We start from the raw sequence: 57671 nt of genomic DNA on the forward strand, positions 1-57671 counted from the left end.
TAAACCTACCGCAAAGGCGCCAGGGGCTGATTTACGATTTAACGCCCATAAATTGGGCTTATGCAACAAGGTGCCAAACATCCGTAAATACTTGTGATCACGGAGTGTTTCGGGTTTTGGCATAAATCTTTGGATTATTTTTTTTGGCATATTTGTCGATTAATGTCTTAACTCATTCACTATGAATCGATTTATCTATGGCTTTTGTGCCTGTTCTTTATCAGCGATGTTATGGCCCTCGCTGGCACCCCTATGGTGTTTGCCTATCTTGTGCTTACTGGTGTTATTTTGCCTTAAAAAAATCCCGCTTTTAGCTGGCGCTACCTTTGCCATCGTGTGGATCAGTCTGTTTTTTCAGAGCCTTTATTTGCACCAAAATGCCGAAAAACCCGAGCAAATTCAATTTAAGGCGCAGATAGTATCACTTGTTAGCCAAAACAGCGACTGGATAAGTTTTGATGTGCAAGTTTTGCCCAACCCACCATACTCAACCTATTTTGAAGCGATAGCCTTATCTAATGTGCAGCGATATTACCGATTAACTTGGCAAAAGCCAGCGAAAATTGAGTCTGGGCAAATTTGGCTGTTTAGTGCCCGAATGAAAGGTATAAGCAGTATTCAAAATCAAGGTGGCTATAATCAACAAAAGTACTTTGTTAGTCAGCATATTATAGGCAAAGGGCGAGTCAAGCAGGCTGAGTTAATTAGTAGTTCAACTAGTTTAAGGCAAGACATTATTGATATAACAGCCCCAATTTTAACCAAGTTGACAGAAGGTGATATTTTACGTGCGTTGATTTTTGGCGACAAAAGTCAATTAAGTGAACAACGTTGGCAGCAATTACGGCAAACCGGAGCAGGCCATCTGGTGGCGATTTCGGGATTACACTTATCGGTCGTATTTGGCCTGTTTTATGGACTGTTAATGTTGGCGTCACGCTTGTTTGTTGCCAGGCAGCATCGGGGCTATGGCATAGTCATAATGCTTATTGCGGCAATGATTACCCTCGGCTACGGTTATTTATCTGGCTTTGCCGTCGCAACTCAGCGTGCGCTGTTAATGATGTTGCTATTAGTCATTTTTACTGCGGTAAAACAATATAGCAATAGCTGGGACCGCTTAGTGTATGCATTATGTATCGTGTTATTGCTTGATCCATTTGCCATGTTAAGTGCGGGATTCTGGTTATCGTTTTTGGCATTAACGATTATATTATTGGCCGTTAAACCTGAACGTATTGACGCCGAGCCCAACTTGACTCAATTACAAGATAAAACGCAGCCCGTTTCAGTACGGGTAAGGACAACTCTCAACCGTTTTTATCAACAAGCTGTACTTGGCCTTAAAGTCTTGTGGTCTATTCAGTGGCGCTTAGCCATTGGCCTAGGGTTATTGCAGGCCGTGTTATTTGGCACCGTGACACCACACAGTATATGGCTCAATTTATTGTTTGTGCCTTGGTTTAGTGTCGTGGTGATCCCTGTGGCCATGTTGAGTTTTTGCCTGTGGTTAGGGACTTCAGTTGTTTTGCATTTATTGTCCCTTGATCCTGCTGTAATAAATGAGGGCGGGGACGTTATATTTTATATTGCTAATATTAGTCTAGCCCCATTTGTGTGGTTGTTATCCTTAAGCGATCATTTGCCATTGAGTTTGGTTAAGATTACTGAGCAGTGGCTTATGGCTATGTTGTTTTTATGTTTCGCACTTGGATTATTGTATTACCGCCGCTATAGCAATCGTTATACACCTTGGACATGGTTTGGCGTGACATTGTTACTGTGCCTGCCCATGGTGTTACAAACTTACGCCATGAGCCGGCAAAAATGGCATGTCAGTCATCAGGTTAACGCAGCACCACAATGGCAAATGCATGTGCTTGATGTTGCACAAGGAATGGCGGTAGTTCTGCAACAAGGCCAGCATGGATTAATTTATGATACAGGTGCAGCATATGGCGACTTTAGCTATGCCGCTCGCGCTATCGTGCCGTTTATTGCGGCCAAAGGGATAACCCATATCGATTTTATTGTGGTGAGCCATGCTGATAATGATCATGTTGGCGGCTTATCGTTGTTATCTCAAACTTATCCAAACAGCAAGATTATTGCTGATTTTAACGTTGAGCCATACACCAAACGTCCAGCCTATCAGACTTGCAGTGGTAAGCTTTGGTGGCAGGGGATCGAGTTACAATTTTTCGACAATACCTTGCACAGCGATAATGACAATGATCAATCTTGTGTGATGCGCTTAGATGACGGCAAGAGTGCCGTGCTGTTAACCGGCGATATCGAAACACCGCGTGAACAGGCATTACTCAATGACGACATAACGTTGGCTGCAGAAGTATTATTGGTGCCTCATCATGGAAGTCGCACCTCGTCAACTCCCGCTTTTATTGCGGCGGTTCAGCCTCAAGTCGCAATCACCACCGCAGGTTTTGCTAATCAATATGGCTTTCCCAAAGAGGATGTTATGGCACGATATCAAGACCGTGGGATCCTAACCCTACAAACCGGGCATCAAGGGCAAATTAGTCTCAGTTTCACAGAAAAAGGCTACAAAATAGCCACTTACCGCCAGCATTTAGCGCCATTTTGGTACAATCAATTGTTTAAGTTTGGTGAGAGACTTAAAGCAGAGTAGAATACGCCTTATGTTTGCTAGTTAAGTATTGGATTCAATGTCAGCATCAACTTCTAATGATAATAATGAAATCTGGGTCGTTTTTAAACGTCTGATGACCTATGTAGTCCCTATGAAAACCAAGTTTATAATGGCTGTTCTTGCCTTGTTGACTTATGGTGCCGTAGACGCTGCTTTTATTGCCTTTATTAAGCCGTTTATTGATGAGGGCTTTAGCCAAACGCCTTCGGTTGTCGCTGGTGTCGACGTGCCGACTCACGGTGGTTTTAATGCCGACAACAATATTATGTTTATGGCCCCAATCGTGGTCATTTTAATGTTCAGCCTTCGTGGTGTCGCTAACTTTGTGTCTACTTATTGTGTGTCTTTTATTAGTGCGCAATTAATTATGGACATGCGTCAGCAAGTGTTTGAGCATTATTTACGCTTACCAGTCAGTTATATTGACCGTGAAAACAGCGGTAACTTGATCTCACGGGTGACCTTTGACACAGAGCAAATCGCCCGAGCATCTGGCAGTGCGTTAATTTCAATTGTACGCGACAGTATGACCGCGATAGGCATGTTAGCCATCATGTTCTATTACTCGTGGCAGTTGTCATTGTGTATTTTGGTGATTGGTCCACTCATTGGGATTGTGATCAGTGTCGTCAGTCGTCGTTTTCGTAAAGTTTCTAAGCAAATTCAGTCAGCTATGGGTGGGGTAACCGCGACTACTGAGCAAATGATTAAAGGTCATAAAAACGTATTAGTGTTTGGTGGGCAAGAAACCGAGCTTGAGCGTTTTTATAAAGTTAACGATCGTAATCGTTATCAAAATATGAAGTTAGCTGTAGCTCAGTCTGTAAGCCAGCCTCTGATTATGGTTATTGGTTCATTTGCGCTGGCATTTGTGTTGTATGCAGCCACATGGGACAGCATGAAAACCGATTTAACGGCAGGTACCTTTGCCGCTATTTTGGGTGCGATGCTTGCCATGTTACAACCGATTAAAAACTTAACCCGTGTTAATGCTGAGTTTCAGCGAGGTATTGCGGCGTGTACAACGGTATTTGAATTACTTGATACTGCGCCAGAGTCAGATAACGGTACATATACTGTCGAGCGCGTACAAGGCAAACTCAGTTTTGATAACGTGACATTTTCATATCCTGAGCAAGATAAAGCTGCGCTGAATGGTATTGATTTTGAGGTTAAACCGGGTAAAACAGTGGCATTAGTGGGACGTTCTGGTTCGGGTAAATCGACCATTGCCAGTTTGGTTACCCGTTTTTATGGTGGTTTAAGTCAAGGTGATATTACCCTTGATGACACCAGTATTTATGACTATCAGCTTAAATCATTGCGTAATCAGGTGGCATTAGTGTCACAGCAAGTGACGTTATTTAACGACACCATTGCTAATAACATCGCCTATGCATATCCAGGCGAAGTGACCCGCGAACAAATTGTTAAGGCCGCAGAGCTTGCTTATGCAATGGAGTTTATTAATACCTTACCCGAAGGTTTAGAAACTCAAGTTGGCGAAAATGGCGTGTTACTTTCGGGCGGCCAGCGCCAACGTATTGCCATTGCGAGAGCTATGCTACGTGATGCGCCTGTGCTCATTTTAGATGAGGCGACGTCAGCGTTAGATACCGAGTCTGAAAAGGCCATCCAAAAAGGTTTAGATAATTTACGTCATAACCGCACCTCAATTGTGATTGCTCACCGTTTATCAACCATTGAAAGCGCCGATGAAATTCTGGTTATTGACCAAGGGCAAATTGTTGAGCGCGGTAATCACAGTGACTTGATTGCACACGAGGGCATTTACGCTAATTTATATAAGATGCAGTTTAGCCAATAGGGCGAGGGTTATGCAGCAACTCATCCATCGCATTTGGTATCAAAATCATTGGGCTAAATGGCTATTATTGCCACTGTCGTGGTTATTTGCATTGATATCAGCTATACGGCGAATGTTGTTTCGTTTCAATATTAAACAGGCCAACCATTTGCCTGTGCCTGTTATTGTGGTGGGTAATATCACCGCCGGTGGCAGTGGTAAAACCCCAACGGTTATTTACCTCATTGAACTGCTGCGCCAGCAGGGGTATCGACCAGGAGTGATAAGTCGCGGCTATGGCGTCGATATTCAAGGGTGTTTAGTGGTTAATACCGGCGCTAAAGCCTGTGCTGTTGGTGATGAACCGGCAATGATTGTGGCGCGCACTCAAGTGCCTATGGTTGTTGGTGCTAAACGAATTGATGCAGCGACTTTACTGCTGGCCAATTTTGATGTCGATGTGATTATTTGCGATGACGGCTTACAACATTATGCATTAGCGCGAGATATTGAAATTGCATTAGTTGATGGCGACCGACGTTATGGTAATCAATGGTTAATCCCTGCAGGACCACTACGAGAAGGTCTCTGGCGGCTTAATAGTGTCGATTTTGTGATTAATAACGGCGGTCCCGCGCACTCCAATGAGGTGCTGATGAGTTTAACGCCCGCACCGTTAATCCAGGTTGATAATACATTGACTGAAAAATTCGACTCACAAAACGCTATTGTTGCGATGGCTGCCATTGGTAATCCGCAACGTTTTTTTAATACTCTTAGCCAATTAGGTTATAAAATAGCGAACGCAGTTGAGTTTACCGACCACCAGGCATTTGAACCAGCGCAACTGCATGTATTGTCTAAAGCACACCCATTAGTGATGACTGAAAAAGATGCGGTTAAATGTCGCGATTTTGCTCAAAGTCACTGGTGGTTTTTACCGGTAAATGCGAAGCTTACCCCAGAATTTGATCAAGCATTGTTGAGCCAACTACAGTCTGTGGCTCAAACTAAAAAAGGATTGTCTCATGGCATTTGATAAAAAATTACTCGAAATTGTGGCTTGCCCTGTATGTAAAGGTAAGTTGGAATATGACAAAGAAGCGCAACAGTTAATTTGTAAGTTTGATAAATTAGCTTACCCCATCACAGAAGGTATTCCGGTGTTATTAGAAAACCGTGCCACCCCCTGGGTTGCTGAGTAACCCGTAACCTTAGTGATAAGCGGATAAACATAAACGCCCTTTTGGGCGTTTTTTTATGCTTAATTGTAAAATCAAACCTCGAGTGTTATGGGGGTTTTCAGATTGTTAACAAGCTATCTCTTTGTTGCAAATAAAACGCTAAAAAATATATGTAATAACAACTAAAATCATGAGTTTATTTGAAATTATTGACAGCGAGGAAGATAATTTCATTATCAGTAATACAGGTCTTTTGACTAGGTTGTCTTATGGCTGACAATGATGATTTTCAAAAATTAGTTGCCCAAGTGATAGATGAGCACCGTGGAGAGCGAGTGGTCGCATTTGAATATTTAGGTAAACGCTACTGGCTTAAACAAGTTGAGAAACTTAGCGGCGCTATGCGTTTGTTAAAGCAGAATTCTACAGATGCTTTGCATAAAGAAATTAAGGTGCTAACCCAGTTGGCAAAGCAAGGTGCACCAGTGCCTGCGGTGGTTGGCGCGGGTAAGGACTACATGGTGGTAGAAGATGCCGGCGCAACGATAAAGGACTTACTATTACATTGTCCTGAAGTTCATTGGCCACAAATTCTTACAGATGCAGCCATAGCATTAGCTACTTTACATACCATGCAATTAGCACATGGCCGACCCGCATTACGCGATATTAGTTGGTGTCAGGGGGAGGTTAAGTTTATAGATTTGGAAGCCCATCAGCAGGGTAAATCTATTGTGTCGCAGCAGGTTCGAGACTTATTGGTGTTTATTCATAGTTTGTATCGCTATATAGGCCCACGAAATACCTTAATTACCCAAGCTATCAATGCTTACCGTGCGGCTGGAGGCGAGTTTGTATGGCAACAAGCAAAACAGTTTTTAGTTTCCTGGCAGTGGCTATTCTATTTTGCACGACCATTTAAAGATATAGGGGGCAGAGACATAAAGCCGGTATACTGGGTGTTGTGGCATTTCAGGTATGCCGACAATAATGCCGTAATAGCCTGATAAACGGTAAAAAGCTTGCAAGTCTGCAAGCTTTTTTATAACAGGCCCTAGAGTTACGGTTAGGGTAAGTTTTTAGGTTGTAAATCTTGATAAAGAGTGTCTATCCATTTTTCTGCTGAAATAAATTGCCATCCCCAACCTTTATATTCTTGTGGAACACCTTGCTGTTTGATTTTAGCTAAATCATGACCCATTTCGATTTCACCGCGCATCCAATTAATACTGTCATCGAGCATATGTTTAAACTTTAATAACTCGTTGCGAGTGGCGAGCTCTCCATGGCCTGGGATCACCTGCACCTTATTATCGAGTTTGTCTAAAATAGCACTGACATTGTCACGATACCCGACGACTGAACCGCCACCATTTAAGTCGATGTATGGGAAACGGTCTTTAAAATACAAATCACCCATGTGGACAATGTTAGCTTTTTGCCATATCACCACACTGTCGCCGTCGGTATGACCAGGGCCTAAGTGGATAATTTCTAGTGTATCTTGGTTAAAATGGATGGAAATATTTTCAGCATAAGTAATAACCGGCAGAGCTGATTGTGGCGTTTTACTGTCTTCACTTAAGCGTTTTAATACATTGTGATGAGCGAGGATGGTGCCGGTTGTGCCAAAATGGGCATTACCACCAGTGTGGTCGCCATGATAGTGAGTATTGACGATATATTTAGGGATGCCGGCTTGGATATCATTTAATGAGGCTGAAATTTTACCGGCTAATGGGGCAAATTGATCGTCAATAATTAACATGCCATCACTGCCAGCTGACACGCCAATATTGCCGCCAGCTCCCATGAACATATAAGTATTGTCATTCAGCTTTTTTGAGGTGATTTTGACATCGCTCATGCTGTCATCAGCCATGAGATTGCCACTGAATGTCAATATGGCCAATGTGCTGAGCCTAATCAATTGAGTTTGAAATCTCTGTTTCATGTCTGTCCCTTTATTTGCGCTGTTATACCAGCGATAAACTACCCATTAATACTGATATTTAGGCTTGTTTGATCACTTGTAGGTTACAAACTTGTTATTAATATCGTTGCTAAGTCCAAGGTAACAGCTTTTGGGCAAAATTGTTGGCTAAACCCAATCTAATCGCAGCCTTATGGCGAAGTAAGTATAGTGCTTGATAACACAAAGGCACTAAATACAAGCTGGTCACGGTTGAGAATACCAGTCCACCGATAATGGCAATGGCCATGGGTGAGTAAGGTGGGCCGCCGCCACCGATTTGAGTGTCGCCCATGGCCAGTGGCACTAAGCCCAGTACGGTTGTGGCCACCGTCATTAATACTGGACGTAAACGGGTAATACACACGCTAATAATGGTATCGCTCAGTTTATCTAAATCCGGTGTCATTTGATTAATTTGATCCACTAAAACAATGCCGTTATTCACCACAATGCCCATTAAAATTAATATGCCAATCATGGCCATCACTGACATAGGAGTGCCCGTTAACCACAAAGCCCAAAATACCCCAGTAATGGAAAACATTATCGAGGTGATAATGGCGGTGGGTAGCAATAATGATTCAAATAATGCTGCCATGACGATATAAATCATTGCGATAGCCAATATCATGTTAACTGCCATGATAGATTGGTCTTCATTTTGACGTTCAAAGCCACCACGAAGCGAATAACCATAACCGTAAGGAAAGTTGATTGAGTCCATGACTTGGGTGATTTTCTCTTGTGCTTCTTCTGTAGTGAAGTCATCAAGGTTTGCGCCAATTGATAAAGCAGTTTGGCGATTATAGTGCCTGATGGTGTCAAAGCGTGGCACTACCGTGGCTGTGGCTAAACTGTCGAGAGTATAAACACGGTCACCTTGGCGAATAATCGGTAATTGTTTGAGTTTTTCAAGCGAGTTTTGCCAGCTTTTATCATAAGCCAGCTCAATACGAAGCTCACCGCTTGGGTCATGCCTAAATGAACGTAAAGGTGAACCTCTAAGGGCGATTGCAATGTTTGACGCTATATCGCTTAAGGTCAGATCAAGCCTTGCAGCCATTTCACGGTTTATCACCACAATCACTTCTTGTTGTGCTCCGTTGACTTCTGATCTCACATCAACAAGGCCATCAATGTTACTTAATAACGGCAAGACTTGTTCGCTGAGGCGAATGAGTTCGGTGGTAGAACGGCCTGTTAATGTGACCCTTATTCCGCTATTTTCATTGCCCCAACCAAACTGGGGAGTGGCGATTGAAAACTTAGGAAACCCCTCGCGGATCATCTTTTTCAACTCGCTCATTTCTATTGGAATATCTTTTTGTAGCAAAATGGTTGATTGCGCATCTTGTGGCGCGTAATAACTGTATACCGCGTCGATATAAAAAGTGTCTTTGTTGCTGTATAGGTAATCCTCCATGCGATTAATCATCGCTTCGGTCACGGCCAAATTATGCCGCCCCTCTAATTGATAGTTAATGTACAAACGGTCATTGCCTTCGCCATCACCTTGGTCTTGTTGCACTAGGCTTAACGGCAGGGCAGTTGAGACGAGTAGCGCTATGGCAATCACACCAGAACGTTTCGGCCGGGTTAATATCCAAGTTAAACTACGTTGATAAAACAGTCCTAAACGGTTGTGGTCATTAACGGGCTCAACCTCAAAGTGAAACCGATTAAGCATGAGTGGAATAAGCGTTTTAGCCACTAACAATGAGGCGGCTAACGAGATACAAATAGCCACGGCAACGTGTTCTAAAAAGATGGTAAGCTGGACTTTAACGCCAAAAATATTCGGTAAAAATACGATTGCAGTGGTCAGTGTCCCCGCCAATACTGCCAGTGAGACTTTTTCAACGCCTGTTAACACGGCCTGTTGATTGGCTTTGATTTGACATGTGTCGTCTATATTGGCCGCTTGTTTTTGTTGCAGCACACTTTCGGTGACTACTACGGCATTATCAATTAGCATACCGACGGCTAATAACAGACCCATCATGGATAAAATATTCAAGCTATAGCCTAAAAAATACATTCCGGCCAAGGTCATGCATAACGAAATCGGCACCGATGACACCACGACTAAGGTCATTTTGAGATTACGTAAAAACAAATACAACACGCCAAACGACAAGACTGCGCCCATTAAACCCGCGAGAAGTAAGTCTTTTAATGACGATTTAACCCCAAAGGCTTGGTCTTCCATGATAAACAACTTAATGCCATTAAATTGCTGGTCTTGCTTAACCTGTTCGATAACTCTAAGTACGCGATCGGACACCTCAACTAAGTTAGCGCCAGATTCTTTAAATACATCAATCCCTACCGCGTATTTTTGGTCTAAATGTCTGCCTTCTACTTTCTCTGGTAGGGCGTAACTGACCGTTGCGATGTCTTGTAAATGAATGCCTGGCAGAATCACCAGCGCATTGATGTCGTCTAGACTGGTAAATTCACCTTTTGGTGTCACCTGATACACCTGTGAATGAGTGCGAATGGTGCCTGCGCTAATGACAAAGTTTTCGGATAATAAGCGGGTGCGTAAATCGAGGCTGTTAATTCCAGACGATGCGAGCTTATCGGCATTTAATCTAATTTCAATTTGTTTTTGTTCTACACCATATAGGGTGACTTTAGATACCCCATCGACGCGTTCGAGTGGTTTACGTAACTGTTTGTCGAGTAAATCAAAAGCATTTGACAGCTCACGCTCACTTGAGATTCGGATAGTCAGCACTGGCATGTCGGCTGTCGAAAACTGTTGGATCAACACGCGCTCGACATCGTTGGGCAAAAGGTGCCTCACTGAATCGATTTTTTCACGCGCTTCTAAGCTTTTGGTGGCAACGTCTTCACCCCATTTCATATTAAGCTGAATAAACGCGCCATCTTGAGTTGAGTCAGAGCGAACTTCATCAATACCGCTCATTGTCGCGAGTGACTCTTCTAGCACTTTGGTGATGTCACGTTCAACTTCGGCAGGGCTAGAACCTTTGTAAGGCACATTAACCACAATTTGTGGAATATCGATGCCAGGAAACATCTCCAACGGCAACATGCGGCTCGCGGCCATGCCAAATAGCACAATGGCTAAGAAAAACATGCTGGTGGTGACCGGGCGTTTTATCGCTAAATGAGTGATATTCATGCTGGTGTCTCCGCATTATTTATCGCTGCGTCATGAGTCGCGTATTGCTTGCGGTCAAATAGGGCATAAAGCGCTGGGATCACCAATAAGGTCAGTAAAGTAGACATGCTTAAGCCAAATATGACGGTAATGGCCATGGGGGCGCGCACTTCGCTGCCATCGCCCATACCAATCGCCATGGGTAATAAGCCTAGCGTAGTCGTTAAGGTTGTCATCATAATTGGGCGAAGACGTGATTGGGCAGCATCATTAATGGCGCTCAATTTTTCTTGCCCTTCAAGGCGCAGTTGATTAATGCGGTCAACCAATACAATGGCATTATTCACCACAATACCTGCCAGCATAATAAGCCCAATAAACACCACTACACTTAAATGGGTCCCAGTGATAAATAATCCTATAATACTGCCAGCCACGGCCATTGGCACCGCAATCAGAATCAACAACGGATGCAATAGTGATTCAAACTGGCTTGCCATTACTAAGTAAACCAGAAAGATTGCCAACACTAAGGCGATTTTAAGCGAGTCAAATGAATGTTCCATCTCTTCATTTTGCCCGCCAAAACGTGCCTGAATAGAGCTGGGCAGTTGCTGTTTAGACAAGATTTGTTGCGCTTCAAACACTGCTTCACTTAAATCCCCATAAGCTAAGTTTGATGACACAATCGCTACCCGTTGTTGGCTTATACGGTTAATGGCAGAGGGGCCAATTTGTAAATGCACCGCGGCAATCGCATTGAGCGGGATAGGCTGCTTGCTATTAGGGTTAATAATTAACGATTCGATATCGCTTATTTGGTCGCGTTCGGCTAATTCACTGCGCACTAAAATATCTACTTTACGATCTCTAACCGTAAATTGACTGGCTATGGTGCCACCAACACGCTGCGCGATACGATTGGCGACCGTTGGCGCATCCATACCGAGAGCTGCTAAGCGTGCATGGTCAAAGCGAATGCTGATCTCGGGTTGGCCATCTCGCAATGTAGTGTTGATGTCGCTAAAGCGGTCATTTTCACCTAAGGCTTTAACCAGCTGATCTGCACTTTGTTTAAGTAAACTTAAATCATAGCCCGAAAGCTCAATTTCTAACGGGGTTTTAAAGCTAAACAGTTCAGGGTGCTCTATTTGCGCTTCAAGCTCAGGAATATTACGAGCGGTTTGTCGTAGCACCTGGCTGACGGCATTAAAGGCTAAATGGTCGGCCAATACCACTTGTAAACGGCCCCAGTTTTCACCGCCTCGAGCCGTATCGGATGTCATTAAGCCGCCGCTACCCGCTTGGCTGTAAGCGTGTTTTACATCATCGCGGTCTTTAATTGATAAGGCTAATTGTTGTAACACCGCATCTGTCTCGCTGACTTCGGTGCCAGGAGGTAATAATATTTCGGCATAGAACTCGCCCTGGTTCATGGGCGGGATAAGCTCCATGCCAAGCCTTGGCAATAAACTGCTTGATGCTAAGGTCATGATTAGTGCAATAACCACCGTGAGCACTTGATGACGTAGAGCATGGCGTAAGAGGCGGTAATAAAATGATTCAATAAGGCGATAAACAGCATTAAAAGCGGCGCAAATGGGGGTTAATAGCAATCCCATTATACTGCTGATAAATCGGCTGATTACGATAACCGTGGTGAGTAATCCGGCAGGTAAATAGCTGAATAATAATGAAAATGGAAATTTTACTATCGCCAAGAGGTAATATCCAATTTTACCTTTAACGCTAGTGGGTTTGGCCACTTTTGGCGTTTCGACTGGCTCTGGCAGGCTGGTAAATCCTTGGCGAGACGCCAACATCGGGATAGCGGTTAGCGCAACAAATAATGAAGCCAGTAACGCAAAGGTGACGGTTAATGCCTGGTCTGCAAACAAGGCCCCAGCAATACCGTCAACAAACACTAAGGGTAAAAACACCGCTAACGTGGTTAACGTTGAGGCAAAAATAGCCCCAGCGACTTCTTTACAGCCAGTCACCGCAGCATCAATCTTACTCATTCCAGCTGATTTATAGCGGTCTATATTTTCCAGTACCACAATGGCGTTATCGACCAATAAACCGATAGCCAGCGCAATACCGCCCAGTGACATAATGTTTAAGCTGATGTCAGCAAAATACATCATATTAAAGGTGGCAATAACCGAGAAGGGGATTGAGATAGAAATAATCAAGGTGGCAATAATATCGCGTAAAAACAGATAAATAACCAACATGGCTAATAGGCTACCAAATAATGCCGCCGAGGTAACTTCATTAACTGCACTTTTAATAAATTCAGATTGATCGTAAATGACTTTTAATTGATTTTTATTGTCAGCCACATTGATTTTGACCAGTTCATCTTGCAGCTTTTTAGCGACAGCAACCGTATTGGCATCGCCTTCTTTATAAATGGCTAACTCAATAGACTCCATTTCACCTATTCGAGTGATGTCGCTGCGCTCTTTATAGGCGTCTGATATGACCGCAATGTCAGACAGTCTCACTAAGGTTTGCTCGTTACGATAAACAATGACTTGGCCAAGTTCCTCTAATGAGTTGAATTGATTTAAGGTTCTAACCAAATACTCTTTGTCACCTTGTATCACTTTACCGGCAGATAAATTGATATTTTCTTCATTAATTCGGCGTTTAATTTGGTCAGCATTGAGGTTCAATTGACTGAGCTTTTGCTGATTTAGCTCAATGTGCACTTCTTGCTCGAGTCCGCCCGATAACCTAACAGCTGCCACGCCCGATAACGCTTCAAGGCGACGCTTTAGTTCTTCATCGGCAAAGGTGCGCATGTGTTTGAGTTGCTCGGCATCAGCGTTGGGCACTGAAAATGCTAAGCGCATAATGGGATCTAGATTTGGGTTAAAGCGTAATAACAGTGGTTTATTAATGTCTAATGGCAGCTCAATGGTGTCGATTTTTTCGCGCACCTCTAGGCTTGCCATGTCCATATTGGTGCCCCATTCAAACTCGAGTACTACATCAGACATACCAGAGCGAGAAATTGAGCTGATTTTACGTAAACCTTTTACCACTCCGACCGCTTCTTCTATAGGTTTTGACACCAGTTGTTCAATCTCAACCGGCGCAGCGCCATCATATGCAGTACGAATGGTTACACTAGGGTAGCTTAAGTCGGGCAGTAACTTTACTGCAAGGCGTGAAAATCCCACCATGCCAAATAGCATAACGGCAAGCATGAACATCCACACAGTCACCGGACGCTTAACTGAGGTATTTATCATTGACATGATTTGGCTCCGTTATCGAATGGCTGCAAAGCTAAGTGGGGTGATAATTTCTACCAGGGATTGGTCTTTGAGGTTTTGCTGGCCGCGGATCACAATTTGCTCACCTGCGCTAACGCCCGACAAAATCTCTACTGTGTTGTTTTCGCGGTAACCTAGGCTGACTTCACGTCGCTCGGCTATGATGTCTTTAATGACATACAGGGCTTGAGTATTGTCTTGGTTTATCAGGGCATTATAAGGCACGGTGAGTACATCTTGGTGGGTATCGTATTTAAGCTCGACGCGAGTAAACATACCCGCTTTTAGGACCGCATCTTGATTGGGCACGGCTAATGTTACTTTAAATGTGCCACTTTGAGCATCCACAATAGGGCTGATGCGCAAAACCTTGGCGTCAATTGCCTTTGTGTGGTTGGATTGTTGTTGAATAATACTGGCGTGTTGGCCAATGCGTAAGCTGGCAAGTTGCTGCTCGGGTAAATGTAAAATCCCATGGAGTTGATCTTGATTGACCACATAAAACAGTTCCTGAAACTCTTTAGCCATATTGCCTAGTTTGATATGACGTGCAGCAATCACTCCGTCAATGGGTGAGGTGATTTGGCTTTCTTTAACTTGCAGCTCGGCGAGATCGCGTTGTGCTTTTGCAGCTTGTAAGTTGAACTCAAGTTTAGCCATAGCATCTTGGCTAATAAACTCTTTATTGCTCATTTTATTTAAACGATTTAATTCTTGCTCAATGATTTGCACTTCGGCTTCTGAGCGATTGAAATCGTAACGTTGGCGTTTAGCATCAATCACCGCAAGCACTTGCCCTTTAGTGACTCTATCGCCTTCTTCAACATTGATTTGCTCAACGATTCCGGCAATTCGGCTCATCACATGTGACTCTTCTGGCGCTTCGAGTGTGGCGGTTGTGCTGTAAAACGATGACACGTTACCCGTCTCAACCAACGCTGTTTCAACCGGGATTGCAAATTTTTCTTCTTCTTTTGCTTGCTCTGCTTCTCCGTTGCAGCCACTTAATGCTGCAATGCAAAGTAGTGGGATTGCCAATTTTTTCATGCTGTTGAACCTATCCATGGGGTACCTGCCAATGTTATATTTTTAATTGAGTGACGGTTAAGCATGATGCTATGCCTTTATTAGTAAACGTCACGTTATTATGTGTAATCAATGTTAATGACTAACTAGTAAGCACTTTACATGCCAAGCTTATAACTTGTTATTTAACAGCGGCTTGCCTATTTTATTTGATGGGATTAGCTAAACTGACAATGTTAAAATAGTTAAAACAATTAACTATTAGTGAAATTAGTTAATGTATAGATTGCGGCTAAAGTGACGTCATAAATGAATATTTAATAAGGAAATAATAATGAGAACAACATGGTTAGTTGTCGCGGCATCCGCATTGATGCTGACATCATGCAGTTCACTCGTGAGTCAGCATACGGGCAAACAGTCAGTTTCAAGCAGTTTAATGGATTTTCTCTATCCGGAAAAAACAGATAAAGCCGTCCACAGTCCCGAAATACCGGTGTTAAGTTTACCTGTTAACGTTGGGATTGCTTTTGTCCCATCAGCCGGTTGGAAAGGTGATGCCATTCATAATAAGGATCAGTATGAGTTGCTCGACAAAGTCAAAGCATCGTTTGTGCAATACGATTATATTGACCGAATTGAAGTTATTCCCAGCACGTATCTGACTGGTGGTGAAGGCTTTACCACATTAGAACAAGTAGGGCGTTTATACGATGTCGATGTGATGGCATTGGTGTCTTACGATCAAGTGACTCAATCGGTAGAAAATAACGCTGCATTGTTGTACTGGACGATTGTTGGGATGTACGTTATTCCTGGAAATGAAAACACAGTGCAAACTTTTGTTGATACTGCAGTGTTTGATATTAAAAGCCGCAAAATGCTCTTTAGAGCTCCAGGAATTAGTAAGCTAGAAAAGCGCACTACTGCTGTCGGTATAGACGAAACATTGTCTGAAAAGTCGATGGAAGGATTTAATATCGCCGTGACGGATATGAGTCAGAACTTAGATGATGAATTAGCGCGTTTTAAAATAAGGGTAAAAGAAGAAAAAATTGCTAAGGTCGAGCACAAAACTAATTACAGCGGTGGGGCGATTGAACCTTTACTGCTGTTTTTAATGTGCCTAATGACATTGATAGCGACATGTAACAGACAACGTAAACTCAATTAAAGCGGTCAATAATAACAAAAAAGCGCCTTTCGGCGCTTTTTTAGTTTGGTTAATCAGGAGATTAACGCTTATCAACACTCACAAATTCACGCGCAGACTCGCCAGTGTATAACTGACGTGGACGGCTGATTTTGTGGCCTGGTTGATCTAACATTTCTTTCCAATGTGAAATCCAACCAACAGTACGTGACAGTGCAAATAACACTGTGAACATATCGTTAGGGATACCAATGGCTTTCATGATGATACCAGAGTAGAAATCAACGTTCGGGTATAGCTTCTTAGAGATGAAGTACTCATCTTCAAGGGCAATACGCTCAAGTTCCATTGCTACGTCTAATAATGGGTCAACCACTTTCAGTTCTTTAAGCACTTCATGACAGGTTTCACGCATCACTTTAGCGCGTGGGTCGAAGTTCTTATAAACGCGATGGCCAAAGCCCATTAGACGGAATGGATCGTTTTTGTCTTTTGCTTTCGCAATAAACTCAGGAATGCGATCAACACTACCGATTTCTTCTAACATTTCTAAGCAAGCTTCGTTAGCACCACCATGAGCGGGCCCCCATAACGAAGCAATACCAGCAGCGATACATGCAAATGGATTCGCACCAGAAGATCCTGCTAAACGGACAGTAGATGTCGATGCATTTTGCTCATGATCAGCATGCAATACAAAAATACGGTCCATTGCTTTTTCTACAACTGGATTGACTTTGTACTCTTCACAAGGAGTAGCAAACATCATTGACAAGAAGTTACCCGCATAACTTAAATCGTTGCGTGGATAAATAAACGGTTGTCCCATTGAGTACTTGTAGCACATCGCTGCAATTGTCGGCATTTTCGACACTAAGCGGTAAGCTGCAACTTCACGATGCTTAGGATTGTTAACATCAAGAGAATCTTGATAGAAAGCAGATAATGCACCTGTTACACCACATAGCATTGCCATTGGGTGTGCGTCACGGCGGAAGCCTCTGAAGAAGAAGGCAATTTGCTCATTAACCATAGTGTGTTGTTTCACTGTGGTCACAAATTGTTCGTAATCAGTTTTAGACGGTAACTCACCGTATAGAAGCAAGTAGCATAAATCGAGATAAGTCGATTCAGTTGCAAGTTCATCAATGGCATAGCCACGGTGTAACAAGATCCCTTGCTCACCATCGATATACGTAATTGCTGACTCACAAGATGCAGTAGCTAGAAAGCCTGGGTCAAAGGTGAAATAACCTTTTTTACCCAGTGTACTGATGTCGATAACGTCAAAACCTTCAGTACCTTTCTTGATAGGTAGGTCGATTGAATCGTTTCCTGGTAACTCTAATTTGGCTATATTATCAGCCATACCCCGTTCTCCTTACTTCATTCTTTTCTATGAGTGCGGCATGTTAAGCGGACATTACTGTACAGCGAATGTGGATCACAGATCAATTTAAATAAGCGTTTAAATTTGTTAGACCATGGTATATATCCGCGCAAAACCGCTCTGTGCTTGCATTAGAATAAAAAATTAATAAAAAAAGTTATTTTGCATAATGTGAGGTTTGTATTTGACAATTCGCGCGAGTATACTTGCCTGCGTCCCTAAGGGAGACCAACATCACAGTTTAGTCATCATGAATTTACGAACTAAATAGTGATTTCTCAACTGATTAACGATGTGTGAGAGTAGTCTGTTTTTTGTTTAATCGTGTTATGCCGAATGTCGACATTGTCCATTAAGCAAAAAATAGACACATAACAAAAATAATGCTCAATGGAGCTGAGTGAGCAGAACGTGAAGAAGCAAAGACCTGTCCATCTAGACCTGCAGACGATCCGCTTTCCTGCAACAGCGATCGCGTCAATCCTACACCGTATTTCCGGTGTCATCATGCTATTTGCTATTGGTATCCTTCTTTGGTTGTTAAATTCAACTTTAACATCAGCAGAAGGTTTCGCTAGCGTACAATCCTTGTTCGATGGTTTCGTGATGAAGTTCATCCTCTGGGGAATTCTAACCGCGTTGGGTTATCACTTATTAGGTGGCATTCGTCATTTAGTAATGGATACCGGCCGCTGGGAAGAGTTACCTTCAGGTACAGCATCAGCTAAGGCTACATTTGCACTAGCAGCAGCCTTTTCAATCATAGCGGGGATTTGGGTATGGTAACAAACGCAGCAAGTTTTGGACGCAGTGGTGTTCATGACTATATTTTATTACGCGCAAGCGCAGTGATCCTCGCTTGTTATACTATTTTTTTAGTTGGCTTTATCGCGTGTAGTGCCCCGTTAACCTTCGACATTTGGAATGGATTATTCAGTTCACTTCCAATGAAAGTATTTACCCTAATAACGCTCGTTGCTTTACTTATCCATGCGTGGATTGGTGTATGGCAAGTGTTGACTGACTATGTCAAGCACACTGCGTTACGTGGTGTATTACAATTTACCTTTGTTGTGATCGCGTTTAATTATTTAGCGTCAGGCATTGTAATAGTGTGGGGTGTTTAAGTGAGTATTCCAGTACGCGAATTTGATGCAATCGTAATCGGCGCTGGTGGCGCTGGTATGCGTGCAGCATTACAGATTTCTAAAGAAGGTAAGAGCTGTGCGCTTTTATCAAAAGTGTTTCCGACTCGTTCACATACCGTGTCTGCTCAAGGTGGTATCACCGTAGCATTAGGTAATGCGCACGAAGACCATTGGGAACAACACATGTATGACACGGTTAAAGGTTCTGATTTTATCGGTGACCAAGAAGCCATTGAATTTATGTGTCAAACCGGTCCAGAAGCGATTATTGAACTTGAGCAAATGGGGCTACCTTTTTCTCGTTTCGAAAATGGCACTATTTATCAGCGTCCTTTCGGTGGTCAATCTCGTAACTTCGGTGGCGAGCAAGCGGCACGTACCGCTGCTGCGGCTGACCGTACAGGCCATGCGCTACTTCATTGTCTTTACCAACAAAACGTTAAGCATAAAACAGATGTATATTCTGAGTGGTATGCTTTAGATCTCGTTAAAAACGAAGACGGCGTGATTGTGGGTTGTACTGCAATTGAAATCGAGACCGGTGAAATTGTTTACTTTAAAGCTAAAGCAACCATTTTAGCGACAGGTGGTGCAGGTCGTATTTATGCATCGACGACCAATGCTCACATCAATACTGGTGACGGTGTTGGTATGGCAGCTCGCGCGGGTGTTCAGTTACAAGACATGGAAATGTGGCAGTTCCACCCAACGGGTATTGCTGGTGCTGGGGTACTAGTAACCGAAGGGTGTCGTGGTGAAGGTGGATATCTTTTAAATAAAGACGGCGAACGTTTCATGGAACGTTATGCGCCTAACGCAAAAGATTTGGCATCTCGTGACGTGGTTGCACGTTCAATGATGACTGAAATCCGCGAAGGTCGTGGTTTAGATGGTCCTTTAGGCCCACACTGTCTGCTTAAACTTGATCACCTAGGTAAAGAGACTTTAGAAGCCCGTTTACCAGGCGTATGTGAATTATCTCGTACATTTGCGCATATCGATCCGGCTGATGGTCCAATTCCTGTGTTACCAACGTGTCATTATATGATGGGTGGTTTACCGACTAAGGTCAGTGGTCAGGTTGTTCGTAAGAACGAAGATGGCACTGAACAAGATGTATTAGGTTTATTTGCAGTGGGTGAAATTGCTTGTGTATCTGTACACGGCGCCAACCGCTTAGGTGGTAACTCATTGCTTGACTTAGTAGTATTTGGTCGCGCTGCGGGTCAACATTTAGGTAAAGCATTAGATGCAACACCTGATCCAAAAGCCGCGTCTGACGTAGAAATTAATGCATCACTTGCTCGTCTTAATCGTTGGGAAAGCAACAAAGACGGTGAAGATCCTGCGGTTATCCGTAAAGACCTTCAATTGTGCATGCAATTAAATTTCTCTGTTTTCCGCAGTGGCGATGCCATGGCAGAAGGGTTAGAACAGCTTCAAGCTATTCAAAAGCGTCTTGAAAATGCTAAGTTATCTGATAACTCAAAAGAATTTAATACTCAACGTATTGAATGCTTAGAGTTAGACAACTTAATGGCAACTGCGCTGGCGACTGCTTATGCAGCTAACTTCCGTACTGAAAGCCGCGGCGCGCATTCTCGTGAAGATTATTTAGAACGTGATGATGACAATTGGTTATGCCATAGCTTGTTTAATCCAGACTCTCAAGCAATGACCAAACGTGATGTCAACATGTCACCTAAATTACGTGATGCGTTTCCACCGATAAAACGGACCTACTAAGGCAGGAGTTGCAAAAATGAAATTAACATTTTCATTGTATCGTTATAATCCTGATGTAGATACCAAGCCTTACATGAAGGATTTCACCTTAGAAGTGCCTGATGGCTCTGATATGATGGTGTTAGATGCATTAATTAAGCTGAAAGAACAAGACCCAACGCTTGCGTTCCGTCGTTCATGCCGTGAAGGTGTGTGTGGTTCTGACGGTGTAAACATGAATGGTAAAAACGGATTAGCGTGTATCACGCCATTATCGACCTTTAAAGGTAAGAAAATTGAAATTCGTCCTTTACCAGGCATGCCGGTTGTTCGTGATTTGGTTGTAGATTTGACTCAATTCTACAAACAATACGAAAAAATTAAACCTTATCTGATTAATGATGAAAAGGCGCCAGTTCGTGAACATTTACAATCACCTGAAGAGCGTGCTCATTTAGATGGTTTATATGAATGTATCATGTGTGCATGTTGTTCAACTGCTTGTCCATCATTCTGGTGGAACCCTGATAAGTTTATCGGACCAAGTGGTTTACTCCATGCATACCGTTTCTTGATTGACAGCCGTGACACGGCTACTGAAGAGCGTTTATCTGAATTAGATGATGCTTACAGTGTGTTCCGTTGTCATGGCATCATGAACTGTGTTGATGTTTGTCCAAAAGGATTAAACCCAACTAAAGCGATTGGTCATATCAAGTCAATGCTCCTTAAGCGAGCAGTTTAATGCACCAAACTGAGCAAAATAGTTTACGTTATTGAGCTCGATTGAGAGTCATCTTCCTAGGGGGATGGCTCTTTTGTGCGTTTAAGTAAGACCTTCTGCTATTGTCATTGAGATAATATCAGTCTACGTGTGATGTAATTTAAGTTACTCACTGTTATGTTTATGGCTAGCACGTGTATCAAGTTTGAAAGGAATAACAATGCACCAAGGCATCATGAAAGCCTGGCTCGATTCATCACATCTAAGTGGTGCTAACTCGACCTACGTAGAAGAGATGTATGAAGCCTATCAAGAAGATCCGCAATCAGTGACTGCTGATTGGCAGCTTGTTTTTGATAACCTCCCGCCAGTGAACGGTGCCTCTATTGAAGTACCTGAAGCCGCCCACTCTAAAGTTCGTGACTATTTCCGTAGCTTAGCCCTTGAAAGTCGCTCTAAAGGCGCTGCCCGCGTTAGTGACCCTGAGCTAGATGCGAAGCAAGTTAAAGTGCTACAGCTTATTAATGCTCACCGTTTTCGTGGTCACCAAAATGCGAATCTCGACCCATTAGGGTTATGGAAGCGTGAAGCTGTTCAAGAATTAGATCCGGCTTACCATGGCTTAACCGCTGAAGATATGCAGCGTGAGTTTAATACGGGTTCATTCGCCTTAGGCGGTGAAACCATGAAGCTTGCAGACATTATTCACGCGTTGAAAACCACCTATTGTGGTTCAATTGGCGCCGAATATATGCACATTACCGACACTGACGAAAAGCGTTGGATTCAACAACGTCTTGAGCCAACGTTAGGTAAAGCAAACTACGATAACGCTATCAAGAAACGTATTCTTGAAGGCCTGAACGCCGCCGAAGGTATGGAGAAATACCTTGGTGCTAAGTTCCCAGGTGCAAAACGTTTCTCGTTAGAAGGTGGTGACGCGCTTGTCCCTATGATGCGCGAAATCATTTACCGTGCGGGTGAAGCCGGTACCAAAGAAATCGTTGTGGGCATGGCTCACCGTGGTCGCTTAAACTTACTCATTAATATTTTAGGTAAGCGCCCAGCAGAACTGTTTGACGAATTTGCAGGTAAACATGCAGATACTCATGGTTCAGGTGACGTTAAGTATCACCAAGGTTTTTCATCAGATTTTGAAACGCCAGGTGGCAATGTCCACTTAGCGTTAGCCTTTAACCCATCTCACTTAGAGATCGTCAATCCAGTGGTTATTGGTTCAGTGCGTGCTCGTCAAGACCGCCGTGGTTGTAAAGACGGTCTACAAGTGATGCCAATTACCATTCATGGTGACTCGGCAATTACCGGTCAGGGCATTGTACAAGAGACATTTAACATGTCTCAAACTCGTGGTTTTACTGTGGGCGGAAGTATCCGTATCGTAGTTAACAACCAGGTGGGCTTTACTACCTCTAACCATGCTGATGTGCGTTCTACAGAATACTGTACTGATATCGCTAAAATGGTTCAGGCGCCAATTTTCCACGTCAATTCTGACGATCCAGAAGCTGTTGCATTTATTTCTCAGCTTGCTGTTGATTATCGTAACGAATTTAAGCGTGATGTTGTTATTGATTTAGTGTGTTATCGCCGTCATGGCCATAACGAAGCGGATGAGCCTAGTGCAACACAGCCGCTTATGTATGCCAAAATCAAAAAACACCAAACGCCTCGTAAAATCTACGCTGACAAACTGATTGCTGATAACAGCATTGCTGCTGATGAAGTGACCGGCTTAATTAACCATTACCGTGATGCATTAGATGCCGGTGATTGTGTAGTAAAAGAATGGCGTCCAATGACGTTACACACAGTTGACTGGACTCCTTATTTAAATCGCGAGTGGGATGAAGATTATGCCAGCGCCATGACAATGGAACGCTTACAGAATCTTGCCGATAAAATGGTGGATATTCCTGAAGGTCATACATTGCAGTCTCGCGTTGCGAAAATTTATAATGACCGTGCAGCCATGGCAAAAGGCGAGAAGCTACTAGACTGGGGTTTTGCTGAAACCCTAGCTTATGCATCTATCCTTGAAGACAACAAGCGTGTGCGTATTACCGGTCAAGACTCTGGTCGCGGCACTTTCTTCCATCGTCATGCTATTTTGCATAACCAAAATGATGGCACCACTTATTTACCATTGCGTAATGTGGCTGACGAGCAAGCACCTATCGACATTACTGACTCAGTACTATCAGAAGCATCAGTGTTGGCCTTTGAATATGGCTACGCTACAGCAGAACCAGGCGGCTTAACCATTTGGGAAGCGCAGTTTGGTGACTTTGTTAACTGTGCTCAAGTGGTAATCGATCAGTTCTTATCATCAGGTGAGCAAAAGTGGGGCCGCTTATGTGGTCTAACAATGTTGCTTCCGCATGGTTATGAAGGTCAAGGCCCTGAGCATTCTAGTGCCCGTTTAGAGCGTTTCTTACAACTTTGTGCTAACCACAATATGCAGGTGTGTGTTCCGTCAACACCCGCTCAGGTTTATCACATGTTGCGTCGCCAAGTTGTACGACCAATGCGTCGTCCACTCGTGGTGATGTCGCCTAAATCGTTACTACGTCATCCATTAGCCGTGTCTAGCTTAGAAGAACTTGCAGAAGGAACTTTCCAAAATATTATTGGTGAAGTTGATACCTTAGATGCAAGTCAAGTCGATCGCGTAGTGTTTTGTAGCGGTAAAGTTTACTTCGAGTTACTTGAAAAACGCCGCAAAGAAAACATTAACAACGTTGCCCTTATTCGTGTTGAGCAGTTGTACCCGTTCCCTGATGTGGAAATGCGTGCAGCACTAGAAACATATCAACATGTTAAAGACTTTGTATGGTGTCAGGAAGAGCCGCAAAACCAGGGTGCATGGTACTGTAGTCAACATCACTTCTGGGCTAACATTCCTGCAGGCGCTCAACTAACTTATGCCGGTCGTGAAGCGTCAGCTGCACCCGCATGTGGTTATCCTGCGTTGCATGTACACCAGCAAGAATCATTAGTGAATAGCGCATTAAAACTGTCGTAATAGATAATTTATATAAAGGGAAGCTTTCAATGAGTATCGAAATTAAGGTACCCGTATTACCAGAATCAGTTGCTGATGCAACGATTGCTACTTGGCATGTTAAACCTGGTGAAGCGGTCACTCGCGATCAAAACTTAGTTGATATCGAGACTGATAAAGTTGTTTTAGAAGTGGTTGCGCCAGAAGACGGTTCTATCTCTGAATTGTTATTCCAAGAAGGCGACACGGTTTTAGGCGAACAAGTTATTGCTAACTTTGTTGCGGGTGTTGTGTCTGGTCAAGAAGTGACTAAAGCAGAAGCGCAAGCTCCTGCTGCAGCCAGCGAAGCGGCAAGTGATGAGTCAAGCGATGCATTAAGCCCATCGGTACGTCGTTTAATTGCGGAGCATAATCTTGATGCTGCCAATATTAAAGGAACTGGTGTTGGTGGACGCATTACTAAAGAAGACGTTGAAGCATTTGTTAAGTCTGCACCTGCTGCGAAAGCCACACCTGCTGCAGCACCGGTTGCGCCATTAGAAGGTCGCAGCGAAAAACGCGTTCCAATGACTCGCTTACGCAAAACCATTGCCACTCGCTTATTAGAAGCGAAAAACTCTACGGCGATGTTAACCACGTTTAACGAAGTAAACATGAAGCCAATTATGGATATCCGTAAGCAATATCAAGATATCTTTGAAAAGCGTCACGGTATCCGTTTAGGCTTTATGTCTTTCTACATTAAAGCGGTAACTGAAGCACTTAAGCGTTTCCCTGAAGTTAACGCATCAATCGATGGTGATGACATTGTTTATCACAACTATTTCGATATCAGCATCGCAGTATCAACACCGCGTGGCCTCGTGACACCAGTATTACGCGATACCGATACCATGACATTAGCTGAAATCGAAAAAGCGGTACGTGAGTTAGCCATTAAAGGCCGTGACGGTAAATTATCTGTTGCAGATATGACTGGCGGTAACTTCACTGTCACTAACGGTGGTGTTTTTGGCTCGCTAATGTCTACCCCAATTTTGAACCTGCCACAAAGCGCAATCTTAGGCATGCATGCCATTAAAGATCGCCCAATGGCAGTCAATGGTCAGGTTGAAATCCTGCCTATGATGTACCTAGCACTCTCTTATGACCATCGTATTGTTGATGGCCGTGAGTCAGTTGGCTTCTTAGTCGCAATTAAAGACTTCTTAGAAGATCCAACTCGTCTGCTACTTGATCTATAAGTTAGTAGATAAACCCTCGTCGCTGGCTCAGGTTGAGCCAGTTGGATTTGATTAGAAGTATATGGATAGATCATCATGAATTTGCATGAGTATCAGGCAAAATCTTTATTTGCCGAATATGGTTTACCAGTCTCTGAAGGTTTTGCATGTGATACTGCTCAAGAAGCAGTAGAAGCAGCTGGCCACATTGGCGGAGATTTGTGGGTTGTTAAGTGTCAAGTACACGCAGGCGGCCGCGGTAAAGCGGGTGGCGTTAAAGTGACTGGCAGTAAAGACGAAATCAGAGCATTCGCTGAAAACTGGTTAGGTAAAAACTTAGTCACTTACCAGACTGACGCTAATGGTCAGCCAGTAGCTAAAATCCTAGTTGAAAGCTGTACTGACATCGCTAATGAATTGTACCTAGGTGCAGTCGTTGACCGTAGCACACGTCGCGTTGTGTTCATGGCATCAACTGAAGGTGGTGTTGAAATTGAAAAAGTGGCTGAAGAAACGCCAGAACTTATTCACACTGCAATCATCGATCCGTTAACAGGTCCACAAGCTTACCAAGCTCGCGATCTTGGCTTCAAGTTAGGTTTAAACCCAACTCAAATGAAGCAGTTCACTAAGATCTTCATGGGTCTTGCGAACATGTTTAACGATCACGATTTCGCATTATTAGAAATCAACCCTCTTGTTATCACCACTGAAGGTAATCTTCACTGTTTAGATGGCAAGATTGGTATTGATGGTAACGCATTGTTCCGTCAACCAAAAATCAAAGCGATGCACGATCCATCTCAAGATGACGCTCGTGAAGCTCACGCGGCTAAATTTGAATTAAACTATGTTGCTTTAGATGGCAACGTAGGTTGTATGGTTAACGGTGCTGGCCTAGCAATGGGCACAATGGACATCGTAAACCTACACGGCGGCAAGCCAGCTAACTTCTTAGATGTTGGCGGTGGAGCAACGAAAGAACGTGTTGCTGAAGCATTTAAGATCATTCTTTCTGACAGCAATGTTAAAGCAGTATTGGTTAACATCTTCGGTGGTATCGTACGTTGCGATATGATTGCTGAAGGTATTATCGGTGCAGTGAAAGAAGTTGGCGTTAAAGTGCCGGTCGTTGTACGTCTTGAAGGTACTAACGCTGATTTAGGTCGTGAAGTATTGGCGAAATCTGGTCTTGATATCATCGCGGCAACCAGTCTAACTGACGCGGCTGAGCAAGTAGTTAAAGCTGCGGAGGGCAAATAATGTCTGTTTTAATTAACAAAGATACCAAGGTAATCTGTCAAGGTTTCACTGGTGGTCAGGGTACTTTCCACTCTGAGCAGGCGATTGCTTATGGCACGCAAATGGTAGGTGGTGTTTCTCCTGGGAAAGGTGGTCAAACTCACCTAGGTCTTCCAGTGTTTAACACGGTTAAAGATGCGGTAGCGGCAACAGGCGCAACAGCCACTGTTATCTACGTACCTGCACCATTTTGTAAAGATGCAATCCTTGAAGCAATCGATGCAGGCCTTGAGCTCATCGTTTGTATTACTGAAGGCATCCCGACACTTGATATGCTACAAGTGAAAGTGAAGCTAGAAGAAACTGGCACTCGCATGATCGGTCCTAACTGCCCAGGTGTTATCACTCCTGGTGAATGTAAGATTGGTATTATGCCTGGTCACATTCACAAGCCTGGTAAAGTGGGTATTGTTTCACGCTCTGGTACTTTAACGTACGAAGCGGTTAAGCAAACAACTGATGAAGGTTTCGGCCAATCTACTTGTGTAGGTATCGGTGGCGACCCAATTCCTGGTACTAACTTCATCGACGTATTGGAAATGTTCCAAAACGATCCACAGACTGAAGCGATTGTTATGATCGGTGAAATCGGTGGTAACGCTGAAGAAGAAGCGGCTGCTTATATCAAAGCAAACGTAACTAAGCCTGTTGTATCTTACATTGCTGGTGTAACTGCACCAGAAGGTAAGCGTATGGGCCATGCTGGCGCAATTATCGCTGGTGGTAAAGGTACTGCTGAAGATAAGTTTGCGGCTTTAGAAGCTGCAGGCGTAACCACTGTTCGCTCTTTAGCTGACATTGGTAAAGCATTGCGTACTAAAACTGGCTGGTAATTTTATTACCTAGCTTAATAAAAGGCGCTTCGGCGCCTTTTTTATTGCCTGTTTAGATGGATTTAATTGATGGCCATTGTGAATATTATTCTTCCGATTATGTTTATAGTTGCACTTGGCTATGGGCTTACTCGTGCTGGATTTTTTAATAAAGAGCATATTGCTGGGCTGAGCAAATTTACCTTTTATGTCAGTATCCCTGCATTTTTATTTACCAATATGTTGGCGGCGCCATTTTCCCAAAGTATCGACCCATCATCGTTACTCGCTTTTTATTTACCCGTGTTATTTGTGTTTGCTGTTGGATATCAAATTAATCGATATTTTGGCGCGAAAACGCAACAGCGAAGCGACGCCTGTGCCGTTTTTGCGTTGGGGTGCAGTTATTCCAACACTGTGATTGTAGGCTTACCTGTGATTACGGCTGCATTAGGTAAAGCAATGATTGGTTCGATATTCATGATCATTACTTTTCACAGTGCGTTTTTATTTGCGTTAACCTTTATATTGGCCGCACGTTCGCAGCAACATGGTTTTTCATGGCGTAATTTTACCAGCTCAATGGTGTTAAATCCGGTGGTATTAAGTATCAGTCTTGGGATTATCGCTAATGGTTTAAATATTGAATTAGGCGAGCAACTTGATGAAGGCCTAGCATTATTAGCCAAGCCTGCGCTAGCCTGTGCTTTATTTGTGTTGGGGGCTAACCTTAGTTTTTATCGGGTAGGCGATAATTGGCGCTTTGCTTTGCTAGCAAGTTGCTTAAAAATACTGTTATTGCCAGCTTTGGTTTATGTGATGGCAAATTGGGTGTTTGAGTTTTCTAAACAAAATACCATCATGTTAGTTTTGTTAAGTGCATCACCGTTAGGCGTAAATGCTTACCTTATCGCCACCGAAATTAAGCAATATCAATCAACCTTAGGGAGCACTGTGGTGTTATCGACTTTATTATCTGTATTGAGTTATAGCTTATGGTTGATGTGGTTGGTATAGCAGAAATGATAGACAATAAAAAACCAGCAACATTGCTGGTTTTTTGCATAACACACTGACTATTCGTCAGCGTGATCGCAAGTGTCGTTGGTGCAGTGACCATAAAGATACAAACTGTGGTGAGTCAATTTTATATTATGACGCATAGCGATTTCGTCTTGACGACGTTCAATCACTTCATCAGAAAACTCAATCACTTTATCACAGGTTAAACACACCAAATGGTCATGGTGTTGTTGTGTCGACATTTCAAATACGGCTTTGCCACTTTCAAAATGATGACGATTGAGGATCCCTGCATCGTCAAATTGGTTTAATACGCGATATACCGTTGCTAAGCCAATTTCTTCGCCGACTTCGAGTAACTTTTTATACAAGTCTTCGGCACTGATATGCTGATTCTCAGGCTCTTGCATCAGTTCTAGGATTTTAACTCGCGGCAGGGTTATTTTTAATCCGGCTTTTTTTAGCGCTTGATTTCCATCTGTCATTGCTAATCTCTTGATTGCAGAACCCATCGGTTCATCGGTGGATAATCTAATCATTATATGTCTTGAATATAAAAACATAAACCTCTTAACGCGCTTAATCAACCTATATGAAGAATATTTAGTAAAACACGTACTTAAGTTGATAGTATTTGCGTGATATCGCTTTAATATCATCAGTAAGCTTACTAATACTAAGGGATTATTGCACCTATTAAATGTAAGGTTATGATGAGACTATGTGATTTGTAGAAGAAAAAACTTTGCTAATTCGTAGTAGAGTTTAATGATAATGCCCCAGAAAGTGTTAATGTTAAATTAAAGTAATATGTAAATGATAACAACAATAAAGGACGTAACATGTACCGGCAAATTGTGGTACTGACCGGCGCGGGGATTTCAGCTGAGTCAGGTATTAAAACATTTCGTGATCAACATGGCTTATGGGAGGAACATCATATAGAAGATGTTGCTACTCCAGAGGGGTATGCTCGTGATGTCGAGTTGGTTGAGCGTTTTTATAATTCACGTTGGCAGCAACTCCATAGCGGTGAAGTGTTACCTAATAAGGCCCATGAAGCATTAGCCAAGCTGGAGGATGAGTTTGATGGCGAATTACTCGTCATTACCCAAAATGTTGACGACTTACATGAGCGGGCCGGGTCTCGTCGGTTATTGCATATGCATGGCGAATTATCTAAAGGCCGTTGCCCACAGTCATTACAAACGTTTGCATTACGTGAACCTTTTGGCGTAGATAATTGCTGCACTTGTTGCATCCCGGGTAAACGTTTACGACCACACATTGTATGGTTTGGCGAAATGCCTTTTGGTATGGATAGAATTCATGATGCATTAGATCATTGTGATTTATTTATTGCCATTGGCACATCGGGAACCGTGTATCCCGCAGCCGGCTTTGTCGATTCAGCAAATCATCACGGTGCACAAACAGTTGAAGTTAATTTATTGGCAGCAGACAGGCACAGCCAATTTCAATATCACTTAACCGGTAAAGCGGGGGAGATTGTGCCAAAGTTAGTGGACAAAATTCTTGCAGGTGAGGTGATTGGCAGTGACTCAGGAGAGTGAAATCTTAAGCTCAAAAGGGACTCATGCTAAGGTTGCAATTATTATGCGTGGTTTACCAGGGAGCGGTAAGTCATATTGGGTTGAACATTATATTGGTTCATTAGGCATTGAACAGTCTATGCATATTCGCCAGTACGGTTACTTTTCAACTGATAATTATTTTTATGTCGATGGTGAGTATCACTTTAATCCACAAAAGTTAGCCCAGTATCATCAAGCTAATTTAACCGCCTTTATTGAAGCATTAACACGCCAAGAACCTGTGGTGATTTGTGATAATACCAATGTGGCTTTATGGGAGTTTATGGCTTATGAAGCCGCGGCAAAAGCGCTAGGGTATCAGGTGCGTGTCGTGTTAGTGGGCCAACCTAAAGATGCTGAGCATCAACAATTATGCGCTGAGCGTAATCGTCATCATGTTCCGTTAGGTCATATTCAAAAAATGGGTCATCTGTTTGAAATAAATGAGTGAACAAAACAATGAAAAAAGGCGCTAAAAGCGCCTTTTTTATGCCATTTTCAATGTATTATTGCGGCGTAACCGGGGTAGTAAGGTCAATGCTATAAATAGCAAAACCTGATACTACGTCATCAGTTGTGGGTAACTTCACCATTTTACGTTGTTGATTTTCTTCAACAAACTTATCAGCTAGTTCGCTATCTTGCGTTTCAAAACGAATGTCTAATGCAACGGTTGCATTGTCGATAGTTTTAAAGTCCCAGTTGTAATCAGCAGATGGGTCAACCATTGCATCATATCCGCCAGTCGCATTAGGTTGTGATTGATCAGTGATATAAGCAGATAACGCATCACGGTTGGTATCTGGTAGTTCAAGCACTACGTGATCAGAACCGGTACCAGCAAATGAGCCACCAAACGCGCGGTAGTTATTTGAAGCCACAACAAATGACATTGCAGCTAATTCGTCACCAGTGATCACATTACCTTCATCATCAGTGTAAGCTAAATCAACAATACGATTAGCATCAGCATTAACCACTTCACAGCTTCGGTCAAACTTGCTTGGTTGAGTCACGTCAATTTTATACGTTAAGCCATCGATAACATCAAAGTTATACGTTGGGTGACCAGCACGGTTAATTAAGTTTTGTGGAGTACTGACAGTTGGGTCAATTTGGTTAAATTGGTTGGCTGAACATTCTAGCCAATCTTTTAACTCTGCACCGGTCGCTTTTACTGCAACCATAGTATTTGGGTAAAGGTATAAATCAGCAGCGTTTTTGTACGATAAGTCACCAGCAGGCACTTGCACATATTGACTTGCATCACCTTCAGCATAACGACCACCGGCTTTAAATGGCGCAGAAGCAGACAGAATCGGTAAGTCTTTTAAATCATCGGTGATTAAGGCTTCAACGCGGGCGATTTGTGCATTTGATACAATTTGAACCGTAGGATCATCTTGTACTAATGTTAAAAAGCTATACATGTCAGCAGCTGCAACACCAATGGGTTGGCTTACATATTCAATTGTACCGTTATGTTCTACTTCAATTGCATCACGTAAACTGTCTTCACCATCAACTAAAGCCACTTTATTGGTGTTGTCGTAAATTGGACGTGCAATTGCAGTTGATTCTTCATGAATGACGGTCCATTTGTCTTCAACTTGGCGTAATACTAAATCAACGACACCAAGGTTATCACCCCAACGACCAGGCATAACAGCTGGCACGCCGTTTAATAGGCCTTTGTCTACGTCAGTGTTTGGTAAGTCACTGTAAGTTGCAGATGGGAATACCGAGTGGCTGTGACCGAAGAAGATTGCATCAATGCCATCAACATTGGTTAACGCGTAAGTCGCGTTTTCTGCCCATGGATCTCCAGGATTTTCACTTGAACCAATACCAGAATGCGGAATGGCTAAGATAATATCAGCGCCTTCTGCTTTCATTTGCGGTACAAATTTATTCGCTGCTTGAACAATGCCTAATACTTCGACCTTTCCTTCTAAATTAGCTTTATCCCATTGAAGGATTTGAGGTGGTACGAAACCGATATAACCGATTTTAATAGTGTGTTCGTTACCATCAACGTCAGTGACGACTTTATCTTTAATGATATATGGGGTGAACATGTTTTCATTAAATAACACATCATCCCAACAGCCGTCTTTGTCAGCACAAATTACGTTAGCATTAATATAAGGGAAGTTAGCACCGTCTAATGATTGCTCTAAAAATGATAAACCGTAATTAAATTCGTGGTTACCAATATTACCCACTTCATAGTCAAGCGTGTTCATTGCTTTGTAAACTGGATGAGTATCGGTAAGTAAATCGTTTTCAGTTTTGAATTTATTTGCAATATAGTCACCCATCGGACTACCTTGTAATAAATCACCGTTATCGACTAATACTGAGTTTGTGACTTCAGCACGAGCAGCATTGATTAGGCTGGCTGTGCGCACAAGGCCAATGGTTTTATCTTCACTACCTGAATAATAGTTATAATCCATCATATTAGTATGAAGATCAGTAGTTTCCATGACGCGTAAATTAATATCTGCGCTAACAACACTTTTGTTATCGTTGTCAGAGTCACAAGCTGTCATGCCCATGGCGCCAGCAATAACAACGGCTAGTAGTTTTTTATTTAACATATTTGTCTCTCTGTTTTTTTGACCCCGAGGCGTACTTTTTTGTTTTTGCCTCATACGTAGTGTTAACATTTGTTATCAATATTGATGACAAAGTGAAAACACTGAGCAAGTATAAACATGATAAGTGAATAAATTGTAATGGAGCGCCAATTTAATTTAAAAAAAAGGTGCGTTTGCTCAATTATTCTTCGTTATTGGAGGGTTTGATGTGTTGTAACGTATCAGGATGTGAGTGTGAGATAAATACGTTAAAGATCATGTTAAATATTCATATTTAACCATGAATGAGATTAATAATTGAGAAGGGAAGTGGTTAATAAATGTATTTGAATATATATTCATATCGTGTGTTGTTATATTCGCAATGACCTTTCGGTCATTGCGAATATAATAAAGCTTAAGCTAATTAACGTTTATTTTAAAAAGCCTCTGCTGCGTAATAAAGGTTCAATACCAGCTTCTTTACCTCGGAACTCTTTGTAAAGCTCCATAGGATCTGCACTGCCACCTTTTGATAAAATATTATCTCTAAACTTTTGTGCTGTTTCAGGATCGAATATGCCATTTTCTTTAAAGGCCTCGAACGCATCTGCCCCTAAAATATCTGACCAGAGATAGCTGTAGTATCCCGCAGAATATCCGCCGGCAAATATGTGTGAGAAATAAGTGCTGCGATATCGTGGGGCGATTTCATTAATCAATGCCATCTTGTTTAATGAGGCTTGCTCAAATTTTGCGGCATCCCGAAGCGTATTATCTTCTAATGAGTGCCAGTCTAAATCGAGGTAAGTTGCTGCCATGTATTCAACCGTCGAAAATCCTTGGTTAAATTGGCTAGCAGCCTGGATCTTTTCAATCAATGATTGCGGGATAACTTCACCTGTTTGATAGTGCGTGGCAAATTGAGCCAGCACTTCAGGTTGGGTCATCCAGTTTTCCATCACTTGTGATGGGAACTCAACATAATCACGTGGTACTGCTGTTCCTGATTGAGAGCGATATTTCACATCAGACAACATACCGTGTAATGCGTGGCCAAACTCATGGAATAGGGTGCTTGCTTCATCAAAGGTTAATAGCGCTGGCTCATCGCCTGCTGGGCGAGGGAAGTTAAGTACATTAACCACAATCGGCTTAGAATCAACACCGTTCATATTGTATTGTTGACGATACGAGTTCATCCATGCGCCGCCGCGTTTACTTGGACGCACAAAGTAATCGCCCATAAACACTGCCATCAGGCTGCCGTCTTTATCGTAAACTTCCCAAGTGCGAACGTCTGGGTGGTATGTCGGCAAATCATTGCGCTCTTTTACTGTAATGCCATATAAACGATTAGCAGTATAGAAGACACCTTTTAGGGTGTTATTAAGCGAAAAGTAGGGCTTGGTTTGCTGTTCATTAAAGCTGTATTTTGCTACGCGGATTTTGTCAGAATAATACCACCAATCCCAAGGTTGGATGGTAATGTCAGCACCTTGTGCATCAACTAATGCCTGCATGTCGCTGACTTCATTGTTGGCTTTTTTGATAGCCGCAGGCCACACTTTATCAAGTAACTTGTATACGTTTTCTGGAGTTTGCGCAGTGCGCTCTTCGAGTACAAAGTGGGCATGACTTTGGTAGCCCATAAGTTGTGCTACTTCAGCGCGTAATGCCGCAACCTTAGCTAAAATGACTTTGTTATCTTGCTCGTTATCGTTATTACCTCTCGATATATATGCTTTGTATATCTTTTCGCGTAATTCACGGTTATCTGCGTAAGTTAAAAACGGCGTAATTGATGGACGATGTGTCGTAAATACCCATTTTCCTGGATGACCTAGGCGTGTGGCTCTGCGCGCAGCGGTATCAATGACATCTTGAGGTAAGCCAGATAATTCTTCTGGGTTATCTATTACCAGTTGAAATGCATTGGTTTCAGCAAGTAGGTTATCTGCGAAAGCGAGGTTTAATTTACCAATTTGCTCATTTAAATCGCGTAATTTATTTTTATCATCAACTGATAAATTAGCCCCGCCGCGAGTAAAAGCACGGTAGGTATCGTTTAGGAGTTTCGCTTCTTCAATATTGAGTGATAAATTTTCGCGCTGGTTATAAACTGTTTTGACACGTTGAAATAACTTATCGTTTAGGTAGATATCATCTCTAGAGGCTGACAACTTAGGTGAAATTTGCTTTGAGATGTCTTGTAGAGCTTCGTTGGTGTTGGCACCGGTTAGATTAAAAAATACCGAAGTGACTCTGGTTAGCAAATCGCCTGAGAATTCCATTGCCTCGATGGTGTTGGCAAATGTGGGTGCTTGAGGATTATTAGCAATCACCGCAATTTCTTGCTGTAATTCTGAAATACCGGCCTCAAAGGCTGGCATATAGTCGTCCGTAGTAATTTTGGCAAAGTCTGGCATTTCGAAAAATGTGCCATAAGGCTTAAAAAACGGATTATCAGCATGTTGTTGTTTTATTTGCTCAGCTGTTAATGGCGCTTCTACAGACGCTTGTTGTGTTGATGAAACAGAGCATGCATTTAGTGCAAAAATTAACGCAATGCTAGCGACAATAGGCTTAAGGGTTGCTCCCTTCATAAGGTGTCCTCTTGATTAGGTTTTCTATCCTCAATAATGAGCAATAAAATGTGAGTCGTGTTCATTTGGGTTTACCGACAACATTCTACTTATTTAGACGTGAAGATGATGAATATAGATGTAAAGATGTTGATTAGTTTGTAACAAAAAAACCGAGCAACTTTGGTTGCTCGGTTTTATTTGGACGTTTTGTAGATTTTTATAACATTAATTGCATCATTAATGCCCTATTGCTGCAGAGCCTGCACGTCTTGGATCTGACGCCCCAAAAATACCTTGCTCAGTCACCATAATGGATTGAGTGCTACCAATCGATTGCTGGGTTTTAATTTGATGGCCTTTTGCTTCAAGCAGTGAAATGGTATCGCGGTTTAACGTATGCTCAGCCCAAATAAAGTCTGGCTGCCACTGATGATGAATACGTGCCGCTGTTGTAGCTTCAGCAATATTCAACTTATGGTCAATCACATTCATGATGATTTGCAAGGTGATGTTGATAATGCGCGAGCCGCCTGGGCTGCCTGTGACGATAAAGGGTTTACCATCTTTCATCACAATGGTTGGGCTCATTGAACTTAAAGGGCGTTTATTGCCTTGCACTGCATTAGCGTCACCACCAATTAAGCCATAACCATTTGGGGTTCCCGGTTTTACCGAAAAGTCATCCATTTCATTGTTTAGCAAAATACCGGTCCCTTTTGCTACTAATCCAGAACCATAGCTAAAGTTTAAAGTATAAGTATTAGCAACAGCGTTACCCCATTGGTCAACAACAGAGTAGTGAGTGGTTTGATCGCTCTCATGGCCGGAAAGTTTACCCGGTTTAATTTCACTGCTAGGGGTTGTTTTATTGATTGCGATTTTATTGGCAATGGTGTCGGCGTATTCACGACTAGTTAATTGCGCTACCGGAATGCTGACAAAATCAGGATCACCCAAAAACTCGCTGCGATCGGCATAGGCGTACTTCATGGTTTCAGCCATTAGGTGCAGTGTATTGGCGGTATTGTGGCCTAATTGATTGATAGGAAATTTCTCGAGTACATTGAGCATTTCAACAATGTGGATCCCACCTGACGACGGTGGTGGCATAGAAACGATTTCGTAACCACGATAATTACCGCGAACAGGCTCACGTTCTACTACTTTGTAATTGGCTAAATCTTGTAAACTCATTACCCCGCCAGCTTCCTTTACTGCCGCGACGATTTTCTTTGCCGTTTCACCTTGGTAAAAACCGTCAGTGCCTTTTTGGGCAATCAGTGATAACGAATGCGCAAGCTCTGGCTGCTTTAAAATTTCATCGACTTGATAGTCACTGCCATCAGCATGGTAAAAAATTTCAGCTGAACTTGGCCATTGTGAAATACGCGATTTTAAGCCACTTAATGAATTTGATAAATCTGAAGTGACGACAATGCCATCTTTAGCTAACTTTATCGCTGGCGCGATGACTTGTTTTAAGCTCATAGTGCCGTATTTTTGTCTTGCAAGTTCCATCCCCATCACGGTACCAGGTACACCCACGGCTAAACCATGTTCACGGCTCAGTTTATCAACGGCGTTACCTTGTTCATCTAAAAAGATGTCTTTATGTGCTTTGCTAGGGGCTGTTTCACGGTAATCTATGGCGATGGTTTTATTTTGTTCGGCTAAATGCACTAACATAAAACCGCCGCCACCAATGTTACCTGCTCGTGGTAAGGTGACTGCGAGGGCATAACCAACTGCAACAGCGGCATCAACAGCGTTACCGCCTTGCTTTAAAATATCAACACCAATTTGGCTGGCGATAGCCTCTTGGCTTGAGACCATGCCATGTTTGGCATAAATTGGCTGGGCTGTTGCCATTTCGCTGAAAATAGAGGTTTCATTAGCATAAGAAGGCGTACTATTTAAAACGGGGTAGCACAAGGTGACAGATAATGCTGCGCTAAGTAATAAGGGTTTCAATTTAGGGAGTCGATTCACGATCATTCCTTGGTGTTGATTTATTTGATTAAGTTGTAGAACATGCCACATGATTGTGACAATTGGTATGAGAATTTAAACCAATCTATTTAAGCATTAACGGGTAGGTATCGGTGGAAAATAACGAGGCACTAGTTTATCAATTCAGATTTACTAATACTATTAGTGAAATAACAAAAAGACAATGGAATGAATATTTTGATGCTAGTCAACCCTTTACGCGTCATGAATATTTATCCGCTTTAGAGTTAAGCCAATGTGTGAGCCATAAAACCGGCTGGCAGCCGCATCATCTTGTGGTCACTCAAGGTGATACGATTGTGGCGTTAATGCCTTTGTACATTAAAACCCACTCCTGGGGAGAGTATGTGTTTGATTGGGCGTGGGCCGAGGCTTATGAACGTAATCAATTAGATTACTATCCCAAACTGGTGAGCAGTATTCCTTTTACGCCAACAACGGGTGCACGTATTGGTTTTTTGCCTTCATTAAGCGACATCGACAAGCAGCACGTCACTTCAGAAATCATCAACGTAATAAAGCAGCAATTAAGCGAGCGGCAATGGTCTTCTTGGCATGGGTTATTTAGTCATAAAGCCGAACATACTCTGTGGGCAAATACTGGCATCATTGTGCGTCATGGTTGCCAGTTTCATTGGCGCAATAATCACTATCTGGACTTTAACGATTTTTTGACAAGCATGAGCTCTAGAAAACGTAAAAATATAAGCAAAGAGCGCGCACAAATACAAAAGGCACAACTGCGTTTTACCTTTGTGAATGGCGATGACGCCACCGACGAGCAATGGCAAGGTTTTGTCCGCTGTTATCAACAGACTTACCTTAAGCGCTCTGGACACCAAGGGTATTTGTCTGCGGTATTTTTTAAGTTAATTGCGCAAACGATGGGAGAGTCAATCAGGTTATTAATGATTCAAAATGCACAAGATGAGTTGGTGGCGTCAGCGCTTTACTTTGTTTCCAACACGCACTTGTACGGTCGTTACTGGGGGGCGTTGAGCGATTACGATGGTTTGCATTTTGAAGCCTGTTATTATCAAGGCATCGAATATGCGATCGCCAATCAGCTACATGTGTTTGACGCGGGCGCGCAAGGTGAACATAAAGTGGCAAGAGGTTTTTATCCGGTAGCGACTTATTCAAGCCATGTGATTGACCACCCTGCATTTAATGATGCCATTGCAAATTTTTGTCAGCAAGAACAGCAGCACATTAAACTTTATATGCAGCAGATGACAGAGCAATTACCATACAAGGCGATTAATCAGTAAGAGCTGCAACATGTCTGGTCTTACAGAAACAATAGCGTCAGTAAGGTCATCCAACAAGAAGCGCGTAGGTTTTTGGTATTAATCCAGTGCGAGCCACACACCTACAAGCATCATTAAGCTGCCGGCGATACGGTTCATCCAACGAATATTATCGCCGCGGCTTAAAAACAAACGTAAGCTTTTGCCGCCGCTGGCATAGGCCAACATCGACACACTTTCGGTTATCATAATAATACCCAGCAACACACCAAGCTGTGGGCCAACAGGACTGTCGACATTGATAAACGGCGGAAGTAACGAAATCATAAACGCCCACCCTTTAGGGTTGGCAATGGCGGTAATAAATCCTTGGCTGATTAAGCTTGCTCGGCGGGCGTTGACTTGGGCACTGTCGATAACCGCCATTTTCCCTTTGGCGCGCCACATATTAATGCCGATATACACTAAATAACCGCCACCCAGCCATTTAAGTAAATCAAATACCTGTGGGTAATTCAGCATAATACTGGCTACGCCCAGTACGGCTGCAATGGCTACTAATGCCACTCCGACGAGCTCACCTAGCATCATCCATAAGGTTTTACGTACGCCAACGCTCATGCCCAGAGTCATGGCTAACGTCATGCACATACCTGGGGTGATGGAGACAAAAAAGAAGGTTGGAATAAACACAGCAAGTACGGTGTAATCAGGCATTGGCGTCAATTATCAATAACAGAATGTGGCCAAGTGTAATGGCCTAAAATGATAAAAACCAGCTATTTGCTGGTTTTTATGTATCAAATTATACCGATTGGTTACAGCACGCCTCGTTTCATTTGGTCGCGTTCAATTGATTCAAATAACGCTTTAAAATTACCTTCACCAAAGCCTAAGTTATTTTTACGTTGAATGATTTCAATAAAAATAGGGCCAAATAGGTTTTTTGTGAAAATTTGCAGTAGATAACCATCATCATCGCCATCAACCAAAATTTGGTGATGCTTAATACGATCTTGATCTTCAGTGACTTGCGGTAACTTTTCAAAAATGGTGTCGTAATATTCAGGAATAATATCTAACGTTTGGATTGACGTGCCTTCCATTGCATCTAAAGACGCCACAATATCGCGGCTTCTAAAGGCTAAATGTTGTACCCCAGGGCCGTTATATTCACCTAAGTATTCATCAATTTGGTTGTTGTTATTGCCTTTCCCTTCATTGATTGGGATACAAAAACTGCCATCGGGTGAACGTAGGGCATAAGAGACTAATGCCGTTTGTGCACCACTAATGTCAAAATAACGCACTTCGGTAAAGCCAAAAATATCTTTATAAAAGTTGGCCCATTTTTCCATGGTGCCTTTGTAGACATTATTGGTTAAATGGTCGACTTCCATAAAGCCTTTTTCTGGAGTCACAATGGGTTGGTCTAAATCGACAAAATCGGTTTGATAAATATTGTTATCTTCACCAAAGGTATCAATAAAGTAAATTAAGCTGTCGCCAATACCGTAAATGGCCGGATAAGGCATGTCTTTACTGGCCTCGGTCGCGGGTTTTGCGCCGCGAGTAACGGCTTCATTATAAGCAAACTCTGCGTCTTCAACGCGCCAGCCCATTGAACAAATAGCTGGGCCGTGTGATTTTGCAAACTCAGCCGAAAAACCGCTACGGCTTTTATTGAGTAAAAAGTTAATGTCGTTTTGTTGGTAATAAACGATGTCGTTGTTTTTGGCTTTTTTTAACATCGAAAAACCAAAATCAATAAAGACCTGGTGCATATATTCGGTATCTGGGCTGGCAAATTCAGTAAATTCGATGCCTAAAAGCCCCAGTGGATTTATTTCGCTAGCCATTTTGTTTTCCTTTATTTTTTGTCAACACGCCATCACTCTTTGGTGACTTGGGTTAGTTAAATTACATCTTAGTTTTCTAACCAAGAACGGTTGTAGTCAGCACTCATGCAATGTTGCACATGAGAGGTTAAATTGAGTGGGGCGAATGTATCGACCATCACTGCGTATTCGTATGTTTCTGTTTTGCCTATCGATGCTTCTGTGCGTCCAGGTTGAGGACCGTGTGGCACCCCTTTTTGATGCAGCGTCATGTAGCCGCCTTCAATACCGGTGCGGCTCATAAAGTCGCCGTCGACGTAATAAAGCACTTCGTCGCTGTCGATATTATTGTGGTAATAAGGTGCCGGTATAGACTTAGGATGAAAGTCGTAAGGGCGCGGCACAAAATTGCAAATAACAAAGTTGTGCGCACTAAAGACTAAATGCTCAGATGGCGGTAAATGGATCTGGCCAACTTTAGGGGCGTATTCAGTAATATTAAACGCCCAGGGATACACACAACCGTCCCAACCGACTAAATCGAATGGATGCCATTGCAACATCATTTGTTGGTAACGTTCACCAAATTTGCACACTAAGGCAAATTCGCCTTTTTCAACCACGGCATCGGCTAATGTGGGTGTACGAATATCGCGTTCACAATAAGGCGCCGACTCGAGCATTTGGCCATATTCATTTCTAAAGTGTTTTGGTACTTCAACCATTGACGACGATTCAATCACAAACAAGCGTACATTTTGATAATCGTTAAAGGTTAATTGGTAAGTGGTACCGCGCGGGATGATCAGGTAATCCCATTTTTTGGTGTTAATGACGCCGTATTCGCTTAATAGCTGACCTTCGCCTTCATGAATAAAGACCACCTCATCTGCATACGCGTTGCGGTAAAACTCATTTGTTGGCTCAGTGACCTTAGCGGTATACATGGCGACATCGTTATTAAAAAAGATTTTATTACGTGCGCTAAAAAAATTGCCCTGGCAATCGGCCTGGCGTGAGTCGAGTTTATAGTTTTGAATTAATGGGTCTTGCCATTGTTCGCCATGACTTAACGCGTACGGTTTAACATCAAGCGCTTTGGTGGGCATATTATGATGATATTTATTGGAATAAATATTTGAAAACCCGTGAGTGGAGAATAACTCTTCACGGTAAAGTTCACCATTTTCTTTTTCGAAAGCGATGTGACGCTTTGGCGGCACTTGACCTTGTTTAACATAGAATGGCATTTGATTGTCCTCTGGCTAATCAACAGCATATGACGTGGCTGATTGTTCATTATTGTTATGGCCTAATCGCACTGGGCAAACCAATATGTGATCTTATTAACAATTTAGTGGTAAAGATCCACAAAAAAAAGAATAATAAATCACTTGTCTTAATCAATTTATTAGATTGTCTTGTTTGCTTTACATAAGTGTATTGATAACAAGACACTGGAGCGGGTATGCGGATTGATATTGATGCGTTTAATGTTCTGCAAGTCCTTGTTGAAGAAGGTAGTTTTTCTAAAGCGTCGGAGCGATTACATAAGGCTCAGTCTGCGGTGAGCTACCAGGTTAAGAAGTTAGAGCAACATTTAGGGGTGACTTTATTTAATCGCGATAACTACCGAGCGGAGTTAACGCCTGAGGGTAAAGTCATTTTGGCTGAAGGTCAGCGACTATTGCAGCATTTGGCTAATATAGAACATTTAGCCAACCGCTACAGTCAAGGCTGGGAGCCTAAGCTCGAATTAGTGATTGATGGTGCGTTACCCATGGAGCCCATCATGAGCGCATTAAAGTTGATGTCAGAGCATAATATTCCCACCAAAATTCAATTAAACATGGAGTTTTTAGGTGGTGTGCAACATCGATTTGAGCGCGACCAAGCAGATTTGATGCTAGTAAAAGATTATCGTACAGGGCCTTCTTATCATCCTAAGCCCTTGCCGACGATAACCAGTGTGCTTGTAGCTGCAGGGGTACATCCACTGAGTCAGCGACAAGGCATTAGTTTATCCGAGCTACAACAGCATGTTGAGCTGACCATCGAAGATTCATCTCCGGGTAAACGTGCGCGTGATGAAATGCAATTTGGTGGCGATAAAGTGTTTTATTTGTCAGGCTTTATTATGAAAAAAAATGCATTATTAAAAGGCTTGGGCTTTGGATGGATGCCGGATTTTTTAATCACTGAAGAGTTAGCCAATGGTGAGTTAACGGCAATTGATTTTGTTGGCGGCAATCGTTTTAGTTTTACCCCGCAATTGGTGTCAACGTTAGAACGTCCATTAGGCCGAGCAGGGCAATTATTCACTGAACTTATCTTGCAAGAATTTGCCTTATATCAACAGCAACAAACAGGATTAAGTGGTGTAGGTTTAGGTTAAATAAGTGCTTGTAATATTTTGAGACATATTATGTCACAAAGTTTCCATAGGAATGAAAGTAACAACTTGTTAACCTAATGCAATAATATCGTCCTTGTTAACGCTTAATCTGCCACACTCATTTTTAAGGAGCAAAAAATGACTAGAACATGTCACGAAGTTGATTACGAAATTATTGGTTCAAGTATGCAATTAGTTGAAATTGAACTCGATCCACATGAAGCTGTGGTCGCCGAAGCTGGAGCCATGACATACCTAGAAGAAGACATCGCTTTTGAAGCTAAAATGGGTGATGGTTCTGAACCTGAATCAGGCTTTTTTGGTAAATTGTGGGGCGCAGGTAAGCGAGCAATTTCCGGTGAGGGGATTTTTATGACTCACTTTACCAACGAGGGTGGCCGTAAACGTAAAGTCGCATTTTCAGCCCCTTTCCCTGGCACTGTTTTAGCTATTGATCTTGCTGAGCATAATGGTGAACTGATTTGCCAGAAAGACAGTTTTTTAGCTGCAGCGCTGGGGACTCAAGTCACGATGAAGTTTAATAAACGCCTTGGTGTGGGATTCTTTGGCGGTGAAGGCTTTATTTTACAAAGTCTTAAAGGCGACGGCATGGCATTTGTGCATGCAGGCGGCACCTTAATTAAAAAAGAATTACGCGGTGAAACCTTACGGGTTGATACCGGTTGTTTAGTGGGTTTTACCCCAGGCATTGATTATGATATTCAGCGTGCTGGCTCACTTAAATCGATGGTGTTTGGTGGTGAGGGCTTATTCCTCGCGACACTGCAAGGTCATGGCACTGTGTGGCTGCAAAGCCTACCGTTTTCACGTATGGCTGACCGTATTATTGCCCATGCACCTTCAACAGGTGGTAAAGATCAAGGTGAGGGTTCTGTGCTAGGTGGCATTGGACGAATGATTAATTAACGTTTCATTTTATCTGTTCATTTAAAAAGGGTGACTGAATTCAGTTACCCTTTTTTGTACTTAAATCAATGGCCTAACGCAACAATATGAGTAAACTCATCGGCTGTGACAGGTTGAACGCTTAACCGTGCACCTTTGGTAACCAATATCATGTCTTGTAAAGCAGGGTCACTTTTGAGTTGCTTTAAAGTGACTAGTTGATTCAGTTTTACAGTAAATTGGATATCCACTTGCCACCATCGCGGTTTGCCTGGATCTGTCTTAGGGTCAAAGTAACGAGATTGCGGCTCAAATGCACTTTCATCAAGTTTAGGCTGGCTAACAACAGTGGCAATACCTACAACACCTGGCACTTTGCAGCTTGAATGATAAAACAACACTTGATCACCAAGGCTGATTTGATCGCGAATAAAATTATGTGCTTGATAATTTCGTATGCCTTGCCAAGCCATTGTATTATTTGGACTGTTATGTAAATCATCAATACTGATGTCATCAGGTTCTGACTTCATTAACCAATATTTCATGCATTACTCTTTATATTTATTATTGGGTATATATTAACATCCACGAAGCAAAAAGCCGACAACATGCTGCTATCGGCTTTAAGGTAAGAGGTTGTTTACACTGGTTTGGTTACGACTGTTTGACCAATTGGCGTTAAACTTAACAGTGCTAACTTAATGTGCTGTATCGCAAAAGGGATACCAATAATCGTTACAAAGCAGGCCAGTGCATGGGCTAAATGACCAATCGCCAACCAAATGCCAAAGAATAAAAACCAAATAACATTACCGATTAAGCCTAAGCTACCAGTGCCAAGATCTTCATGGCCGGTTAAATGTTTGCGGTTAACGCTTTCTTGTCCAAATGGCCAAAATGCCATTTCACCAATGACAAAACACGCGCGACCAAATGGGATACCGACAATACTGATAAAGCATAAGAGTCCGGCAAGCCACCAGGCTAAGCCCATCACAAAACCGCCTAAAACAAACCAAGCAATATTAAACAGTAAACGTAAAAGTGACATTGTTATTCCTTATTGAAACCTAAAAATACAAAACGGGTACTGAACTTATTTAAGTTTAACTAAGCGAGATTCATGCCAAACTTGCAACTAGTTGATTATATGGCTTTTAAAGTGCTTTCAAGCATGAGGTAATAACGCGCGTTAGTGAAATAACTAAATCAATCGGTGAGTTTTATCATTTATTAGCTAAAATACTCATATCAAGTATTTAGAGATCGCCAATGTTTGCTATAAGCCCTGTACAGCCAATGCTATTTGAGCAAAAAACTATCTTTGTCAAACGAGATGACTTATTACATCCTGACTTTAGCGGTAATAAAGCGCGTAAGTTTTATCATTTTTTGTCGCACGATTATGATCATATTACTCAACTTGTCGCTTCGGGTTCTGCTCAGGCGAATTCGTTATATTCGATGTCAGTGCTGGCAAAGCAACAAGGTTGGCAATTTGATTACTATGTTAGCCATATCAGCGATTTTATTCTCAAGCATCCAAATGGAAATTATGCAGCGGCCATTGCCAATGGCGCTAATATTATTGATGTCAGCCAACTTAACCAAGGCCATCAATATCAACAGATGCATTTAGATGACGTAGTACAACATATTATTGCATCAGATTACGATAACGAAAAGTCATTGTTACACATCCCTGAGGGAGGACGCTGCGAGTATGCTGAATCTGGTGTCGGCATATTAGCGACAGAGATTATTGACTGGGTAAGATTACACAAGATCAACGCATTAAAAATATTTTTACCCTCAGGAACCGGTACAACAGCAGCGTATTTAAATAAACAGATAATGCAGCAATTGGGCAGTAATAATATTAAAGGTCTCAATATTGAGGTACTAACCTGCAGTACGGTTGGTGGAGATGATTATTTACGGCAACAATTTTCGCAATTAATTACTCCAGCGTATTTTCCAACCATAGTGACTGACGGACGAAAATACCATTTTGGCAAATTAACTCAGCGTTGTTTTGATATGTGGCAAACGGTTTGTCGCTCAGGGATTGAGTTTGAATTGTTGTACGATCCGGTTGGGTTTTTAGTATTAAAACATTATTTACAGCAACATCCGCAGTGGGACGGCGACATCTTGTATGTACATCAAGGTGGGGTTTTAGGTAATCAAACAATGCTACCTAGGTATCAGCGAAAATTTGGTCATACTGAGTAAATCAGCAAAACAGTTGACTGCTAACCTGGGAATAAAAGTTAACGTTAGAGTTAGTGAAGTGTAATAAGGGGAGGTTCATTTTGCTCTGTTTTAATAAACATCGGTAAGTGAGAGGAGAATACCGAGAAATGAGTTTATTAAATAACAGAGCAAATGATTAACGCTAGGCGTTAGGAGTATTACTTATTTGCAGTAATTAACCATTTCATGAAGTTTAATGCTTCAGTACGCTTTGAAAAGGTTTTCTTGTTTTTACCTTGGCTGTCAGTAAAAGCAATTGAATTTTTGTTTGACGAAATTGAGTTAACTGGAAAACTAACTGAAATTTCATGTCCATTAATGTTGTATGACATATGCCACACTCCTTATTTTTGCTATTCACCCTTGGGTGAGTAAATTGTTCAATAAAATATCCTTGGCATTTTTTAGTGGTGCAAAAGATTAACTTGTCGAGATTTAACTTAACCTATTCTGAACTCACTAATCAAGTGTTGTTATATAAATAGTTGATTAGCATCAGTTTAACTTGTGATCACAATGAATGATCTGGTTTAACTTGCCAACTAAAATATTACGTTTTCACTTAACTTAGTCAGTTGAACATAATTATATGACAATAACATGACCATAAAAGTTTGTTTTTTAAGTGCTACAAACATTGGCCGTTAGGGTCATTAAAAATGTACAGAAGCTTGTCTTGGGGTTACGAAGGAAGTTGAGCAGACTTTCAGGTAGGTACCAAAATTAACAAGATTTTTAAATCTGTATGGATTCTATACTCACTTTTCTTTTTTAGCAACACCGTTTTTGCTAAAAAAGACAAAAGATAATCAAATTGTTTGTAAAAACGGCTGTTGACACCTTTAATTCTTGGTAAGATTTTGAAAATATTGGTTTTTAAATAACCATAAGTTTTCTAATATTCCTACGTTTAGTTTATAGAATTACGATAACCGTGGTTATCGTAATTCTTAAAATAGTGAATGAACTTAATTAATACAGTAAATCACCTATAGGGTTAAGCAGCTTACTGAACCCTTTAGTAAAGTACAGTGGCGCATCAACGATGGTATAACATAAGCAACCTTCGGTAGTTTTAGGTGAATGTTGATGTGCTTGATCAAGCAGCATAAAATCACCAGGCTTGTATGTGTTATAGCAATCGCTAAATTCGCCCGCTAATAATAAGGTTAACTCAGCCCCTTTATGGGTGTGCTCTGGTATTTCGCCATTGGCTGCAATGTGCAGTAAACTTGCTCTTGCCTGTGGTTCACCAGTGTCTAAACGTAAACGACTCACTTTACCTATGCCTTGCCATGAAGCATTTATTTGCTTTCTAAAAACTCGTGGCAATGCGTATTGCTCACCTTTAATGGTGACTGTGTTGTCAACTACCTGTGGTTGTGGGGTCGGCTCAGTGTCTAAATTGTCTAATGTTGATGACATAAATTGGTCTAAAAGGCCACTTAAACCAGCGTCATCAAATTGTTCTGCTACCGTTTGTTGTTGCTCAAACTCTTGCTCAGATAGGGCAATGGTCATTTGATTAAGTTGCTGCCGACAATGTGAGCATAATTCTGCATGAGCAGAAATGGCAATCGACATCGATAACGGTAATTCGCCTTTAGCATGGAGAGACAGCAAATGCTGATCAGGGTGGTAATTAATCATAATGTTTCTCCATAAAGCTTTTTAACTTTTCTAGCCCGAGTCTAAGTCGAGATTTAACGGTACCAATAGGTATATTGAGTTTGTCTGCAAGTTCTTGTTGTGTCAGCTCCTGCATGTAAATCCCCTGTACGACCTGACGTTGCAATGGCGGAAGATCTTCAACATGTTGCAGTAAATTGGCTGATAATAAAAAATCTTCTTCGTTGTTTTCAGCGTCATCAGACTCAAATAAAGGCCAGATATCGTCGCCGAATGCATCTTCACGGTTGTGTTGTACTTTGCGCAGCATGTCAAAGCATTGGTTACGCATGATGGTGAACACCCAAGTACTCACAGCTGCTTTGTCAGCATTGTATAAGTGCGCTTTAGTCCATACTCGCGCCATGGTTTCTTGAACTAGGTCCATGGCTAAGCCTTGCTGACTCAGACGTTGTACTCCAAATGAGTTTATTTTGGGGGCAAAATGAGAAAACAGGCTTGCAAAAGACCGTTTACACCGATTATTAGCCACTTGCATCATTAAGTGAGCAAGTTCATCTGCCATTGGATTGGGTTCGTCTGATTTCATAGCACCACTTCGTTGATTGGACGATCTTGCGATAAGATTTCCTTTATCATAACGAGTTTGTGCGCTTTGTGATTGAACATTTTCCATTTTTTTCACTCGCATCCAGTAAAAACACAATTGAATAGGTCACTTTTGCCTTTTTGCAGGGCCAAATTAGAGTTTGCAAAAGGGTGTTGTTTATTCACTAATAACTCATACGCAAGGTGAAGATAAACGGATCATATTCGGGTGTTATTTTATAATGTCGAATAAAAACGATTTAGCTAACAAATGGTCGTGACTATTAATACATTGATACTTTTCTTTGGCACTTAAAGGGATAACTTCTAACCAACGCTGACACACCCAAGCAATATCATTAAAGTTATCTTCAGAATAATGAGCTAAGTGTTGCGGGTACTGCTGCAGTAGTTGTTTAAGTGTTTTGCTTAAAAACTGATCCTTCTTGCGCTCTAATGGCTTAATGTGTGGTTGAACTACTTGAGCTTCAATGAGATCGCTCGGCCAACTGTCTATTAATGTCACGTCGGCACGTTTTAAGCCATCATGTTCAACATCGATTTTGTTAATCGAAAAGGTTTGCTTGCCTTGAACACTAATCCCTAACAGACCATCATCGAGCGTTTCAAAATCGATTATCTCGGTTAGCGTACCAATAGGTAAAATGGTTTTTTTGTCATCAGCAAGCATACATAACCCAAAGCCTTGTCCACTTTTGAGTGATTCAGACACTAAGCGTTTGTATCTAGATTCAAAAATACGTAATTGCGTGTACCCTTGCGGGAGCAAGCAAATAGGTAATGGGAAAATTGGAATTATCATTACAGCCTCTGGATCAAATAACAGTGCATCTGACCTATTGTACGAGTTGCATGCTATTGTTGATCACCTTGTTGCACCCAAATGAGCTTATCTTCACTTATTGATAAGGCTGCAAGCTTGTTGATAAACCGTTGTTTGATTGCTGGGGCTAATCTTGGGCTGCGCGACAAAATCCAGGCATATTGATTATTAGGTCCAATCACTAATGAGTTTGTGTACTGACCTTGACTATTTTGTTCAATATCATGAATTTGATAAGCGCCGTAAAAAGGCCCAAAGAAAGACACTTTGAGTAAACCTTTATTGTCTCCATCAATAAAGTAGGCTTTGCCTTCTGCTTGGTCCCATTGCTGTTCGTCTTGTTTAAATCCTTTGTTAATCACCACCACTTTGTCACCGTCAATGCTGTATTGCGCGGTCACATTGGTCATTCCCCGCTCAAATGAATGATCTAGGCGGGCGATTTCATACCAGGTGCCCAGATATTGCTGTAGTTCAAACGGTTTGACGACATCTACAGGTTCATCGATGATCGTGCAGGCTGATAGCCCAAGTAACGAAAATCCGAGCAATGGTAAGGCGACGAGATGATGTAATGACTTTTTCATGGTTAACTCCGTTTGATACAACAATACCTTTTAGCGTCGACTATACGACTTAATGGGTTGGTTTGATCTGCAATTGACAGCTTTAATCTCATTTTGTCGGTTGTATCATGCTTACAAAGCCCTTTTAAAGTCGTTTTTTAGTATAATTAATTTGATTGTTATTTTAGTTAGGTGGATTGCTTCATGAATAAAGTGCTCGATACGGTAGACCAACGCACCCAATTAGTCGGTGAAAACCGTTTAGAACTGTTGTTATTTCGCATTAGTTCAACACAATTATTCGCGATCAATGTGTTTAAAGTTAAAGAAGTGGTGAAGCTACCAGCAATAAATATGTTGCCCGGCAGTAATCCAAAGATTTACGGTGTGGCTAATATCCGTGGTACATCCATTCCGGTTATCAATTTACGCGAAGCGATTGGCTTTTCAAAAATGCCGATTACTGACGACAGTAACTTAATTATTACTGAGTACAATCGAAGTGTGCAGGCCTTTTTAGTCGGAAAAGTTGAGCATATTATCAATATGACCTGGAGTGATATTATGCCGCCGCCGAAAACCTCTGGGGCACATAATTACTTAACCGCCATCACCAAGGTTGAGCAAGAGGGGATAACGCATCTGGTGTCTATTATTGATGTCGAAAAAGTACTGGCAGAAATCATTGATTATGATGTGAGTTTGTCTGAAGGGGTGCTCGATGAGAGTCTTGTGCCGAATATGCCAGGACGTAAAGTGTTAATCGTGGATGACTCATCAACCGCCCGCAAACAGGTACGCGACACATTAACACCTTTGGGTATTGATATCATTGAAGCTTCTGACGGATTACAAGCATTAAGGTTACTGCAATCTTGGGCTGATGACGGAAAACAAGTGGCCGATGAGTTGTTAATGATGATAACCGATGCGGAAATGCCAGAAATGGATGGTTATAAGCTGACCGCTGAAGTACGCGCTGATCCGCGCATGACCTCGTTATTTATTACCTTAAATACGTCTTTAAGTGGCAGTTTTAATAAAGCCATGGTTGAAAAAGTAGGCTGTAACGAGTTCATTTCTAAGTTTCAACCTGACTTACTGGTGGGTGTAGTACAAGACCGTTTACGCAGCCTGCTAGTACTATAAAATAATAGTGAGTGCGGCAAATACCGCACTCAGTCAATACCTCTAGAGTTAACGCGTCTCAATCACTCACCAACCTGTGATAGCGAGCAATGTGACTTGCTTGTCACTGATCTGCATCTTCAATTAATTCGTCGATAATTTTTCGCTGGTGTCCATGGGTAATGCCAATGTTAAGTCTGGCAATTTTTATCGCATGGCCAAATTTTGCTTTACCTAGTAAGGTCACTAACTGTTGTAAAAATCGCGCATCTAAAGACAAGGTGTTGCTGTAGTGCTCTATGGCTTTGGGTAATGATGTAAATCTCACACCATCAAACTCAAACCCTGCCTGATAATGACCATCCTCACCATCTAGCATGATGCCATCAAGGCTAAGGGGCCAGCCTTTAGCGTTAATGCGTTCTTGGGCTATTTGATACATCATCCAGGCACTTTTTTTGAAGCCACCAAAAATTTTGCACTCAAATTCAGACTCTTCTAATTCTTGCTCTGTCCAATTAATGCCGATAGCTAAATCTTTGCGGTAAATATGCATTAATTGATCTTTAACTGCATCGCGGCAGTCCCAAATCGAGGTTAATGGGTTCTTTTTCGCTAATCCTAAACATTCTTTACAAGCTGGCACCGCAAGCGATGGATGTGGCGTGTGAGTCATGCGGTAATAATCAAATACTTGATTACTCGGTTCTGCGCAAAACCAGCAGGTATGGCGCTGCTCGAATGGAATGTCAATTAATGTAGGCATAAGGAGGCACGCTTTCAATAACAAATGGTGTACTTAAAATAAAAAAGCCGCTCATAAAGAGCAGCTTAAATAGTGTCGATTCAAGAAGTATTACTCTTTTTCGTAATCGACTAATTCTTTCGCTAATACGATAGGGTCTATTTCTTCGCATTCTTGATCGGCTTCCCAATCAACACCAATCAGTACGCCATCGTCATTTAAATCGCCAACCCAATATTCTAAAAACTCAGTCAGGGTAATGGTTACCGCTTTGTAGTCGGCCCATTCTTCAGTGCAGTGACTGGTCGCAGCAGCTTCGCTAGACCATAAAGGCATGACATCAGTTTCTTCAAATTCAGAAGAATCACATACTACCCAGCCTTCACCGGTTTCATCTTGTAAGCCCCATAGCACTTGATGCTGTTTTACGTTTTCGATAAAGCTGATTAGCGCAGGTGTTTGTTCGGTCATGATAAGTCGCTTCAATGAGTGAGAATTGATTTCATTATACGGACTCAACGCATAAGGAAAAGGCCTAATTAATGACAATTATGTTTATGTTGAAACTTTGTACCAATTGAAATGTAAAAATGCAATTTATGATAAATAAACAGGGTTTAATGCTAACACCTCTTGTTTCCTGAATGGCGATGCGTCACGATATTCGTCATTCATTTGTGATAAGTAAGTGTTTTCATGACCCATAAAAGCCGTTTTTCAGTGTTTATTGCTTCAATGTTTGTTTCAAGCTCTTTGCTCAGCGCTTGCGCTGCGTCGGCATCACCTGAGCCTGCTGTTAACCTCACACCAGAACCTGTGCAAACTGATTTTGCGACATGTGTGATTAACTTGCAGCAAAAAGCCAAGGTTGCTGGGATCTCACAGCATATTATTGATACAACCGTGGCTAGTTTGAAGTATGTACCTAGAGTCATTGAACTTGATAATCAACAACCTGAATTTACTACTACGTTTGGCGATTATTTTGAAAAACGCGTCACAACATGGCGGGTTGAGCAAGGTCGCAAAATGTTGGCCAAACATCACGACTTATTGACTCAATTAACCCATGAATATGGCGTGCCAGGGCAATATATCGTTGCTTTTTGGGGCTTGGAAACTAATTTTGGTAGTTATAAAGGCAACATGCCTGTACTGGATTCATTAGCGACGCTCGCTTGCGATCCTCGTCGCAGTGATTATTTTACCGGTGAACTATTGCAAGCACTTAAGCTTAAACAGCAATATCAATTTGACGACAGTAAAATGGTCGGCTCATGGGCCGGTGCAATGGGGCATACCCAGTTTATGCCAACCAATTACCGTAAATATGCTGTAGACGGCGACGGTGATGGTATTGCTGATTTATGGAATAGCGAAGCCGATGCATTAACCTCAGCAGCTAATTTTTTACAGCACCTTGGTTGGCAAGCCGATGAACGATGGGGCAGAGAAGTGTTGCTACCGGCCAATTATTCATTTGAGTATTTAGGCAGTAAATCGATCTTACCATTGAGCCAATGGCATGCGCTTAATATTAAAAAAACCAATGGCCAAGCTATTTCAACCCCGGATATGCAAGCCGCATTGTATTTACCAGCAGGGCATACGGGGCCGGCATTTTTAGGTTATGCCAATTTTAATGTCATTATGCGCTGGAATCGCTCGGAGTTTTACGCAATTTCGGTGGGGCATTTGGCAGACAGAATTAATGGAGCGCCAGCGTTGAGTCGTACAGTACCTAAACAGCCACGACTAAGCCGTGATATCGTCAAAAAATTGCAAATCAAACTGAATGACCAAGGGTTTGATGTTGGTAAGGCTGATGGTATTTTAGGCCGCAACTCGGTGTTAGGTTTGCAAGGTTTTCAGAAAAAGCATGGGTTAATTGCTGATGGTTTTCCTGATGCAAAGACCTTCGATAAGCTTGGGATTAAGCTATAACCATAAGCATTCAACGTGAGTAAACCTAGTTGAGGCTAACTTTTTGTGGATGCCTTTGCGGGCTTTTGTTAAGCTTCGGCAAATTTTTGTTTTAAGGAATAATGATGAGCATTAAAGACGATATGATTGTGCAGTTTAATTACACTCTGCGCGATGAAAAAGGTGAAGTGATTGAGTCAAACGAAGGCCGTGATCCTATTGCGTACTTACATGGCCATGACAACATGATGCCTGGTATCGAAGATGCCATTACTGGTAAAGAAGTGGGCGATAAGTTTTCTGTTACCCCTCCTGCAGCTGATACCTATGGTGAACGTCAAGAAGGCACTGAGCAACGTGTTTCTGTAAAGCATTTAGTTGGTGCTAAAGTGTGGAAACCCGGCATGGCAGCCATGATACAAACCGAACAAGGTCAACGCCAAGTGACCGTGCTTAAAGTCGGTAAATTTATGGCGACAGTTGATGTTAACCATCCATTAGCCGGCCGTGAACTGACTTTCGACATTGAAGTTGTCGGTACACGTGACGCATCAGACGAAGAAATTGCCCATGGTCATGCCCATGGCGCAGGTGGTCACCACCACTAAGTAACCCGAGCTCAGGTTAAGTAAGATTGCTGTTTAACTTGAAATCCCAAGTAAATCACTTGGGATTTTTATTTGTGGTGTGCATAAAAAGGAAAAATCATGGTCATCGACTTTTCAATCGGTAAAATTATTGTCACCGTGAATGAAATTCAGTGTCGTTTTCATGACAACCAGATTGTATTAACGGCTTCGGTAGATGATATGAGTTGTTTTCATCAAGGGCTGGTTATCGCAGCTGATGCCGGTACTGTTCGTTGGAGCATCAAACTTGATAATGCTGCGCAATTAGAACAAGTATTAAATTGTACGGGTATACAAGCCCAGTAATGCATCCAGATTACTCACAACGCTTGAAAGTATGATTGTAAAAAGCGATTGCTATAAAAAGGATAAGTAATGTCATCTCTAGATAAAATTGTAATTGAACCACAAACTCCTGCAACAGCGTGTGTAATTTGGCTTCACGGATTAGGCGATTCTGGTGCGGGTTTTGCGCCTGTCGTTCCGGTATTAGGCTTACCTAGCGATCACAGCATTCGTTTTGTGTTTCCTCACGCGCCAGAACAAGCTGTAACCATTAATGGTGGCTTTGTGATGCGCTCTTGGTATGACATAAAAAGTATGGATTTGCATGACAGAGCAGATTTACAAGGTGTGATGGCATCAGAGCAAGCTGTGATGCAGCTAATCAATGAGCAAATTGCCCAAGGCATCAGTGCCGATAAAATCGTGCTTGCGGGTTTTAGTCAGGGCGGGGTAATGAGTTTATTTACCGGCTTGCGTTTTGAGCAACGCTTAGCGGGCATTATGGCACTGTCTTGTTATTTACCTGGCGGTGAGGCATTGCCTGAGCATTTAGCTGAAGCCAATTACTCCACACCTATATTGCAACACCATGGTGAGCAAGATGATGTGGTGCCATTGTTTGCCGGTAAAATGGCCCATGATGCTCTTAACGCAGAGGGGTATAACACCACTTGGAAAACCTTTCGGATGGCTCATAGTGTGTTACCTAACCAACTTGTAGAGATTGGTCAATGGCTACAGCATGTATTACGGTAATGTTAAATTAAAATCTTTTATTAGAAATTTTACTGTTTTACTAAAAAAACAATTAGCTCATTAAGTGTTTTGGGTAATAATCTATATTATTTAACGGGTTAGCTGTTTAAATGCAGCTAAATTATTTTCTTAATGGTATAAAAGTCAAAAGCAAGGTCTCACTGTTTTTTTGCAAGAACAATGGGTGTTGTAACTACATGTTAATATTGTATTAAGTCTCACATTTTGTCATAAATTCGTCACATATCCCCGCTATTGTTTGCTATTATCGTCCCGGTAAAAGTTAGAGATGCTCATTTCTGAAATATTTTTGAGTTGCTCGTGGTTAACGTTTGTTGCGGTTTTGTTGACAATGCTATTTGTATTAACAATATTGTTTTTTTAACCACAAATCATTTATTTTAAATAGATCATTGAGCTCTAAAAGAAAACTAATACATATTAAGCAAAAAATAATAAATTATTTAAATAATGGGGTTTTACATGAATAGAACGATGTATAAAGGGTTACTAGCGACTGCAATTATTGTTGCACTAACAGGTTGTAATAGTAGTGACGATAATAATGATACTGACGTCAGTACGTTTAACTTACGCATTGCCCATATCAATGATACTCACTCGAGTTTTGATCCAACATCATTAGATTTTACCGCTCAAGTGAACTCTGAAGATATGAGTATTCGTACTTCAGTAGGTGGGTATCCTCGTGTTGCAACGGCATTAAAAAATGCTAGAACTATGGCTACGGATGCTAATAAACCTTTCCTTGCTTTACATGGTGGTGACGCTTTCCAGGGTTCGCTTTATTTTAATGTTCTAAAAGGTGCAGGTAATGCCACTTTATTGCGTGAAATGAATCTTGATGCAATGACAATTGGTAATCACGAGTTTGATCTTGGTGATGGTCCTTTGATTGAATTTGCTAATAAAGTGAACTTTCCACTTCTTGCCGCTAACTTAGATACAAGTGCAGACTCTCAAATGTCTGGTGTGACCAACATTAAGTCTTACACTATTAAAGAATACGGTGACGTTAAAGTCGGTATTTTTGGATTAGTCTTAGAAGACATGAAGTCGATTTCTTCTCCTGGTGACGATTTAGTTTTCAAAGGTGAGGTGGTAACCGCTCAAGCGACAGTTGATGCGCTAAATGAGATGGGTGTAGATAAAGTTGTTATGGTAAGTCACATCGGCTTAGATAGAGATATTCGTATTGCTGAAAGCGTCAACGGTGTAGATGTCATTGTTGGTGGCCACTCTCATACTTTATTAGGTGACTTCACTAATATTGGTAATGGTATGGGTTCAAGCATTGCAAGTTATGCTGAGATGATTACCAACCCTAATGGCACTTCTAAAACATGTATTGTACAAGCTGGCGAGGTTGCTCAAGCCGTAGGCCAAGCAGATATCACTTTTGAAAATGGTGAAGTGACCGTTTGTCAAGGTAACAACACACTGCTAATCGATAATGACTTTAAGCATAAGTATGATGGTGAAAATCGTGAGCTATTGACTGAAGCTGACCAAAGTGCAGCTGAAGCCTTTGTTGGTGAACAAGATAATATTGCTATCACTGAAGAAGATGTTTTATTACGCAGTATTATCGATATCGATTACAAACCACTAATTGAAGAATTTGAAGGTAAAGTAATTGGTCAAGTATTTGATGCTAACGATCCTATTGATACTGGGATGTTAGATCATGTCCGCCAGCCGGGTGTTAAACGTAATGGCGCTTCATTGCCGATTACGGGTTCAGAAGCCGGTGCTCATGTTGCCGCGTCTATGGTATGGAAATTGAACCAACATGGTTATGGCATTGATATGGCCATTACCAATACAGGTGGTGTGCGTAATGATATTAAAAATGATGCCACTGGTAATTTAACTGCAGGTTATATTATTGGTTCACTTTTATATTTCAGCAATGAGTTGGCTATTGTTGAGTTGAAAGGTAGCGATATAACTCAACTGCTAGAAGATACCATTAATTACTCACTTACTACTTCTTCTGGTTCATTCCCAACATTTGCAAATATTGAATTTACGTTCAATGGCAAAGCTGTTGCGGGTGAGCAAATCGAAGATTTACATGTATGTCCTAATGGCGTCGCTGCTGGCGGTTGTACTGATATTGACCCAGAGATGACTTACAAGATCTCTACCAATGCTTATATTGCTGGTGGTAAAGATGGTTATGAAATCTTTGATACCAAGAAGCTTTCTCCTGTTATTAAGTCAGGCTTTATTGATAATGAATCTATGATTGAATATGTAGAAGCGTTAACGCTAGCTGGCCAAAAGTTAGAAGAACTTCCTACTGGTTTAACGTTTATTGCGCCAACTAGCTTTGAAGAAAAGCTTGATAATCCAGTATTCAAACCAGAAGATAATCAATAAATAAATCATAAGAAACTTGATCTGCATTAATTAGATATTAATTATGGATAACAAAAAGGCAGCTTAGGCTTAATGCCGTTCACTTAAGTTGAGCGGCATTTTTTCTTTTTGCCACCGGGTAGCCATTTTTACTGACTTTTAGGCACC

49 protein-coding genes and 1 pseudogene (2 of these 50 cut by a window edge) are annotated in these 57671 nt (G+C 41.9%); 27 read left to right on the top strand and 23 right to left on the bottom strand.

All coding sequences use genetic code 11. From position 1 onward, the window contains the following. On the bottom strand, positions 1 to 150 hold the 5' end (the start) of the coding sequence (locus IEY42_RS04695; protein WP_188924181.1) for a DUF2062 domain-containing protein. Its footprint begins 363 nt before the window's first position; 150 of the gene's 513 nt are visible here — the first part of the coding sequence; it begins with the start codon at positions 148 to 150; its stop codon lies off the left edge, out of view. Between the two features lie 76 nt (positions 151 to 226). Between IEY42_RS04695 and IEY42_RS04700 the strand changes: the two genes are divergently transcribed. The 5 genes from IEY42_RS04700 to IEY42_RS04720 all read left to right on the top strand — a co-directional run bounded on the left by IEY42_RS04700 (position 227) and on the right by IEY42_RS04720 (position 6669). Further along, positions 227 to 2650 (top strand): DNA internalization-related competence protein ComEC/Rec2, encoded by a 2424-nt coding sequence (locus tag IEY42_RS04700; protein ID WP_229779923.1) that lies wholly within the window; start codon positions 227 to 229, stop codon positions 2648 to 2650. 37 nt (positions 2651 to 2687) lie between these two features. Continuing rightward, the gene (msbA, locus tag IEY42_RS04705) at positions 2688 to 4499 is read left to right on the top strand and encodes a lipid A export permease/ATP-binding protein MsbA (protein WP_188924183.1); all 1812 of its coding nucleotides are present in this window, start codon (positions 2688 to 2690) and stop codon (positions 4497 to 4499) included. A gap of 10 nt (positions 4500 to 4509) precedes the next feature. After that, complete coding sequence (gene lpxK, locus IEY42_RS04710) at positions 4510 to 5517, top strand: tetraacyldisaccharide 4'-kinase (protein WP_188924184.1); 1008 nt, start codon at positions 4510 to 4512, stop codon at positions 5515 to 5517. Further along, positions 5507 to 5683, top strand: coding sequence for a Trm112 family protein (locus tag IEY42_RS04715; RefSeq protein ID WP_188916558.1), 177 nt, complete (start codon positions 5507 to 5509; stop codon positions 5681 to 5683). Before lpxK ends, IEY42_RS04715 begins: the two co-directional genes overlap by 11 nt. A 248-nt stretch (positions 5684 to 5931) precedes the next feature. After that, positions 5932 to 6669, top strand: coding sequence for a phosphotransferase (locus IEY42_RS04720; protein ID WP_188924185.1), 738 nt, complete (start codon positions 5932 to 5934; stop codon positions 6667 to 6669). A 59-nt stretch (positions 6670 to 6728) separates the two neighbouring features. Here the strand turns inward: IEY42_RS04720 and IEY42_RS04725 are convergent, their stop codons facing one another. The 4 genes from IEY42_RS04725 to IEY42_RS04740 all read right to left on the bottom strand — a co-directional run bounded on the left by IEY42_RS04725 (position 6729) and on the right by IEY42_RS04740 (position 15119). Then, positions 6729 to 7616, bottom strand: a complete 888-nt coding sequence (locus tag IEY42_RS04725; protein WP_188924186.1) for an MBL fold metallo-hydrolase — start codon at positions 7614 to 7616, stop codon at positions 6729 to 6731. A 109-nt stretch (positions 7617 to 7725) separates the two neighbouring features. Then, on the bottom strand, positions 7726 to 10788 hold the full coding sequence (locus IEY42_RS04730) for an efflux RND transporter permease subunit (protein WP_188924187.1): 3063 nt from the start codon (positions 10786 to 10788) through the stop codon (positions 7726 to 7728). Beyond that, positions 10785 to 14036 (bottom strand): efflux RND transporter permease subunit, encoded by a 3252-nt coding sequence (locus tag IEY42_RS04735; RefSeq protein WP_188924188.1) that lies wholly within the window; start codon positions 14034 to 14036, stop codon positions 10785 to 10787. The genes IEY42_RS04730 and IEY42_RS04735 overlap by 4 nt, the downstream gene beginning before the upstream one ends. 12 nt (positions 14037 to 14048) lie before the next feature. After that, the gene (locus IEY42_RS04740; RefSeq protein ID WP_188924189.1) at positions 14049 to 15119 is read right to left on the bottom strand and encodes an efflux RND transporter periplasmic adaptor subunit; all 1071 of its coding nucleotides are present in this window, start codon (positions 15117 to 15119) and stop codon (positions 14049 to 14051) included. Between the two features lie 295 nt (positions 15120 to 15414). On the opposite strand from IEY42_RS04740, the gene rhlP reads away from it, so the two are divergent. Further along, entirely contained in the window at positions 15415 to 16254 is an 840-nt protein-coding gene (gene rhlP, locus IEY42_RS04745) for a rhombotarget lipoprotein (protein WP_188924190.1), read from the top strand. A 61-nt stretch (positions 16255 to 16315) separates the two neighbouring features. Here rhlP and IEY42_RS04750 read toward each other — a convergent pair whose 3' ends face one another. After that, complete coding sequence (locus IEY42_RS04750; protein ID WP_188924191.1) at positions 16316 to 17602, bottom strand: citrate synthase; 1287 nt, start codon at positions 17600 to 17602, stop codon at positions 16316 to 16318. Between the two features lie 411 nt (positions 17603 to 18013). On the opposite strand from IEY42_RS04750, the gene sdhC reads away from it, so the two are divergent. The 9 genes from sdhC to IEY42_RS04795 all read left to right on the top strand — a co-directional run bounded on the left by sdhC (position 18014) and on the right by IEY42_RS04795 (position 28596). Continuing rightward, a complete protein-coding gene (gene sdhC, locus IEY42_RS04755; protein WP_188916550.1) occupies positions 18014 to 18409 on the top strand; it encodes a succinate dehydrogenase cytochrome b556 subunit in 396 nt (131 codons plus the stop codon). After that, the gene (gene sdhD / locus IEY42_RS04760; RefSeq protein WP_188924192.1) at positions 18403 to 18750 is read left to right on the top strand and encodes a succinate dehydrogenase, hydrophobic membrane anchor protein; all 348 of its coding nucleotides are present in this window, start codon (positions 18403 to 18405) and stop codon (positions 18748 to 18750) included. Before sdhC ends, sdhD begins: the two co-directional genes overlap by 7 nt. Next, positions 18751 to 20517, top strand: a complete 1767-nt coding sequence (gene sdhA / locus IEY42_RS04765) for a succinate dehydrogenase flavoprotein subunit (RefSeq protein ID WP_188924193.1) — start codon at positions 18751 to 18753, stop codon at positions 20515 to 20517. Between the two features lie 16 nt (positions 20518 to 20533). Further along, on the top strand, positions 20534 to 21241 hold the full coding sequence (locus IEY42_RS04770) for a succinate dehydrogenase iron-sulfur subunit (protein ID WP_188924194.1): 708 nt from the start codon (positions 20534 to 20536) through the stop codon (positions 21239 to 21241). 199 nt (positions 21242 to 21440) lie between these two features. Next, positions 21441 to 24263, top strand: a complete 2823-nt coding sequence (gene sucA / locus IEY42_RS04775) for a 2-oxoglutarate dehydrogenase E1 component (RefSeq protein ID WP_188924195.1) — start codon at positions 21441 to 21443, stop codon at positions 24261 to 24263. A gap of 29 nt (positions 24264 to 24292) precedes the next feature. Further along, a complete protein-coding gene (gene odhB, locus IEY42_RS04780) occupies positions 24293 to 25486 on the top strand; it encodes a 2-oxoglutarate dehydrogenase complex dihydrolipoyllysine-residue succinyltransferase (protein ID WP_188924196.1) in 1194 nt (397 codons plus the stop codon). Between the two features lie 75 nt (positions 25487 to 25561). Then, on the top strand, positions 25562 to 26728 hold the full coding sequence (gene sucC / locus IEY42_RS04785) for an ADP-forming succinate--CoA ligase subunit beta (protein WP_188924197.1): 1167 nt from the start codon (positions 25562 to 25564) through the stop codon (positions 26726 to 26728). Further along, positions 26728 to 27600: a succinate--CoA ligase subunit alpha gene (gene sucD / locus IEY42_RS04790; protein ID WP_188916543.1), complete on the top strand. Its 873-nt coding sequence runs from the start codon at positions 26728 to 26730 to the stop codon at positions 27598 to 27600. The genes sucC and sucD overlap by 1 nt, the downstream gene beginning before the upstream one ends. A gap of 69 nt (positions 27601 to 27669) precedes the next feature. Beyond that, on the top strand, positions 27670 to 28596 hold the full coding sequence (locus IEY42_RS04795) for an AEC family transporter (protein WP_188924198.1): 927 nt from the start codon (positions 27670 to 27672) through the stop codon (positions 28594 to 28596). A 59-nt stretch (positions 28597 to 28655) separates the two neighbouring features. On the opposite strand, the gene fur is transcribed toward IEY42_RS04795, so the two are convergent. Beyond that, positions 28656 to 29087, bottom strand: coding sequence for a ferric iron uptake transcriptional regulator (gene fur / locus IEY42_RS04800; protein ID WP_188916637.1), 432 nt, complete (start codon positions 29085 to 29087; stop codon positions 28656 to 28658). A gap of 357 nt (positions 29088 to 29444) precedes the next feature. Here fur and cobB point away from each other — a divergent pair, with 357 nt between their 5' ends. Beyond that, the gene (cobB, locus tag IEY42_RS04805; protein WP_188924199.1) at positions 29445 to 30176 is read left to right on the top strand and encodes a Sir2 family NAD+-dependent deacetylase; all 732 of its coding nucleotides are present in this window, start codon (positions 29445 to 29447) and stop codon (positions 30174 to 30176) included. Between the two features lie 43 nt (positions 30177 to 30219). After that, positions 30220 to 30648, top strand: a complete 429-nt coding sequence (locus tag IEY42_RS04810) for an AAA family ATPase (RefSeq protein ID WP_188924223.1) — start codon at positions 30220 to 30222, stop codon at positions 30646 to 30648. A gap of 55 nt (positions 30649 to 30703) precedes the next feature. Here the strand turns inward: IEY42_RS04810 and IEY42_RS04815 are convergent, their stop codons facing one another. The 3 genes from IEY42_RS04815 to ggt all read right to left on the bottom strand — a co-directional run bounded on the left by IEY42_RS04815 (position 30704) and on the right by ggt (position 37356). Next, a complete protein-coding gene (locus IEY42_RS04815; protein ID WP_188924200.1) occupies positions 30704 to 32800 on the bottom strand; it encodes a bifunctional 2',3'-cyclic-nucleotide 2'-phosphodiesterase/3'-nucleotidase in 2097 nt (698 codons plus the stop codon). Between the two features lie 413 nt (positions 32801 to 33213). Further along, on the bottom strand, positions 33214 to 35385 hold the full coding sequence (locus tag IEY42_RS04820; protein WP_188924201.1) for a M3 family metallopeptidase: 2172 nt from the start codon (positions 35383 to 35385) through the stop codon (positions 33214 to 33216). Positions 35386 to 35604: 219 nt separating this feature from the next. Next, positions 35605 to 37356: a gamma-glutamyltransferase gene (ggt, locus tag IEY42_RS04825; RefSeq protein WP_229779919.1), complete on the bottom strand. Its 1752-nt coding sequence runs from the start codon at positions 37354 to 37356 to the stop codon at positions 35605 to 35607. A 113-nt stretch (positions 37357 to 37469) separates the two neighbouring features. On the opposite strand from ggt, the gene IEY42_RS04830 reads away from it, so the two are divergent. Further along, positions 37470 to 38648, top strand: coding sequence for a GNAT family N-acetyltransferase (locus IEY42_RS04830; RefSeq protein WP_188924202.1), 1179 nt, complete (start codon positions 37470 to 37472; stop codon positions 38646 to 38648). A gap of 78 nt (positions 38649 to 38726) precedes the next feature. Here IEY42_RS04830 and IEY42_RS04835 read toward each other — a convergent pair whose 3' ends face one another. The 3 genes from IEY42_RS04835 to IEY42_RS04845 all read right to left on the bottom strand — a co-directional run bounded on the left by IEY42_RS04835 (position 38727) and on the right by IEY42_RS04845 (position 41715). Further along, a complete protein-coding gene (locus tag IEY42_RS04835) occupies positions 38727 to 39344 on the bottom strand; it encodes a LysE family translocator (RefSeq protein WP_188924203.1) in 618 nt (205 codons plus the stop codon). A gap of 101 nt (positions 39345 to 39445) precedes the next feature. Beyond that, entirely contained in the window at positions 39446 to 40486 is a 1041-nt protein-coding gene (hppD, locus tag IEY42_RS04840) for a 4-hydroxyphenylpyruvate dioxygenase (protein ID WP_188924204.1), read from the bottom strand. Between the two features lie 68 nt (positions 40487 to 40554). Beyond that, positions 40555 to 41715 (bottom strand): homogentisate 1,2-dioxygenase, encoded by a 1161-nt coding sequence (locus IEY42_RS04845; RefSeq protein ID WP_188924205.1) that lies wholly within the window; start codon positions 41713 to 41715, stop codon positions 40555 to 40557. Between the two features lie 218 nt (positions 41716 to 41933). On the opposite strand from IEY42_RS04845, the gene IEY42_RS04850 reads away from it, so the two are divergent. Together IEY42_RS04850 and IEY42_RS04855 are read left to right on the top strand one after the other, a co-directional pair. After that, entirely contained in the window at positions 41934 to 42860 is a 927-nt protein-coding gene (locus IEY42_RS04850; RefSeq protein ID WP_188924206.1) for a LysR family transcriptional regulator, read from the top strand. A gap of 138 nt (positions 42861 to 42998) precedes the next feature. Then, a complete protein-coding gene (locus IEY42_RS04855; RefSeq protein WP_188916533.1) occupies positions 42999 to 43787 on the top strand; it encodes a TIGR00266 family protein in 789 nt (262 codons plus the stop codon). 65 nt (positions 43788 to 43852) lie between these two features. On the opposite strand, the gene IEY42_RS04860 is transcribed toward IEY42_RS04855, so the two are convergent. Together IEY42_RS04860 and IEY42_RS04865 are read right to left on the bottom strand one after the other, a co-directional pair. Next, positions 43853 to 44314 carry an EVE domain-containing protein gene (locus IEY42_RS04860; protein ID WP_188924207.1) on the bottom strand — a complete coding sequence of 154 codons (462 nt, stop codon included), beginning with the start codon at positions 44312 to 44314 and terminating at the stop codon, positions 43853 to 43855. A gap of 95 nt (positions 44315 to 44409) precedes the next feature. After that, positions 44410 to 44820: a YccF domain-containing protein gene (locus tag IEY42_RS04865; RefSeq protein ID WP_188916531.1), complete on the bottom strand. Its 411-nt coding sequence runs from the start codon at positions 44818 to 44820 to the stop codon at positions 44410 to 44412. Positions 44821 to 45041: 221 nt separating this feature from the next. Here IEY42_RS04865 and IEY42_RS04870 point away from each other — a divergent pair, with 221 nt between their 5' ends. After that, positions 45042 to 46004 (top strand): 1-aminocyclopropane-1-carboxylate deaminase/D-cysteine desulfhydrase, encoded by a 963-nt coding sequence (locus IEY42_RS04870; RefSeq protein ID WP_188924208.1) that lies wholly within the window; start codon positions 45042 to 45044, stop codon positions 46002 to 46004. A gap of 179 nt (positions 46005 to 46183) precedes the next feature. On the opposite strand, the gene IEY42_RS04875 is transcribed toward IEY42_RS04870, so the two are convergent. From IEY42_RS04875 to IEY42_RS04895, 5 genes are all read right to left on the bottom strand, one after another. Then, the gene (locus IEY42_RS04875; protein ID WP_188924209.1) at positions 46184 to 46357 is read right to left on the bottom strand and encodes a hypothetical protein; all 174 of its coding nucleotides are present in this window, start codon (positions 46355 to 46357) and stop codon (positions 46184 to 46186) included. A gap of 640 nt (positions 46358 to 46997) precedes the next feature. Beyond that, complete coding sequence (locus IEY42_RS04880) at positions 46998 to 47675, bottom strand: ChrR family anti-sigma-E factor (RefSeq protein ID WP_188924210.1); 678 nt, start codon at positions 47673 to 47675, stop codon at positions 46998 to 47000. Next, a complete protein-coding gene (locus IEY42_RS04885) occupies positions 47668 to 48330 on the bottom strand; it encodes a sigma-70 family RNA polymerase sigma factor (protein ID WP_188924211.1) in 663 nt (220 codons plus the stop codon). Before IEY42_RS04885 ends, IEY42_RS04880 begins: the two co-directional genes overlap by 8 nt. Positions 48331 to 48474: 144 nt before the next feature. Continuing rightward, on the bottom strand, positions 48475 to 49065 hold the full coding sequence (locus IEY42_RS04890) for an LON peptidase substrate-binding domain-containing protein (protein ID WP_188924212.1): 591 nt from the start codon (positions 49063 to 49065) through the stop codon (positions 48475 to 48477). A 53-nt stretch (positions 49066 to 49118) separates the two neighbouring features. Then, a complete protein-coding gene (locus IEY42_RS04895) occupies positions 49119 to 49673 on the bottom strand; it encodes a lipocalin family protein (RefSeq protein ID WP_188924213.1) in 555 nt (184 codons plus the stop codon). Positions 49674 to 49856: 183 nt separating this feature from the next. On the opposite strand from IEY42_RS04895, the gene IEY42_RS04900 reads away from it, so the two are divergent. Next, a complete protein-coding gene (locus IEY42_RS04900; RefSeq protein WP_188924214.1) occupies positions 49857 to 50801 on the top strand; it encodes a chemotaxis protein CheV in 945 nt (314 codons plus the stop codon). Positions 50802 to 50904: 103 nt separating this feature from the next. On the opposite strand, the gene IEY42_RS04905 is transcribed toward IEY42_RS04900, so the two are convergent. Beyond that, positions 50905 to 51546, bottom strand: coding sequence for a hypothetical protein (locus IEY42_RS04905; protein ID WP_188924215.1), 642 nt, complete (start codon positions 51544 to 51546; stop codon positions 50905 to 50907). Between the two features lie 90 nt (positions 51547 to 51636). Next, positions 51637 to 51996 (bottom strand): DUF2750 domain-containing protein, encoded by a 360-nt coding sequence (locus IEY42_RS04910; RefSeq protein ID WP_188916522.1) that lies wholly within the window; start codon positions 51994 to 51996, stop codon positions 51637 to 51639. A 225-nt stretch (positions 51997 to 52221) separates the two neighbouring features. Here IEY42_RS04910 and IEY42_RS04915 point away from each other — a divergent pair, with 225 nt between their 5' ends. The 5 genes from IEY42_RS04915 to IEY42_RS04935 all read left to right on the top strand — a co-directional run bounded on the left by IEY42_RS04915 (position 52222) and on the right by IEY42_RS04935 (position 57524). Then, positions 52222 to 53469, top strand: a complete 1248-nt coding sequence (locus tag IEY42_RS04915) for a lytic murein transglycosylase (protein ID WP_188924216.1) — start codon at positions 52222 to 52224, stop codon at positions 53467 to 53469. A gap of 104 nt (positions 53470 to 53573) precedes the next feature. Then, positions 53574 to 54056: an FKBP-type peptidyl-prolyl cis-trans isomerase gene (locus IEY42_RS04920; protein WP_188924217.1), complete on the top strand. Its 483-nt coding sequence runs from the start codon at positions 53574 to 53576 to the stop codon at positions 54054 to 54056. A gap of 99 nt (positions 54057 to 54155) precedes the next feature. Beyond that, entirely contained in the window at positions 54156 to 54383 is a 228-nt protein-coding gene (locus tag IEY42_RS04925) for a DUF3389 family protein (RefSeq protein WP_188924218.1), read from the top strand. Positions 54384 to 54452: 69 nt separating this feature from the next. Then, positions 54453 to 55118 (top strand): alpha/beta hydrolase, encoded by a 666-nt coding sequence (locus IEY42_RS04930; protein ID WP_188924219.1) that lies wholly within the window; start codon positions 54453 to 54455, stop codon positions 55116 to 55118. 483 nt (positions 55119 to 55601) lie between these two features. Beyond that, positions 55602 to 57524, top strand: a complete 1923-nt coding sequence (locus tag IEY42_RS04935) for a bifunctional metallophosphatase/5'-nucleotidase (protein ID WP_188924220.1) — start codon at positions 55602 to 55604, stop codon at positions 57522 to 57524. 79 nt (positions 57525 to 57603) lie between these two features. On the opposite strand, the pseudogene IEY42_RS04940 reads toward IEY42_RS04935, so the two are convergent. Further along, positions 57604 to 57671 (bottom strand): annotated as a pseudogene (locus IEY42_RS04940) (IS4 family transposase) (its annotated part continues 302 nt past the right edge of the window); the annotation flags it as partial.

Origin of the sequence: Shewanella algicola (assembly GCF_014648035.1) — a bacterium.
Classification (GTDB): Bacteria; Pseudomonadota; Gammaproteobacteria; order Enterobacterales; family Shewanellaceae; genus Shewanella; species Shewanella algicola.

Bases quoted from the DNA above. Each gene is read 5' to 3' on its own strand.
- IEY42_RS04725 (WP_188924186.1), bottom strand. From the start codon at position 7,616: ATGAAACAGAGATTTCAAACTCAATTGATTAGGCTCAGCACATTGGCC.
- IEY42_RS04855 (WP_188916533.1), top strand. From the start codon at position 42,999: ATGACTAGAACATGTCACGAAGTTGATTACGAAATTATTGGTTCAAGT.
- IEY42_RS04910 (WP_188916522.1), bottom strand. From the start codon at position 51,996: ATGACCGAACAAACACCTGCGCTAATCAGCTTTATCGAAAACGTAAAA.
- IEY42_RS04810 (WP_188924223.1), top strand. From the start codon at position 30,220: ATGCGTGGTTTACCAGGGAGCGGTAAGTCATATTGGGTTGAACATTAT.
- IEY42_RS04860 (WP_188924207.1), bottom strand. From the start codon at position 44,314: ATGAAATATTGGTTAATGAAGTCAGAACCTGATGACATCAGTATTGAT.
- IEY42_RS04870 (WP_188924208.1), top strand. From the start codon at position 45,042: ATGTTTGCTATAAGCCCTGTACAGCCAATGCTATTTGAGCAAAAAACT.
- IEY42_RS04845 (WP_188924205.1), bottom strand. From the start codon at position 41,715: ATGCCATTCTATGTTAAACAAGGTCAAGTGCCGCCAAAGCGTCACATC.
- IEY42_RS04865 (WP_188916531.1), bottom strand. From the start codon at position 44,820: ATGTCACTTTTACGTTTACTGTTTAATATTGCTTGGTTTGTTTTAGGC.
- IEY42_RS04915 (WP_188924216.1), top strand. From the start codon at position 52,222: ATGACCCATAAAAGCCGTTTTTCAGTGTTTATTGCTTCAATGTTTGTT.
- IEY42_RS04930 (WP_188924219.1), top strand. From the start codon at position 54,453: ATGTCATCTCTAGATAAAATTGTAATTGAACCACAAACTCCTGCAACA.
- IEY42_RS04875 (WP_188924209.1), bottom strand. From the start codon at position 46,357: ATGTCATACAACATTAATGGACATGAAATTTCAGTTAGTTTTCCAGTT.
- IEY42_RS04730 (WP_188924187.1), bottom strand. From the start codon at position 10,788: ATGAATATCACTCATTTAGCGATAAAACGCCCGGTCACCACCAGCATG.
- IEY42_RS04815 (WP_188924200.1), bottom strand. From the start codon at position 32,800: ATGTTAAATAAAAAACTACTAGCCGTTGTTATTGCTGGCGCCATGGGC.
- IEY42_RS04715 (WP_188916558.1), top strand. From the start codon at position 5,507: ATGGCATTTGATAAAAAATTACTCGAAATTGTGGCTTGCCCTGTATGT.
- hppD (WP_188924204.1), bottom strand. From the start codon at position 40,486: ATGGCTAGCGAAATAAATCCACTGGGGCTTTTAGGCATCGAATTTACT.
- rhlP (WP_188924190.1), top strand. From the start codon at position 15,415: ATGAGAACAACATGGTTAGTTGTCGCGGCATCCGCATTGATGCTGACA.
- IEY42_RS04795 (WP_188924198.1), top strand. From the start codon at position 27,670: ATGGCCATTGTGAATATTATTCTTCCGATTATGTTTATAGTTGCACTT.
- IEY42_RS04920 (WP_188924217.1), top strand. From the start codon at position 53,574: ATGAGCATTAAAGACGATATGATTGTGCAGTTTAATTACACTCTGCGC.
- msbA (WP_188924183.1), top strand. From the start codon at position 2,688: ATGTCAGCATCAACTTCTAATGATAATAATGAAATCTGGGTCGTTTTT.
- IEY42_RS04935 (WP_188924220.1), top strand. From the start codon at position 55,602: ATGAATAGAACGATGTATAAAGGGTTACTAGCGACTGCAATTATTGTT.
- IEY42_RS04750 (WP_188924191.1), bottom strand. From the start codon at position 17,602: ATGGCTGATAATATAGCCAAATTAGAGTTACCAGGAAACGATTCAATC.
- cobB (WP_188924199.1), top strand. From the start codon at position 29,445: ATGTACCGGCAAATTGTGGTACTGACCGGCGCGGGGATTTCAGCTGAG.
- IEY42_RS04850 (WP_188924206.1), top strand. From the start codon at position 41,934: ATGCGGATTGATATTGATGCGTTTAATGTTCTGCAAGTCCTTGTTGAA.
- sucC (WP_188924197.1), top strand. From the start codon at position 25,562: ATGAATTTGCATGAGTATCAGGCAAAATCTTTATTTGCCGAATATGGT.
- fur (WP_188916637.1), bottom strand. From the start codon at position 29,087: ATGACAGATGGAAATCAAGCGCTAAAAAAAGCCGGATTAAAAATAACC.
- sucA (WP_188924195.1), top strand. From the start codon at position 21,441: ATGCACCAAGGCATCATGAAAGCCTGGCTCGATTCATCACATCTAAGT.
- IEY42_RS04895 (WP_188924213.1), bottom strand. From the start codon at position 49,673: ATGAAAAAGTCATTACATCATCTCGTCGCCTTACCATTGCTCGGATTT.
- IEY42_RS04835 (WP_188924203.1), bottom strand. From the start codon at position 39,344: ATGCCTGATTACACCGTACTTGCTGTGTTTATTCCAACCTTCTTTTTT.
- IEY42_RS04905 (WP_188924215.1), bottom strand. From the start codon at position 51,546: ATGCCTACATTAATTGACATTCCATTCGAGCAGCGCCATACCTGCTGG.
- IEY42_RS04890 (WP_188924212.1), bottom strand. From the start codon at position 49,065: ATGATAATTCCAATTTTCCCATTACCTATTTGCTTGCTCCCGCAAGGG.
- IEY42_RS04770 (WP_188924194.1), top strand. From the start codon at position 20,534: ATGAAATTAACATTTTCATTGTATCGTTATAATCCTGATGTAGATACC.
- IEY42_RS04820 (WP_188924201.1), bottom strand. From the start codon at position 35,385: ATGAAGGGAGCAACCCTTAAGCCTATTGTCGCTAGCATTGCGTTAATT.
- odhB (WP_188924196.1), top strand. From the start codon at position 24,293: ATGAGTATCGAAATTAAGGTACCCGTATTACCAGAATCAGTTGCTGAT.
- IEY42_RS04925 (WP_188924218.1), top strand. From the start codon at position 54,156: ATGGTCATCGACTTTTCAATCGGTAAAATTATTGTCACCGTGAATGAA.
- sucD (WP_188916543.1), top strand. From the start codon at position 26,728: ATGTCTGTTTTAATTAACAAAGATACCAAGGTAATCTGTCAAGGTTTC.
- sdhD (WP_188924192.1), top strand. From the start codon at position 18,403: ATGGTAACAAACGCAGCAAGTTTTGGACGCAGTGGTGTTCATGACTAT.
- IEY42_RS04700 (WP_229779923.1), top strand. From the start codon at position 227: ATGTTATGGCCCTCGCTGGCACCCCTATGGTGTTTGCCTATCTTGTGC.
- IEY42_RS04735 (WP_188924188.1), bottom strand. From the start codon at position 14,036: ATGTCAATGATAAATACCTCAGTTAAGCGTCCGGTGACTGTGTGGATG.
- IEY42_RS04740 (WP_188924189.1), bottom strand. From the start codon at position 15,119: ATGGATAGGTTCAACAGCATGAAAAAATTGGCAATCCCACTACTTTGC.
- lpxK (WP_188924184.1), top strand. From the start codon at position 4,510: ATGCAGCAACTCATCCATCGCATTTGGTATCAAAATCATTGGGCTAAA.
- IEY42_RS04720 (WP_188924185.1), top strand. From the start codon at position 5,932: ATGGCTGACAATGATGATTTTCAAAAATTAGTTGCCCAAGTGATAGAT.
- IEY42_RS04880 (WP_188924210.1), bottom strand. From the start codon at position 47,675: ATGATTAATTACCACCCTGATCAGCATTTGCTGTCTCTCCATGCTAAA.
- sdhC (WP_188916550.1), top strand. From the start codon at position 18,014: ATGGAGCTGAGTGAGCAGAACGTGAAGAAGCAAAGACCTGTCCATCTA.
- IEY42_RS04885 (WP_188924211.1), bottom strand. From the start codon at position 48,330: ATGGAAAATGTTCAATCACAAAGCGCACAAACTCGTTATGATAAAGGA.
- IEY42_RS04900 (WP_188924214.1), top strand. From the start codon at position 49,857: ATGAATAAAGTGCTCGATACGGTAGACCAACGCACCCAATTAGTCGGT.